This is a genomic window from Romboutsia faecis, assembly GCF_014323405.1.
Lineage (GTDB): Bacteria > Bacillota > Clostridia > Peptostreptococcales > Peptostreptococcaceae > Romboutsia_E > Romboutsia_E faecis.
Genome location: NZ_JACRWE010000002.1, coordinates 173,014 through 230,684, shown reverse-complemented (window position 1 = coordinate 230,684; position 57,671 = coordinate 173,014). Strand labels below are relative to the sequence as shown.

Genomic DNA, 57,671 nt, shown 5'->3' with positions numbered 1-57,671 from the left:
AACCGTTGACTACTGGATCAACATCTACAGTTTTTAAATCATCCCTGTATAAAGTTATATCTACTTCTCCAGTGTTCACAGGCTTTCCTTCTATAATTTCTATCTTTTTAGATATTCTATTAGCTATAGGTACTCCTCTAGTCTTTATACCTACTAAAACTACATCTTCTATACCTTTGTTTTTTTCTATTATTTCATGACTTATTCTTGTTATCGCTCTAACTATGGCTTTGTCATCCATTAAAGTTGCTTTTTCTTTCATACATTATCCTCCTAGGCTAACTACTTAGTATTTAATAATCTCTAAACATAAAAAAGCTTCTCATCATAAGACAAGAAGCTGTATATTACAAAATAACTAAGTAATACATGCTTTTAAACTGCCTTATGATATCTCTGTATCAATTAAAGGTATTAATTTTAGTATTATTAACTTATTATTATCATTATATATGATATCTTTAATTTTTACAAGATTTTAATTATATTTACATTTTAATCCTCATTAATTAAAGCTATTTCAATTTTTTTATTATTTCTTTAAAGTACTCAGGAAGCTCTGAATCAAATTCTATATATTTACTAGTAGTAGGATGTATAAAACCTAATTTCTTTGCATGTAGAGTTTGTCCATTCAATTTAAACTTAGTATTTTTAGGTCCATATATAGGATCCCCTAAAAGTGGATGATTTATAGAAAGTGCATGCACTCTAATTTGGTGAGTTCTCCCAGTCTCTAATCTAGCTCTCATATGTGTAAAATTTTCAAACCTTTCTACAACTTCAAAATGAGTTACTGCATGCTTTCCATCTTTAACGACCGCCATTTTTAATCTATCCTTTGGATTTCTTCCTATAGGCTTATTAACCGTTATCTTATCATCTTTAACTACACCGTGACATATAAATTCATATTCTCTAGTTATAGAGTGATCCTTTAACTGTTCTGCTAAGCTATTGTGAGCATTGTTATTTTTCGCAATCATTAAAAGCCCCGAGGTATCCTTATCAATTCTATGAACTATTCCAGGTCTAATAACTCCATTTATTGATGATAGCTTATCCTTACAGTGATATAAAATAGCATTTACTAATGTATTATCATAGTTACCAGGTGCTGGATGTACAACCATATCCTGAGGCTTATTTACGATTAATACGTCATTATCTTCATATACAATATCTATGGGAATATCTTGAGCTACAACCTCTAATAATTTTGGTGCTGGTATTTCTATCTTAACTTTATCTTCTTCTTTTACTAAATACTTTGCTTTTTCTATCTTATTGTTAACTTCAACCTTTTTATCTTTTATAATTTTTTGAATATAGCTTCTAGACATGTCACCTAATTGTTCTGATAAGTAAACATCTAATCTATCGCCTTCTTCTTCTTCTCCAACTAAAAATTCTCTTATTTCGTCCATTACTTCACCTGCTCTTTACCTTCAAAAAATAATATATATATACATAACATTACTGTACCAATTACTACAAATACATCTGCTACATTAAATACATATTCCCATATTATTCTAAAATCAAAATAGTCAACTACAAATCCTAATCTTACTCTATCTATTAGATTTCCAATTGCTCCAGAAATTATAAGCATAATTCCAACTTTACCTATTGGATGCACCTTTTTTGTATGTAAATAGTATAATCCAAATATTGATGCTACTATTGCAACCACTACAAATATCATTTGATTGTTTTGGAACATCCCAAAAGCTGCTCCTCTATTTTCTACATATGTAAGATGAAACACATTTTGTATAACAGGTATACTTCCTATATCCTGTAAATAATTCAATGCCCAATATTTAGAAAGTTGGTCTAAACCTATCAATATCGCTATTATCAATTCATAAATCAATATCTCTTCCTCCTAAGAATGTTATAAATATAATTATACATAAAAAAGCTTCCTAAATGGAAGCCTAGTTTTGAGTTTCATGTTCTTTTTTATCTAGATGATTTATTAGTTGTGATACTGTAACGAATTTATAACCTTTTTCTTTAAGTTTTGGTATGATACTATCTAAAGCTTGTACTGTTTGAGATTTTGCACATCTTACTTTGTTGTAATCGTGTAATAATATTATATTCCCATTTTCTACCTTTGTATCTATTGTATTAACAATATAATAAACACCTGGATTTGACCAATCCCTCGGGTCTAAATTAGACCACAGTATAATATTCATATTTTTATTTTTTATAATATCACACATATTCTTACTTATTGCTCTATATGGAGGCCTAAATAATTTTGGTTCTTCTCCAGTTATTTTTTTTATAATATCTTGTGTCTTTATTATTTCATTGTATATTTCATTATATCCATTCTTAGCTACATTTATATGGGTGTAAGTATGATTACCTATTTCATGACCTTCCTCAACTTCTCTTGCAACTATATCCGAATTGCGCTCAATATTTTCACCAACTAAAAAAAATGTAGCTTTCACATCATATTTTTTTAGTATATCTAAAATTTGTGGAGTATAAACTTCATCAGGCCCATCATCAAAAGTCAAAGCAACTACTTTTTGATCATTGTTACCTTTTTTTATTATTATATCTTCATAATCTCTCATTATATCGCTACCTGAATAATTAAAAATACCTATTTCTTTATCCTTTAAAGTCTGATTATTTATAGAATATCCTACTGTTGCTATTAACAAAACTCCTAAAATAAGTATTATTTTTTTCATATTTTAGACCTCTTCTCTTTTACTTTAATTATTCATTGTCATCGTATAATCCATTTTTATTTAAGTCAGTCAAATTTGTTATATACTCCGAATAAAAATCACATCCTGGATTTATAAAATTTAAATCTAGATGCTCTGTATCTGATGGAGTATTATCATGCTCTTTAGCACAACTAGAACAAAGATCTGTTTCAGGCAATAAGTCTAGTCTATCTGATTCTATATCTTTTTTACAAATCTCACAAATTCCATAACTTCCATTTTCTATTTTATCCAAGGCCTTATCAATTTGATATAATTTTCCTTTTTCATGAGTTGTTAAACTATTTTGCATATCCTGCATATATTCTTCAGTTGCAAAATCTCCTGGATGATTATCATAAGCTGATAATTCACCAGAACTATATCTTTCACTAGTATGATCTTTCGTATTTCCAAATAAAGTATTATCTTGCATACTAGATATTAAATGAGTTAAGTTATCTTTTTCTTTTAATAATTCTTTCTTATACTTATCTACGTTCATATTATCACCTCTATTGATTTCTATAATTCTGTACCACGTCTAATAATTTAGCTATATAAGCGCCTATTATTGGTAAATCTATCCAACTTGTAAGTATATAAAAAACTACTGCTGCAAGAACAGTAAATCCTATAGCTTGCCCAAATCCTTTACCTAATCCTGCAACAAAGTTTATAATAAAAAGCCTTCTTTTGCTATCTGTGAGCATCATATACTCTCTAATTCTACTTCTTTCAATAATTAGCATAAGTCTTTCTAAATATCTTTTAATTAAACCTAAATCTTCTTTTGGATTATCTGAGATATACATTTCATTAATTATCTCATCTAAATTTTTCATACTTATGTAAGTTGGATTTTTATCATTAATATTTTCCTTTTTCTTATGCCTCATACATTCACATCCTTTTATGAAACATATAACTCTAATTTAGTATGTGATAAATTTCATATAAAAATACTATTCTTTAAATGGTATAAAATAAATAGGTTCAGAATAAATTTCCAAATAAAAAAGCCACCTAAATGGTGACTTTTATTTATATTATAAAAATTTTCTTTCTATTAATCCTACTTTTTTGTATACTTTTCTTAAAGTTTTTCTAGCTTGTTTTTCAGCTTTTTCGGCACCCATTGCATATACTTTTTCTAAATATGCCTTATCTTTAAGAAGTTCTAAATATTTTTCTCTTATAGGACTTAAAGCTTCTACTATAACTTCAGCTACATCTGCTTTAAATTCTCCATATCCTTTACCTTCATACATCGCAACGACTTCTTCAATAGTCTTATTAGCTAATTGAGTATATATATCTATTAAGTTCTTTATCCCAGGTTGCTCATCACTATATCTTACAACACCTTCTGAGTCTGTAACACTTCTTTTAATTTTTCTTCTTATTGTATCTGGATCATCAGCTAACAGTATAAATGCATTTTCATTTGAATCTGATTTACTCATTTTCTTAGTAGGTTCTTGTAAGCTCATTACTCTTCCAACTTCTTTTGGTATATATCCTTCTGGTATTTCAAAAGTTGGTGAGTATCTATTATTAAACCTAGCGGCTAAATCACGAGCTAATTCTAAATGTTGCTTTTGATCTTCTCCAACTGGAACTAAGTTTGTTTGATATAAAAGTATGTCAGCTGCCATAAGTACTGGATATGTGAATAATCCTGCATTTAAGTTAGCTTCACTTTTTTGTGACTTATCTTTAAACTGAGTCATTCTGCTTAACTCACCCATATAAGTCATTGTATTTAGTATCCACATAAGTTCTGTATGTGCACTTACATGTGATTGTATAAATATAGTACTCTTCTCTGGATCAAGACCACAAGCTAAGTATTGAGCTAATATTTCTAATGTATTGGCTCTTAGATTTTTAGCCTCTTGAGGTACTGTTATTGCATGTAAGTCAACTATACTATAATAACAATCATACTCATCTTGGAATTTTCCAAAGTTTCTTAAAGCTCCTAAGTAATTACCTAGAGTTAATTTTCCTGATGGTTGAACACCACTAAAAATTACTTTCTTATCACTCATTGCACCCTCCTAAATTATAATGCTTTTAGCATATTTAAAACTATATCTTTAGATTTATGAGCAGCTTTTACTACAAATTCCTCATAAGTAACATCTGCACTTCCATCAGCCTTATCAGACATTGATCTTATTACTACGAATGGTATTTTATTCAAAGTACAAACATGAGCTATTGCAGCACCTTCCATTTCTGCACAATAAGCTCCAAATTCACGTACTAAGCTATCTTTTAATTCCTTAGAGCTTACAAATATATCTCCAGATACTACTCTTCCTTTTAAAACTTTATTTCCTTCTAATTCTTTTATTGATGATTTATAAGCTGCATCTATAAGCTTTTGATCTGCTATAAATGTTGAAGTTTCCATTCTTGGTATTTCACCTTTTTTATCTCCAAATGCAGTTGTATCCATATCATGTTGTATAGCATCTGTTGATATTACTATATCTTGAACATCTAATTCACTATGAAGTGCTCCTGCAACACCAGTGTTTACAACTGCATCTACATTAAACTCACTTATTAATATTTGTGTACATAAAGCAGCATTTACTTTACCTATTCCGCACTTAACTAATACTATATCTTTTCCTTCTAATTTTCCTTTGTGGAATTTTAAGCTAGCTTTTTCAACTACCTTTTCTATTTCCATAAGGTCTACTAATATATCTACCTCTTCATCCATTGCACCTATTATACCTATTATATTCATATTCTTCCTCCTATATATTTATCTTAAATATTTTTTTATCAAAATAAAAAATCCGTCCTATTATAATTAATAGGACGGATTTATTTTCCGCGGTACCACCTAATTTATACACATCTTTATAACATGTATCTCTTAAATCTGCTATAACGTGCAGTCACGATATCAGCTACTTTATAATAAATTAATTATTATATTTAACCTAATTCCTCAAAGATCCATTCACTAAACTTTTCTTGTAAAGTTCTCACCCTTCTTTACTCTCTGTATTGAAACTTTATTTACCTACTAATTCTTTTCATAGGATTAATTATATTATTTTTATTTAATAATATGATTTCCTAGAAAAAATGTCAAGAGGATGATTAATACAAGTAATTATTTTTTTAGATTTTTATTATAAATAGATATTATAACAAATACTATAAATTGCATTATAAATACTAATACAAATGCCATTATAAAATAATGGTAAGCTAATTTTTCAATAAAATATCTACTACTCATAGATATATAAATTAGAAAACTACTGATAAATGTTAAACCTGCTTGTATTTTATAAAAAATATTTTTATTCTTTTTCAATACATAAATAAAAATCACAAAAAATATGATTGTAATTACTATAGCAATGTTTTTTTGAATTAATAAATTTTCATGCGAAAATATACTGTTTTCAAATTGATATTTTCTATAATAAACATGGTGCATTATACCAGCTTTTTTATTTGTTAAATATTGAACTACAAATACTCCCACAATTGTTGCTAATTGAAGTATAACAGTTAGTGTATATAATATTTTTTTTATTATATTATTCATGATTGTTCATCCTATTTAGCAGGATCGCCAGTTTCAACAGGATTTGAAGCATTATTGCTCCATCCTATCCAACCATCACTATATAACGCTGAATTATCATATCCCATAACATTAGCATATGTTAGTACTTCTGCAGCTCTCCATCCACTACCACACATAAATATTAACTTCTTATTTATATCTATTCCAGCTTTATCCCATAAATCTTTTATTTCATCTGAATTTCTCATTGTATTGTCTATATTACGATAGTCTTCCAATGTCGTTGATGTTGTACCTGCATATCCATATACAGCTCCCGGTATACGACCTTTTTTATCATGATAACTATATCCAGATACTTCTCCTATATATTCTTCCCAACTACGATTATCTACTAAAACTGAATCATCACTTTTTAGCTCTTCTTTAAGTTCTGGTATAGTAACTATTAGATCCGGATTTCCTGGTATTTTTCCTCCAAAATCAGTTCCTGCAACAGGTGCATTACTTGTTGTTTCTAATTCATATCCAGCTGCTACCCATGCATTATTTCCACCATTAAGTACCCTTACATCATTTACCCCTATGTAACGAAGTATAACTGCAACTCTGTATGATGCCATAACATCAGGACCTGTAACTATAATTGTATCATCTTTAGTAAATCCATAATCTAGTGCGAATTTAGCTAACTCTTCATCACTTGCTAACATCCAATTTGGTGGTGGCTCTACTGTATCTGTATTAATATGAACACTAGTTGGAACATGTCCTTTAGAATATGCTTCACTTTCTTCTCCCCAACTAGCTTCAATGATCTTTATATTTTTAGATCCTTCAAAAGTTTCAGGAGTTTTTCCATCTACTACTTCCTTTACAATTTCCGCTGGAACTAATCTATCATAATTTTCATATGATTCCATAGCTAAAGATTCATCTTTTGCCCATTCTTTTACATTATAAGTATAGATATTTGTATAACCTTTTTGTGATAGATAACTTCCAACTGATTTTGAATCCTTTTCATTTGAATCATATAAAACTATATTTTTATCTTTATTAATACCTTTAGTTTTTAATGCTTCATCTAATATTTCTTCTTTATTTTTATTATCAACATTTAACCAGTTTGCAGAGAAATCTACAGCTCCTGATATATGTCCACCTCTAGAAACTCCGTCTAATTTCCATCCATTGTAAGCATCATTAATCCTAGTATCTACAATTACCCATGAATCATCTTCTAGTTTTGCTTTTAGATCTTTTGTTGAAATAGTTTTTAATTCTACGTCTTTTGCTTCTTCTTTTTTAGAACATCCTGATAGTGATAATAATCCTAATACCATAGTTGTCGCTAAAATTATGCTTTTTATCTTTTTAATTGTCATCTTATCCTCCTAACTTTTATTTTACACTACATTATATACTCAATAAAAAAAACAAGTAAAGCAATATAGATTAAATCTATATTAATTATTTTTTATAGATTTAATCTATATATCTTCATATAAAAAGCATATACAAAGCTAATTTAAATTATATTAAATCATTATTTGTATATGCCTTATAATCTTATTATAATGAGCTTACTAATATAGCCCCTTGAGATGTATATGTTCCCATTACAGGTCCTATTTCAGCTATTATTATGTCTTTGAATTTATATTTTGTTTCTAAGCTTTCTTTTATTTTTAATGCCTTCTCTTCACAATGAGCATGAGCTATAATTAAAGTTTTCTCTTCAGTATTTTTTATGTTAGATTCTACATACTCTAAAACCTTTTTTAAACTATTATTTATGCCTCTTGCTTTATCTATGGGCTTTACAACACCCTCAGTAACTTGTATTATAGCCTTAAAGTTTAGTGCATTTATAAGCTTTCCTGCTAATGGATTTATTCTTCCACCTTTAATAGCATTTTCTAAAGTTTCTAATGTTCCATAGAATACAACATAATTCTTTAAATTTTCAAGAATTGATACTATCTCATCTAAAGTTTTTCCTTCATCAATTAATTCTGCTGCCTTTATCGCTAATAAGCCCTGACCTATTGAACCACTCATACTATCTAAAACTTCGATTTTTTTATTATTATTTTCATCTTCATACATATCTTTTGCAAGCTTTGCACTACTATATGTTCCTGATAGTGCTGAGCTTACAGTTATTATTAATATATCTTCATCACCTTTGTACGCTTCTAAAAATCTATCTGGAGATGGACATGAAGTTTTAGGTAATTCCTTATTCTCACTCATTTTTTTATAAAAAGTTTCATTATCTATTTCTTCTCCAGTTATATAACTCTCTCCATTAAAACTTACATTTAGTCCTACTAGTTCTATATTGTATTTTTCTAAAATTTTCTTAGGTAAATCACATCCACCATCAACTAATAACTTTATCTTATTCATTTTATTTACCTCACTTAATTATTTATTTAAATTCTTGTGTTATTTTTCTAAATTTATGTTAATATTAATAATATATAATCAGTCAGTCGGTCGACCGATTATTTATTTCTATTGTATATACCTTTTGAGAAGTTGTCAACACTTGTAATATTACATTACTAGTTTTGTTGACTTTAAAATTATATATACTTTATAATATAATTTAGTTTAATGTTTTAAATACATAGAAAGGTTAATTTTATGAAGCCAAACAGTAATATGAAAGAACATATTTTAGATATTGCTATAAATCTAATTACACATAACGGAATTAAAAATACTAGTCTTTCTGACATATCAAAAGCTGCTGGTATAAGTAAAGGTACTTTATATTATCATTATTCATCTAAAGATGATTTAATATTTGATATTGCAGATATTCACCTAAATATAATTACCGCCGCTGTCTTAGAATGTGTTAAAAATATAGAAAAAAATTCTTCTAAAGATGAACTTATAAATCTAATACTTAGAAAAATTGCTACGATAGGATCTACTGGAAGAATTCATATGTATTTACTTTGTGAAGCTTTAACTGGAAATGATTCTTTAAGAGAAAGAATAAAAGTAAAATATATTCAGTGGAGAACTACTTTACAAGATGAAATATATAAAAATTTATCTGAAAGTATAGATGAGTCTGAAGCTTTTTCATTCTTACTTATTTCAATAGTTGACGGGCTAGTAGTTCAAAGTATATTAAAAACAGAAAAATTACCATATGAAAAAATAGCAAACTTTTTAGTTAGTAAGTGGATATAAAATTCACATTACAGATAAAGTTTAAAGCATCTATAAACTTGTAATTAAATTTATAGATGCTTTAAACTTTTATATTTCTATTTTACCTTTATATATATCTATAAAATTATTTTGTATTATTATTAAATAAAATTTTAATAATTAATCTACTAAACTTTTTAATTCATTATATACTTTCATAGTTTCATCTTTAGTTCTTTCATTGTATATAAGATAAGTATTTTTTAACTTAACAACTATATATGGCTTACTTTCATTGTAAATATATGCTTTGCATTTTCCATATTGTACAGACTTGAAACTGCCTCTGCTATATTCATCTGTACTTATTCCATTAGTTCTTATTTTAAAATTAACTTCTTCTACTAAACTTACCTCTTCTATTTCACCAACACTAACTTCATAATCATAATATGGGTAATCAATGCCAATACTATTATTTTCTTTTGATATAGTAATTTTATGATCAGAAAAATCCATCTCTAGTAAATTAAAGCATAATGGTATAATTATTACTGCGCATATTATAATAGGCATATAATATAAAATTTTACCTTTTTTTGTAGCTAAATTATATGTATATGCATTAAATCCAAACCTAGGACTCACTTTTGAATTAAAATCATTTTCATTATAATATTTATATCCATCTATCCAATAGTCATCATCATCCGTATATATAATTTCACTATCCATTCTAAGCAATTCATCTTCTAAGCTTTTAATTCTATTATCTTTATATACAAATCCTATAAATGAGATTATAGAAGCTAATATAGCTATAAAAGATATAAAATAATAACTTACATTTATGACTTCATACACTAAGGAAAAAGTAAATAAAAAAACTATACTAGCAGTTAGAGATGTTATAAACCATACTATAGAATTTAAATATTTTTCTTCTTTATTCAATATGTAATTAATCTCACTGTTATTGCTATATACTTTTAATTTAAGCTTATTACTATCTTTAAAACCTACAAGGTATAAGAATACTAATACTCCTACCAATATAATAGCTACAACATTTGCATATTTTAAATCTGTATCATATTTTACAAAAGACATAGTAAGCGGAATCAAAGATATACCTATTGGTATAAGCATATACTTATCTGGTATAGGCATTTTATTCTTCAACTTGCTTACCTTAGTATCCATGCTTACAACTCTTTTTTCACCTATAAACCACTCATTTTCTTCTTTTATTTTTTTAAGTCTTCTATTCACATGCTTATATGGTTGCTTAACTAACCACTCTGATGTAATCAACCCCCATACTATAAGGTATACCATATTGATAGCAGTTTTATCTATGAACAATATAGGTAATCCAGTCAATACACTACCTAAAACACATATATTAACACTCCATTTATACTCGCCAATTATTTTTAAAACTCTTTCATCTTCTAAAGCTTCCTTAGGCAATGTAATACCAAATAAAATATTCCTTCTAGGCTTAGCAGCCCCCTTCATTGTAAAATAAACCACAGTTGAAATCATAACAACTGCTGGTATTAAAATAAAATTCATCATTTATATTCTTCCCCCTACTTATCTTCAATTGATATACTTTTCATCATGCTAAATATCCTATCACATATTTCCATAAACTCTGCCTTTTCAACACCTTTGATGCTAGCTTCAGAAATCACCAAATTCAAGTCCTCCTCTAATCTTTCCTTAAACTCCAACTTATCACCAGAAAGCAAATTAACTTTAGCACCATGTCTTCTATCTATAGTAATAAAACCTTCTCTTTTTAAAAGTCCATAAGCCTTATTAACAGTCATAGGATTAATACCCAAATCCTCAGCCATCTGTCTAACCGTCGGGATTCCCTCACCATGAATAAGCTCACCTTTCCCAATACCTATAACAATCTCATTTCTAAGTTGCAAATAAATAGGTACTTCGCTCTCAAAATTCAAATTAATAATCACTCAATCCACCTCACTTCCTAATTATTAATTTTCAAAACCAAATAAAGTATTATTTGTATTATATATAATAATACAAATAATACTTTATTTCAATACTTTTCCATATACTATATTTAAACCCTCAAATTCATCTTACTTCCATCTGTATAATTTAGATTTAATTTTCTTTTTCTCTCTACATTAATCATAAAAAAATACGGATATAAGAAAAAGGTTGATTCCAGTTAGAGCTCGTGCTCTAGCCTAAGAATCAACCTTTTTCTTATATCATCTATTTTCTTATAACTTTTATTCCAGTCATATGATCATTTAAGTTGCATTGTTCTAAGTTTTTATCATCAACTCTTTCTATTTCAAGAGCTAAAGTTTCTGATTTAATATAATCTTCAAATTTTTCAACAGCCGCTGCTATCTCATCATCTGAACAGAATTCTATAACTATGTTATCTAATACATCAAAGTTACTAGATTTTCTTAATTGTTGTACTTTAGATATGAACTCTCTAGCGAATCCTTCTTCTATTAATTCTTGAGTTAATGTAGTATCAAGTATAACGAATAAGTTATTTTCCATAACTACATTAAATCCTTCCTTAGCTGATATATTTATTAAGACATGATCCTTATTAAACTCAAATTCTTCTCCATCTATATCAACAGTTAAGCTTTCTCCAGCTTCTAACTTAGGAACTACTTCACCTGCATTTAATTTATTTAATGCACCAGCAAAGAATTTCATCTTAGCTCCTAATATTGGACCTAATACTTTGAAGTTTGGCTTTAAGCTAAAGTTCATAAATTCGCCTAAATCTTTAGCAAATACAACTTTCTTAACATTAAGTTCTTCTTTTATTAAGTCAACTATATCACTAAGTATAGCTTCGTATTTTCCGTCTACATATACTTCTTGTATTGGTTGACGTACTTTTATTCTTGCTGCTTCTCTTGATGCTCTACCTAATGTAACTAAGTTTTTAGCTAAATCCATTTTCTCTTCTAATTTAGCATCTATTAAACTTACATCTGCTCTTGGGTAGCTAGCTAAATGAACAGATTCTTCATTAGTTAAGTTTCTATACATTTCTTCAGACATATATGGAGCAAATGGAGCTATTAATCTACAAAGTTCTGTTAATATTTCATAAGTTGTGTTATATACAGCTTTCTTATCTTCTGTTAATTCAGTCGCCCAGAATCTTCTTCTAGAACGTCTTATATACCAGTTAGATAAATCATCATTGATGAATGCTTGTATTCTTCTTATAGTTTTATTTACTTCGAATATTTCTAAGTTTTCTTCAGTTTCTTTCTTTAAGTTGTTGAACTTAGATAATATCCATCTATCTAATTCTGGTCTGTCTTTGTACTCAACAAAGAAGTCAGTTGGATTTATATCATCTGTATTTGCATATAATGTAAAGAAGTTATATACATTTTTCATAGTTCCTAAGAACTTACTTTGAACTTCTTTTAATCCATCTTCATCAAATCTGATTGGAGTCCATGGTGGAGATACATATAGTAAGTACCATCTTAATGCATCTGCTCCATACTTATCAAATAATTCAAATGGATTTACAGTATTTCCTCTTGATTTACTCATTTTCTTTCCATCTTTATCAAGAACTAGGTCGTTAACTAGAACTTTCTTGTATGGTGCTTTACCTGTTACAAATGTAGATATAGCAAGTAATGAGTAGAACCATCCTCTAGTTTGATCTATACCTTCACAGATGTAATCTGCTGGGAATAATTGATCAAAGTTTTCTTTATTTTCAAATGGATAGTGATGTTGAGCAAATGGCATAGATCCACTATCGAACCAACAGTCTATAACATCAGTTACTCTTGTCATAGGCTCTCCACAACAATCACATTTTAAATGTATATCATCAACGTATGGTCTATGAAGTTCTACTGTTTCTGGATTTACATCTTCTATTGCTTTTTCAGCAAGTTCAGCTCTTGAACCTACAGACTGCTTGTGTCCACATTCACATTTCCATATGTTAAGTGGAGTACCCCAGTATCTACTTCTTGATATAGCCCAGTCATTTAAGTTTTCTAACCAATTACCAAATCTACCTTCTCCAACAAACTTTGGATACCAATCAACAGAGTTATTATTTTCTATTAATTGATCCTTAAGTCTTGTCATTTCTATATACCAGCTTGGCTTAGCATAGTATAGAAGTGGAGTTTGACATCTCCAACAGTGTGGGTAGTTATGAGCTACCTTTTCTTTAGAGAATAATTTATTTTCATGAGCTAACCATTTTATTATTTCAACGTCTACTCCATCTTCCATAACGAATTTACCTTCCCATGGAGTAGTTGTGAATTTACCTGTTTCATCAACTGGTTGAAGAACTGGTAAGTTATATTTTCTACCTAAGTTGTAGTCGTCTTCACCGAACGCTGGTGCAGTATGAACTATACCTGTACCATCTTCAGTTGTTACGTAATCTCCTAATGTAACAAAGAATGCTTTTTTGTCAGTTTCAACGAAAGGCATTAGTTGTTCATATTCTATATGTTCTAAATCTTTACCTTTCATTTCTTCTAATACTTCATACTCTTCTCCTAATACCTTATTAGCTAAAGCTTTAGCTACATAGTATACTTCATCATTTTGCTTAACTTTAACATAGTCAACTTCTGGGCCTACTGTTAATGCAACGTTTGATGGTAATGTCCAAGGAGTAGTTGTCCATGCTAAGAAGAATTCATCAGCATCTTTTCTCTTGAACTTAGCTATTACAGTATTATTCTTTATTTCTTTATATCCTTGTGCAACCTCATGTGAAGCAAGACCTGTTCCACATCTTGGGCAGTAAGGAAGTATTTTATGTCCTTCATAGATATAGTCTTCTTTATTAAATTTATCTAATATCCACCATACAGATTCTATATAGTTATTATCTAAAGTTATATATGGATTATCTAAATCTGTTTCATAAGCCATTCTTTCAGTCATGTTTCTCCATTGCTTTTCATATGTAAAAACTGACTCTCTACATTTTTGGTTGAAATTAGCTATACCGTAATTTTCTATTTCTTGTTTATCAGAAAGACCTAATTCTTTCTCTACTTGTATTTCAACTGGTAAACCATGAGTATCCCAACCAGCTTTTCTTTTTACTTGGTATCCACTCATTGTTTTATATCTACATACCCAGTCTTTTAATGTTCTAGCTACAACATGATGTATTCCTGGGTTTCCATTTGCTGTTGGAGGACCTTCATAGAATACGAAGCTTGGATCATTTTCACCTTTTTCTAGTGTTCTTTCAAGTATGTTTATATCTTTCCAATACTCAGAGACTTTTGCTTCTGCATCTTTTACAGAACTGTCTACTAATGACTTAAACTTTGTCATATTATCACCCTTTCTAAAAATGATTATATTAATTTTACTATTTAACATTGTTATCTAAAAACTGTATCCTAAAACAAAATACAATAAAAAAACCCGTCCCCTATAAAAGGGACGAGTTATTATCGCGTTACCACCCTAATTCTATATATAAATAAACTTAATTTATATATAGCACTCTAAATAGTTTAACGGCACTAACCGGCACAGCTTAATAAATATTTCTATCGTTCAGCCTGCAGCTTAAGAGTGATTTTCAATTTCCATCTATTCATTGGCTCTCAGCTAACCCAACTCTCTGTAAAATTTCCGAAAATTTACTCTCTCTATCATTGCTTTTAGATAATTATTAACTTTCATTAAAATTGATTTTATATTAAAAAATTATATAATAAGTCTATAAAATAGTCAATGTTTTATATTCTGATTATTTAATTTATTAATCAATTGTCGTAGCTATCTCTTTTTCTTCATCATTATGATTTTCTAAATTGTAAATCATAGTATTATTAAAAGGTTCATTACAATTTTCATCTACATTAGAGAATATTTCATCAATACTTCTAATTTCATCTTCTAAAAGAGATTTGAATTTATTTCTAAATACTTTGAACTCTTTAACTAAAGAATCATGTTCTTTTCTTATTTCTATAACACGATTATTTCCTTGTTCTATTATTTGTCTTGCTTTTAGATCTGCTTCTTCAACTATTATTTTAGCTTTTTTATTTGCAGCTGCACATGTGTCTTCAGCTGTACTTTGTGCTGTAATTAAAGTTGCGTTTAATGTTTCTTCTATACTTTTATATCTGCTTACTTGTTCCTGATATAAGTTTAATTTTTCTTTAAGATCTAAGTTTTCTCTATATAATGTTTCAAAATCTTCTTTAACCATATCTAAAAATTCATCAACATCATCTTCTTTGTATCCTCTTAAAGCTTTTTTAAAATCCTTATTTTCTATATCAATTGGAGTTAGCATATATTCCCCTCCTATACTATTAACTTTGCTTGTATCTTTATCTTACCCTTCTTAGTTAATTCACCAATATTGATAATTTTAGCTCGTCCTTTTCCTCTTACTGAAATTAGAGCTTCATCCTTTATTTCTCTAGATGGAGATGTTATTTTTTCATAATTTACTTGAACTTTTTCTCCATTAATAAACTTCATACTTTCTTGCCTAGATATATTATAAAGGCCACTTATAACACAGTCTAGCCTACTTGAAGTTATAGTAAAAGATATATCTTTATAATTAGGTGGATTATATATAATTTCTTTTTTAGAAATCTCTTTAACCCTTACATTATTTCTAGATACTTTTTCTAAATTCATAATTATAAAATCACATATATCTGAACTAACTATTACTTGACAAAAATTCTCATGTATAATTATGTCTCCAACTTTTTCCCTTTTTATACCTAAATTCATAAGAGAACCTAAATAATCTTTATGAGAGATACTCTTAAATTTAAAATTACCTTCTATCTGAATGAACCTAATAGTATTTTCTATATCTTCATACTCCATATAAAAAGGATACATAAATATGATGCTTCTTTCTGCTTCATCATATCCTCCATCTACAGTATATTTTATATCCTTATTAGAATTTAATATATCTATAGCATTTTTAACTTCATACGGATTAAGAAAATCGCTATATTTAACATCATAGTTTTTCATGCAGCTATTTGCTTTATCGATTATTTTAAACATCTTATTTTTTAGGTCTATATCTTTTAAGTGATTAGTAAGTTTTAACTTGTCCATCTTGCTAGAAAATTATAAAAACAGCTCTTTGTGCTAATCTTATTATGAAAAAAGCTATTATTGGTGTAAAATCAAGTGGTGAATTTATATATCTATATAAAACAGATCTAATCGGCTCTTCTATAGGGTCTGTTATTGCCGAAAGTATATCATATAATTTTGTTTGTGTTGCTCCAGGAATCCAAGTCATTATACATTGTACAAATATTACAAATATCAGTAAATCTAATAGCCTATATAGTGCTACTCCTATTATACCCATGTTCCTAAAACTCCTTTATCATTTATTTTTGCCAAGGGAATGTTGTTCTACTCTCTAATTCCTTTTTTACTGAAGAATCAATATCAACATTGCTTGGTGCTAGTATAAATATTGACTTAGTTATTTTTTGTATATTTCCTTCTAAGACATATACAGCTCCATTCATAAAGTTGAATATAGCTTTTTTATCTTCATTTTTTTCTACACTATCTAAGTTAACTACTAATGCTCTTCTTTGTTTTAAATGATCTGCGATTGTTGTAACATCTTCATATTTCTTAGGCTCTACTATTACAACTTTCATTTGACTTACTGTATGTAAACTAACTATTTTATTACTTTTAGAAGCATTTATTGAATCGAATCCTGCAGTTATATCATCTTCATCCTCTATTTCTCCTACTAATTCATCAACTTCATCTTCCATGTAATCATCTTCATATTCTTCATCTGGACTAGTTACCCAATCCTTTATTTTAGAAATTAATCCATCGCCCATATTTATAATCCTCCTCAATTTATTATTCTTAAATATTAATAATTTCTTTTTCCAAATATAGATGTCCCAACTCTAACAATAGTTGAGCCTTCTTCTATAGCAATCTCATAATCATTGCTCATTCCCATAGATAATACATCCATAGATACATCTTTTATATTAAGGTTTTTTATTTCTAAAGATAAATCTTTAAGCCCTTTAAATACATTTCTTATCTCATTTTCATCTGCTGAAAAAGGTGCCATAGTCATAAGACCTTTTATATTAATATTTTTATACTTTTCTGATGTATTTTTTATAAATTCAACAACATTCTCTATATCTAATCCATGTTTGCTTTCTTCTTTAGAGATATTTACTTGAACCAAACAATCTATAGTTTTATCTATTTTTTCTGCACGCTTTTGTATTTCTTCACAAAGTGCTTCTCTATCTAAAGAATGTATCATTGATACCTTATCTATTATATACTTTACTTTATTTGTCTGCAATGTTCCAATTAAATGCCATCTTACTTTGTCTCCAATAACATCGTATTTTCTAGCTAACTCTTGAGGTTTATTCTCACCAATATCTGTAATACCAAAGTTTATAGCCTCTAAAATTGCATCTGTGTCTACAGTTTTTGTAACTCCTAATAAGGTAATATCTTCTTTTTTTCTACCTGAGTTTAATGCTGCTCTTTCTATATTATCATTTATAACTTGTATATTTTCTTTAATAAATTCCATATTATCACCTACTCTATTCTCAGTTTTGTATTTATAATATTAGGTTTTAAAATAATTTTATCATACAAGTCAACAGTATCAATTCCATCAATATTATTTTTATAATAGTTTATATATTTAAAACTATCATCTTCATATTCAATTCCTTTTAGTTCAACAAACGTAGGTGTTTTATTTTCTTCATTTATTACATATACACCTTCTTTATTATCGACTGTTTTAATAGAACTTTTAGGTATTTTTAAACCTTCTATTTGCTTATATATTATATCAAATTCTTTCACTCTTGTATCATAAATTCCCATATTTTGATTATTTATTTTAAATATTGCTATAAAATTATCATCTTCCTGATAAACTTCATATACAGTTGCTTCTATTTCATTATCACCACTATCTAGTTTTATAGACTGATTTATTTCAAAGTTTTTAGATTCATCTTCACTTATGTAAGTAACTATATAAGCATCATAATTATTAATAATCCTTAATAACACGCTGCCATCTTTCACTTCTTTTAAATTACTACTTACATCTTGGTATTTATTATCTTCTTTTTCAATATCTGATTTAGTTATTTCATTTAAATTAGTAAAATTATATTTTTCTTCATTTCCATCAAATTTAAATGAAATTATTCCCGCCATTTTAGAAGAATACGTTGCAACGTTACTTGACCTTTGTTTTTCTAAAATTCTTTTTTGTTCTTCTTTAGAAGTTAATTTAACACTATCAATATCATTATTTAATAATTTATTTTTATCCTTTAAATAATTGTCTAAGGTTTCTTTATATTCTTTAATATTACTATAATCACTTATTAATAAATCTACCTGTATTTCATTAAATACAGATTCTATTTTTTCATTAAAATCACTTATTTCTTTTTTAGATAAGTTAACTTCCCCATTTTTTAATTTTTCTATTTCCTCATCTAAGCTACTTATATTAGCATCAATATTGCGGTCTACATTATTATATACATTGGCAACCTCTTGTAACTTTGTTACTCTTTCGCCTTCATCAACTAATAGTTTTACTTCTCCATTTATATCTGATTTTAATAAATATTCATCTCTTACAATAAGACATTTTCTGCTTATTTTCATATCTGTCATTTCATTTTCTAGTACTTTAGTATGTATATTTTTCCCAATAATTGACGATATAGCGTAAAATATTATGTAGATAAATATCCCTAAAATAAATAAATTAGAGTATCTTATTTTCTTCAATATTTCACCTCCTATATATTGAAACCTTTTATATTACTTCTCTACAGGCGCTAATTTCCCTTTTATTTATACATATATTTATTGTTTAAATTTTAATTTTAAAAATTAGTTAATTATGTTATTTTTCTTTTAATTATAAAAAGCCCCATAAAAGGAGCTTTTTGTTAGTTTTTGAAAGAATGAATTGGTGCAGGTATCTTCCCACCTCTTTTTATAAATAATTCAGAAGAATATTTATTAACTTCCATAACAGGAGCTCTTCCTAATAATCCTCCAAATTCAACCATATCTCCAACGTTACAACCAGGCGCTGGAATTATCCTAACCGCTGTTGTTTTATTATTTATCATACCTATAGCAGCCTCATCCGCTATCATTGCACTTATAGTTTCTGAAGATGTATCTCCACTTACAGCTATCATATCTAATCCAACAGAACATACAGCTGTCATAGCCTCTAACTTTTCTAAATTTAAGGCTCCTTTTATTACGGAATTTATCATCCCTGCATCTTCAGATACAGGGATAAATGCTCCACTTAATCCTCCTACCCTTGAACAAGCCATAACTCCACCTTTTTTAACAGCATCATTTAATAATGCTAATGCAGCCGTAGTACCATGAGTACCTACAACTTCTAATCCCATTTCTTCTAATATATCAGCAACAGAATCGCCTACCGTAGGAGTTGGTGCTAATGATAAGTCAACTATACCAAATGGAACTCCAAGCCTCTTAGAAGATTCATACCCGACTAGCTGCCCCATTCTAGTAACCTTAAATGCAGTATTCTTTATAGTATCTGCTACTACATCAAAAGGTTGACCTTTTACCTTTTCTAAAGCTCTCTGTACTACACCGGGTCCACTGACTCCCACATTAATAACCTTATCTTCTTCACCTATACCATGAAATGCACCTGCCATAAATGGATTATCTTCTACTGCATTACAAAATACTACTAACTTAGCACATCCAAATCCATTTGACTCTTTAGTCAGCTCTGCAGTTTCTTTTATTATATCTCCCATTTCTTTTATTACATCCATATTAATTCCACACTTTGTTGAACCTACATTAACTGATGCACATACTTTTTCAGTTAAAGCTAAGGCCTTAGGTATAGACTTTATCAATATTTTATCCCCTTTTGTGCATCCTTTTTGTACTAATGCTGAAAATCCCCCGATAAAATCAATTTCTAAATCTTGAGCTGCTTTATCTAGAGTTTGTGCAAACTTTATATAATCATCTTCATTAGTGGCACCTGCTATTATAGATATTTGTGTTACTGATACTCTTTTGTTTACAATAGGAATTCCAAATTCATTTTCTATCTCCCTTCCTACCTTTACAAGATCTTTAGCAGAACTTACTATCTTGTTATATATTTTTTCTCTACATCTATCTCCATCTGAATCAATACAATCTATTAACGATATGCCCATAGTAATAGTTCTTATATCTAATTTTTCTTCCTCTATCATTCGTATTGTTTCTAATATATTATTTATATTCATTTTTCCCCCCTACTATAATGTATGCATTGAATTAAATATCTCTTCTCTTTGGATTTTAACATCAACACCTAAGCTACTCCCTCTTAATATTAAACCATTTTTTATTTCCTCAAAAGACTTCTTAGATTTTGACAAATCCACCATTAAAATCATAGTAAAAAATTCTTCCATTATTGTTTGACTAATATCAATAATATTAATGTCATGATCTAATAATTCTGCACTAATTCCCGCTACAATCCCAACCTTATCTTTGCCTATTACAGTTATAATTGCCCTCATTACATTCCTCCTTTTATTTTCTAAATTTTTATTTTAATTGAATTGTATCTAATACTCCACTCTTTAACCATAAGTTTTGCAAATAAAAATAGTTCTTAAAAAATTAAGAACTATTTTTATTTCTAAAAGAAGTTTTTATACTTCTTGAATACAAAAAGTATATATCAATTTACGTAATCACTATAATAGAATAGTAATTATATTCATACTTCCCTCATTTATTATTTTTTGTAAAGTTTTTTGAATCTTAACTCTTATTTCTTCAGGCATTGTATACAATTTACTTTGTAATTGTTCTTTAACTAGATCATTCAATGATTTGCCAAACATATTAGATTCCCAAATTTCACTTGGATTTTGTTCAAACTCATCTAGTAAATATTTAACCATTTCTTCCCCTTGATTTTGATTTCCTACTATAGGTGAAACTTCAGTAGATATGTCCGCTTTTATTATATGAAGAGATGGTGCATTTGCTCTTAATTTCACACCATATTGTTTTCCTTGTTTAATTATTTCAGGTTCCTCTAAACTTAACTCGTCTAGTGATGGTGCTACTACACCATAACCTTTTGTCTTAGCGTCATATAAAGCACTTTCTATTTTATCATACTCACTTTTCACCTTAGATAATCTTGTTACTAGATTTAATAATTGATAATCTCCATCAATTTTAAACCCACTCTTTTCTTCTAATATGTTGTAGAATAATTCTTGTTTTGTACTTAGATCTATAGTAATAACACCTTCACCTAATTCTACATTGTCAACCTCTGTATCTTGTAAAAAGTCTAAATCTGAAAAACCTTCTACAATCTTATTAACATCCCTTATCTTACCTATTTCTGCTATACTTTGTTTTAATGTAAATATAATATTATTTTTAATCCAGTGATTCATTTCTAAACCTTCTACCCATTGTGGTAAGTTTATTCTTATTTCTGTTAATGGGAAGTCGTATAATACTGTTTCCATTACATTCTCAATATCTTCTTCTTCCATATCTACAACATTCACAGGAACTATAGGTACATCATATTTTTCTTCTAATTCAGCTCTAAGTAGTGCAGTTTCTTCACTATCTGGATTTACTGTGTTTAAAATAACTGCAAATGGTTTTTTAAGTGATTTTAACTCATTTATTACTCTTTCTTCTGGTGCGACATAGCTTTTTCTATCCATTCCAGTTACAGACCCATCTGTTATAACTACAATACCTATTGTTGAATGATCTCTTATAACTTTTTTAGTTCCTATTTCTGCAGCTTTTTCAAATGTCATAGCTTCTTGTGACCATGGTGTAGATACTAATCTTTGTTTTCCATCTTCTTCATGTCCAAGAGCCCCTTCAACTATGTACCCTACACAGTCGACCATTCTGACTTTTAAAGATACATTATCCTTTATTTTTATTTCAACACCATCTGCTGGAACAAATTTTGGTTCAACTGTCATTATTGTTTTACCAGAACCACTTTGTGGTATTTCATCTTGTGTTCTCTCTCTTTTAAACTCATTGTCTATATTAGGTAACACAAGTTTCTCCATAAACTTTCTTATAAATGTAGATTTTCCTGTTCTAACTGGCCCTACCACACCTATATAAATGTCACCTTGAGTTCTTTTTGCTATGTCTTCGTATATGTTATTCATCTATTTCCCCTCCTGCATATAATTTCTTAATAAATTATATTTTGAGGTAAAAGTTAATATACCAAAAATAAATATTTTACTCGTGTTAAGACATAATATAATCAAAAAATTCATTCTAAAATAGCTTATAGACTAGCCTCCATATAATCTATCTTTTCATAACATACCTACTTATTATATTTTCTTAGATATAAAAAAGCTAGGATTAAAATCCTAGCTTATCATCTACTATTTCTTCTATTTCATGCTTTTTACTTCTCATCATAAGATTAACTACAACTTCATTTGCATTTTTTCCATCATGTAGTACTGAGTATATAGCACTAGTTATAGGCATATCTATATTCATCTTTTTAGAAACCTCATAAGCAACTTCCGTAGCTGTTATTCCTTCAACTACCATTTTCACTTCTTTTAAAGTTTCATCAAGACTTTTCCCTTGACCTATTAAAATACCTGCTCTTCTATTTCTACTATGCATACTTGTACAAGTAACTATTAAATCACCTATACCCGAAAGCCCTGAGAATGTATTAGCATCAGCACCTAAAGCTGTTCCTAGCCTTGCTATTTCTCTTATTCCTCTAGTCATAAGAGCTGCCTTTGTGTTGTCACCATAACCTAATCCATCACATATACCAGCTCCAAATGCAATTATATTTTTAAGTGCGCCTCCAAGCTCAACTCCTATTACATCAGGGTTTGTATATACTCTAAGCTTAGGACTCATAAATATATCTTGGACTTCTTGAGCAATTTCTAAATCTTCTGATCCTACAACTAATGTTGTTGGTATATCTTTAGCAACCTCTTCTGCATGAGATGGACCAGATAAAACTACATAAGGATTTTCTGGTAATTCTTCCCCACAAACTTGAGAAAGTCTAAATCCAGTTCCTTTTTCTAACCCTTTAGCTACATCTACTAGTATTTGATTTGGTTTAACAAATTCTTTTATTTGTTTGCAAACACTTCTTATAGCCTGTGATGGTACTGCTAATATTATTAGTCTACTATCCCTAACTGCTTCTTCTATATTTGTAGTTAGCTCTATATTATTTGGGAATAATACTCCTGGTAAATAATCTATATTTTCTTTTGTTGTATTTATTTTATCTGCTTGTTCTTGGCTTAAAGTCCACATCATCACATTATAGCCTTTTTTAGCAAGGCTTAAGGCTAATGCACTTCCCCAACTTCCAGCTCCTAATACACATATTTTTTTCATAAAAACACCACCTAGGATACACTTAATTTATTTATTTTTTTGACCAATTTTTCTTTCAGTTCCATTTAACAGTCTTTTTATATTTTCTCTATGAGTGTATATTGCTGATGCTGTTAGAAATAATGTAACTAAAATTCCTTTTTTATTACTTGTAGCTATCATAAATAAAGGAGATGATGCAATCCCAACAACTGAACCTAATGATACATACTTAGTAATAAAAACTATAACTAAAAATATACCAAAACAAGTTAGTGCAATAACTGGATTCATACCTATCATAGCACCTAGTGATGTTGCTACTCCTTTTCCACCTTTAAATCCTAAGAATACTGGCCAGTTATGACCTGCTACTACTGCTACTACTGCTAAATATGCAGCTGTAGTTTCGTCTACGCCTGTAAATCTAGCTATCATTCTAGCTATTAATACTGCTACTAATCCTTTTAGTAAATCTCCTGCAAAAGTTATAGCACCTGCTTTTTTTCCAAGCGTTCTTAATACATTTGTAGACCCTGGATTTCCAGAACCTTGAGTTCTTATATCAACATTATACATTCTTTTTGCTACTATAGTAGATGTTGATATATTACCTAAAAGATAAGCAATTATAATTAAAATAATATAGCTAATCATATTTACCCCCTGGGAAAATTATTATCTTCTATTTTTCTCTCTATATTCAAATCTAACAGAAGTTCCTTCAAATCCAAAGTTCTCTCTAATTTTATTTTCAAGATATCTTTGGTATGAGAAGTGAGTAAGTTGTTTATCATTTATAAATAATGTAATTTTAGGTGGTTTTATATCTGTTTGAGAAGCATAATAAATTTTTAACCTCTTACCTTTATCTGATGGTGGCTGATTTAACATTACTGCCTCACCGATAACATCATTTAATGCTGAAGTAGATATTCTCTTAGCATGTTCACTTGCTACATATTCCACTGTTTCTAAAATTTTGTTCATTCTTTGATTAGTTTTAGCAGAAACAAATAGTACTGGTGCATACATCATGAATGGGAATTTTTCTTTTATTTCTTTTGTGTAGTTACCTAATGTTTTATTATCTTTTTCTATTAAATCCCATTTGTTAACTACAAATATACATGCCTTACCTTCATCATGAGCTATACCTGCAACCTTTGTATCTTGTTCAGTAATTCCTTCTTGTGCATCTATTACTATTAATACTACGTCAGCTCTATCTACTGCACTCATAGATCTTATTACACTATACTTTTCTACAGTTTCATATATTTTGCTTTTTCTTCTTAAACCTGCTGTATCTATAAGAAGGAATTGTTGTCCATCTTTTTCGAAATATGTATCTACAGCATCTCTAGTAGTTCCAGCTATCGGACTTACTATAACTCTATCTTCACCTAATATATTGTTTAATATAGAACTCTTTCCTGCATTAGGCTTACCAGTTATAGCTACTCTTATTATATCTTCGCTATACTCAGTATTTAATCCTTTAGGGAAATTCTCAACTACTTCATCTAATAAATCACCAAGTCCCATTCCATTGGCACTTGATATTGCATGTAAGTTTCCAAGCCCTAATTCATAGAAATCATATACATTATCAAATTGTTTTTGACTATCTATTTTATTAACAACTAAGATAACTGGTTTCTTAGTTTTTCTAAGCATTGTAGCTACCTCTTTATCAGCAGCTGTTATTCCTGACTTTCCATCAACTACAAAAAGAATAACATGAGCCATATCCATTGCAAGCATTGCTTGATTTCTCATTTGAGATAGTATTACATCTCCATTATCTGGCTCTATACCTCCTGTATCTACTAATGTAAAGTATGTATTTAACCACTCTACCTCTGTGAATATTCTATCTCTTGTTACTCCTGGAGTATCTTCTACTATAGATATTCTTTTTCCTGCTAATTTATTAAACAGCGTTGATTTACCAACATTTGGTCTACCAACTACTGCAACTATCGGTCTATTATCACTCATAATAATCTCCTTCCTTATTTTAAAATCTTATCTATAAAGTCCTTTCCGTTATTTTCACACGGAATAACTTCTATATTCATTTGTTTTTGTATACCTTCTAAAGTTATATTATCAAGGAATATTTCTTCATCTGCTTTTAACATTGCTCTTGGTATATATAAAGTTTCTCCTAAGTCTTTTTCCTTTAACTGATCTATTATATCTGTTGCAGTTATAAGACCAGAAACAGTTATTGTTTCTCCAAAGAAGTTATTTATTATTTTATAAACATTAATTTCTACATTATTAAATTTCTTCATAACTAACTCTGACATATCTTTTATAAATTCATAAGCAGAATGACCCGTTGCTATAGAAACTTTTTTCTTTCTAGTAATCTTATCTTGTGGTACTTCTTCTAAATAATCTTGAATTTCTCTTTCTAGTTTACTTATCATACCTACTCCATTTTCAAACTGAATAAATCCTTCATACTCATCGTATTTTAATAATTCTCTGTTAGCAATTATATAAAATTCATCTGATAAAAAGGCAAATCTTGTTCCTATTTTATCCAAATAATGTCTTTGTAATTCATGAACCTGATCAATAGTCTCACCTGCAGTCTTTTCATTAAATATCTCTAAGTCTGGAAGATGACCTCTATGCTTAGTTATACCTACAGGTACTATTGCCGCACTATTTACATAAGGATATAAAGTTTCTAAATCAGAAATAGTTCTAGTTAATTCTTCTTTATCATTATATCCAGGGCATAAAACTATTTGACAGTTCATCTGTATTCCTGCCTCAGCAAGTCTCTTCATTATCTCATATAATTTACCTGCAAACTTGTTTTTTATCATTTTCTGTCTTAATTCTGGATTAGTTGTATGTACAGAAATATTTATAGGACTTATTCTATATTTAATTATATTATTTATATCTTCTTCACTCATATTAGTTAGAGTTACAAAGTTGCCTTGTAAGAAAGAAAGCCTTGAGTCATCATCTTTAAAGTAAAGAGTTTCTCTCATACCTTCTGGAAGTTGATCTATAAAGCAGAATACACATTTATTTCTGCAACTTTTAGCTTTATCAATAATTGGGTTCGTAAATTCAATCCCTAGGTCATCATCATACTCTTTTTCTATTTCATATACATAAATTTGACCATTTATCTTTTGTATTTCTAATTCTATATATTCATCACTCATTAAAAATTTATATTCTATTATATCATGTATTTCTTGATCATTTATACTTATAAGTAAGTCTCCAACTTCAATACCAATTTCATCCGCTATACTTCCTTTGTACACTTTACTTATAACATTATTACTTTTTTTTACATTTACTTCCATCTTGAAATCACCACTTTTCTTTATAAATACATCATTTTATAATACCATATGTTAATTTAAATAGTCAATAAAATACAAATTTCGTCACTTATATTCGTTGATATTTAGCCAAAAAAGGTACCTACAGGTACCTTTTAAATTTAGTGCTTAACTATTATTAGAGTTCCTTTCGCTATTTGATGAACCATACCTGATACACATTTAGACATTAATAATGCCTTATTTTGTAAGTCTTTATCATCATCTGCATAAAATATAGGGCAACCTCCAACAGGACTCATATTTTTATCAGTTGTTATTACTGCTAAGGTGTATTCATTTAAACCTATATTATTTCCCATTTTTATGCACTTCCTTTCTTATCTATTTTGTAATTTTTTAATGACAAGTATCTTCCTTTTGAACTAGAAAGAATAGGACATGATTTAACTGCCTCTACTACTTTATCTATATCTTTCTCCATAGGTACAAACGCTATCATAATACTTTCATTTTTAGGGTATCGTCTTGGTACTGGTACAAAAGCTGGTTCATTACCCTCTCTATATACACCTAATCTTGAATAAAGATTATAAGCTATAGCTTGTCTTTGGCCTAAATCATAAAGTATAGATGCATTAGTATAACTATTGTCCTTTGGTATTATTTCTATACCTACTCCTTTTGAAATAAATCTTTCTCTATCCTTTTTAAGACCTACATTGGTTATTCCACTTAAATCTCCAACTTTCATCACTACGTCATCAACAAAAGCAATCTCAACAACTGATACATCTGCGATATCTCCTATACTTTTTCTTTTCAACATTTTTCTAAGTATGAAAGCTAGTATTAGTCCAGACAATGTACTTATAGCTATGCTTATATTACTACTTAATTTAAATTCTGATACAATTAAATAATACATCCCTACAGTAAGAAACGATGTTACTATGCACATATAATTTCTAACTTCATAAGTCCTAGCTATCTCCTCTATAAAAGAATTACCCCTTTTAACTAGCTGTGAATCTTCTAAATTTTGAAGCGTATTTCTTCTATTTTCTCTAACTTGTCTAAATTGCTCTGCTGCCAATGATAAAAATGTTATAGATGTATATGATCGTTCTATCAGAGCAGGTACTAAAAGAGCTCCTAATGATGATGCTACGAAAGCTAGTACCATTTGAGATACTAATACGTTAGGATGTGTTGGATATTGCTTTTGGTCTAAATTTAACATTATTAACCTAGAAATTAAACCAATTACAATACCTATAAAAAAAACCTTATCCATTTAATCACCTCTTATTTAAAAAAAATTGGCTTTTTCTTGTAAGCACTTTGTTTTCCTTTTGCCGTCTCTATAATAGGAGTACTTTTAATAACTTGCTTCAATACTTCCATATCTTGTAAAAGAGGTATATAAGGTATAACAACCGTTCTTTTATCTAAATCAGTTCTAGATACAGCCAAAATATCAACTTCATCTACATCCTTATCTATTCCCATATGAATAAATATATTATGTAATATAGCTTGTCTTTGGCCAACATCATTTATAACTCCAAAATCAGACATACTTTTAGGAACTATTTCAACTGCCATACCTTTATTTAAATATCTGTCCCTAGTATTTTTTAATCCTACATTAGTTATAACCACATCATTTACCATAAGTATAGTATCATTAAAATGTAGTTTTGCTGGCACTATATCTGCAACATCACCAATACTATTTCTTCTTAGTGCATACCTAAAAATCAGACCTACTATGCCTCCTCCTATAGCTGCAGCTAAAGTGCATATCATAGCACTAAGGGCGTACTTTCTAGCTAAATATATGTATACAGTAGATGCTACTAGAGATGAAAATAAACTTATATAGCTTCTAGTCTCATATGTTGAAGCAATCTCTTCTACATATGCCCCTCCTTTAGGCACTACTTCATCATTATCTAGATTTTCTAAAGTTATTCTTTCTTGCCCTGCTAATCCTTGGAATTGTTGAATCCCTACTGCAAAGAAAGTTAATGCAGAAAATTCTTTATCTATAAGAGCTGGTAATGCTATTGCACCAAGAGATGCAGAAAGACCTGCTATTATTATTTGTTCTAAATAATCTAATGGTCTAGTTGGATATTGTCTATCTGTCACTCTTAGAACAAATCCTCTACAAAGAGTTCCTATAATTAAAGCCACTATAAATGCATGTCTAAATAAATCATCATTAACTAAACTCTCCTTCATTAGCCTTCCTCCTTATCATTTAATTTTATTCAAATTACCATAAGATTAGTTTGCACAAAAACAAAAAAAAATTTCCTATTATTCTAGGAAATTTTTTTAGGTATAGTTACTATAAATTCACTACCTTTATTCAATTCACTATTTACATCTATCTTTCCATTTAATGACTTTACAATATGCTTTGTTATTGCTAGTCCTAATCCAGTCCCCCCTACATCTCTACTTCTAGCCTTATCTACTCTATAGAATCTTTCAAATATTCTTTGTATATCTTCTTTAGGGATACCTACACCATTATCTATAACCTGTAATATTATTTCATTTTCATTAGATGATACTATTACTTTTACTTTCCCATTTTCAGGAGTATATTTTATTGCATTTTCAATTAAATTCAAAAATATCTGTTTTATGTAATCTCTATTTGATACAACAAACAAGGATTTATCTAGGAATTCATAGCTAAATGTAATCTTTTTACTTTCAGCAATGTAGCTAAGCATATCTTTAACATCCTTAAAAGTATCATATAAATTGATTTTTTCTAAAACTCTACTCTCTGTATTCTCTATAGACGATAAGAATAATATATCATCTATTAGTCGCTTTAATCGATCTGATTCAGTTTCTATTATTCCTAAAAACCTATTTCTAGTTTCAGTATCTATGTTTTCATTTAACCTTAGGGTTTCAACAAATCCACTTATAGATGTCAGAGGTGTCTTTAACTCATGAGTTACATTAGCAACAAAGTCACTCCTCATATTTTCAAGTTTAACCTTTTGTGTAATATCTTCTATATTTATTATAGATCCTATAATGGCATTGACTGTATTTTGTAGGTAAACAGGATCTACTTTTATATTGTATACAGTTTCGTCTTCCATTACGATCTTTGCTCTTTCATTTTTATTAGATCCTCTAAATTTAGAAATCACCCTAAGGATTTTTTCTTCCTTTATAGCAGAGCTAATATTTTGACCTTCTACCATTTGATCAGCTTTGATTATCTTTTTAGCTTCATCATTTATTAAAAGTATATTTCCACTTATATCTATAGCTAAAATACCATGAGATATACTTTTCAAAATAGATGTTAATTGAAGATGTTTATATTCTACTTCCTCAATTGTATCACCCATTTTCTCTATCATATAATTAAAATTATTAGTAAGCTCTCCCAATTCACCCTTTGCAGATATATTTAATCTAGTATGAAATTCTTTATTGCTTACTTTCTTTGAAACTATTCTAAATTTTTCTAAGTATCTTTTTATTGTTATAGTATATCTAAGAGACAATATTGTTATAGTTATAGAAACTAATGTAATAAAAAAATATATATTATCTAATTCATTCATCATTTTATTCTCCTAATAATATTAATCAATTTTATAACCTACACCTCTAATAGTTTCTATATACTTTTCATTGCTTCCTTCTATTTTTTTTCTTAAATATCTTATATGAACATCTACAGTTCTAGTTTCTCCATAGTATTCATAGCCCCATATTTTATCTAATAAATAATTTCTTGAAAGAACTTTACCTTTATTTTGAAGTAATAATCTTAATAATTCAAATTCCTTAAGAGTAAGATCTATTTTTTCATTACTTTTTAAAACTTCATGTTTTGATAGATCTACTTTGATATCTTTATATATTAAAACATCATCTTCTAATTTTGTATTTAAATTATACCTTCTAAGCACAGATACAATTCTAGCTAATAATTCTTTTATACCAAAAGGCTTTGTTATATAGTCATCAGCTCCTACTTCTAACCCTTCTACTTTGTCACCTTCCATATTTTTTGCTGTAAGCATTATTACAGGAGTATTTTGTAAATCTTTATCACTCCTTATTTTTCTTAAAACATCTATTCCACTTATATTTGGAAGCATCCAATCTAAAAGAATTAAATCTGGTTTAACTTCTTTAGCTTTTATAAATCCATCAAAGCCATCGTAAGAATAATGGACCTCGTAGTTTGCTGTTTCTAAATTAAATTTAAGTAATTCTACTATATGCATTTCATCATCTATAACAAGAATTTTAGTATTCATAAGAATTATTCTCCTCTCTATTTTATCTGTAGTATCATTCCTATCCTCTTATTTGTCTTCTCATGAATTCTATAAGAATGGAACTTATCTGAGTTACAGCTAGTACATATATTCAAGTTAATTATGTTATTTTCTTTAACTCCACAAGTCTTTAATACATATTCATTAACCTTCCATAAATCTAAATAGTACTTGCCTTCTTCTATTATATAGAATTTTTCTTCGCAGTTTGTAAGAATTATGTTAAATTTTTCAATCAAATCTTTAGATACTTCATAGCAACATGGACCTATCGATGGACCTATAACACAAAGTAAGTCGCTTGCATTAGTATTATATTCCTTTTCCATAAGTTCTATTGTATTTTTAGCAATTTGAGAGTAAGTTCCTCTCCATCCTGCATGTACAACACCTATAGCTTTATTCTTCTTATCAATAATTGCTATTGGGACACAGTCTGCCGTAAAAACAAGAAGAGGAACTTCTTTTACATTTGTAATAAGTGCATCCCCCTCATTTTTAGAACCTATATTACTTTCATCAATAAGATTAACTATATCAGAATGAATTTGAATATTACTCGTTAAATTTTCAAGATTAAATTCATCTTCTTTAAAAGTATTTAATAAATCTTCTTTATTTTTTGAATCTATGTTTTTAGTAGTTATGGCCAAATTTACAAAGTCTAATTCGTCTTTAACCTTCTTAATATTTATGTAGTTTTCCATCTTTAGTCTCCTTTTTCTATTAAGATATTCTTTAGTTCATTTACAAATGTATTTATATCCTTAAATTGTCTATATACAGATGCAAACCTAACATAAGATACTTCATCTACATCTTTTAATTTTTCCATAACCATTTCACCGATTTCTTTAGCTTCAACTTCTGATGAGAAGTTTTTATTTATTTCATTTTCAATATAAAATACAATTTCTTCTATTTGCTCAATTGATACTGGTCTCTTTTCACAGGCCTTTAGTATTCCATGCTTTATTTTCTCTCCACTAAAATACTCTCTTGTGTTGTCTTTTTTTACAACCATTACTGGAGTCGTTTCTATTTTTTCATAAGTAGTAAATCTAGTCTTACAAGACTCACACTCTCTTCGTCTTCTTATTGATTTACTATCTGTATGTCTTGAGTCTACTACTTTCGATTCTTTGTAATTACAATAAGGGCACTGCATATTCTTCCTCCTAAGTTTCTTTTGTCTATTATTTTCTATAATTTGTCTATATTAAATTCATCAAGATTAATCTCTGAACCAAGATTTACTATTATTGTATCACAACCTACCTTCAATATATCACTAAAGAATACAACATCTTCATCTGATCCTCTTGAAAAAAAGTTTCTAGAGTCACCTAGTATTGTAAAAGATATTACCTTTCCTTCATTAATATCTAAATCTATGTCAGTTATGTATCCCATCTTCTTTCCATTCTTTATATTAATCACTTCTTTCTCCATTATATCAGATATTCTCATCATATTATAATCTCCCTCCTTTAAAAAATAAATATGTACTTGGCCAAAAAAAAAGAACTATTTAAGTTTAAAATAAAAAATTCACCTAAAATAATTTATTTAAACATGAAAAAAGAGCTGCCTCCGTTATAAAATTCACTTAGTATCTCTACTCTTCTTCTTTTATGTTATGTGAATTTATTTTGAGGCATGCTCATAAAGTTTAATTTTTATATATATTTTCTCATATTTTTGAGTGCATTTTTTTCTATTCTTGATACTTGAGCTTGAGATATTCCTATCTCATCTGCAACTTCAATTTGTGTTCTCCCTTTATAGAATCTTAAGTCTAATACTAGCTTTTCTCTGCTGTTTAATTTTTTAATAGCTTCCTTTAAGGCAATTTCTTGTAGCCAATTTTCATCTGTATCTTTTTTATCTTGAACTTGATCCATAACAAATATAGCATCTCCATTATCTTGATAAACCGGATCAAATAAAGATATAGGGTCTTGTATAGCATCTAATGCCATTACTACTGATTCAACTTCTAAATCAAGTTCTTTAGCTATTTCTGATACTGTAGGCTCTTTTGCATTACTTCTAACAAGCCTTTCTCTTACTTGTAAAGCTTTATATGCAATATCTTTTAGCGATCTACTAACTCTTATTGGATTATTATCCCTTAAGTATCTCCTTATCTCGCCTATTATCATAGGCACTGCATAAGTTGAAAATCTTACATTTTGGCTTAAGTCAAAATTATCAATTGCCTTTATAAGTCCTATACATCCTATTTGAAATAAATCGTCTATATTTTCCCCTCTGTTATTAAACTTTTGTATTACACTTAAAACTAATCTCAAGTTGCCTCTTACAAATTGTTGTCTAGCTTCTTCATCTCCATCTTTTATTTTTATAAGAAGCTCTGTCATTTGATTATTTTTAAGAACTGGAAGCTCAGATGTATTAACACCACAGATTTCAACTTTATTAATTTGCATAAGTTTCAGTCCTCTCTTAAAAGATTTGTTATATATGAAATTATTTACACATCATATATTTTTATACTTTTAAGATAGAATTATTTATATTATACGAATTTCTTCATTTCTTTTTTTAATCTTGAAATTATTTTCTTCTCCAATCTAGATATATAGGATTGAGATATTCCAAGCATTCCAGCAACTTCTTTTTGTGTTCTCTCATTTCCTTTGTTAGTAAGTCCAAAACGTAATTCCATAATTTGCTTTTCCCTATCAGACAATCTATCTAATGCCATAATTAATAAATCTTTATCTATCTCTTCTTCTATTATCTTATAAATCTCATCATTTTCAGTTCCTAAAACATCAGAAAGTAAAAGTTCATTTCCATCTAAATCTATATTTAATGGCTCATCAAAAGATACCTCAACTTTTTTCTTATTATTTTTCCTTAAATACATAAGTATTTCATTTTCTATACATCTAGAGGCATAAGTTGCTAGCTTTATATTTTTATTTAGTTTAAATGTATTTACAGCCTTTATTAGACCTATCGTGCCAATTGATATTAAATCTTCAACATCAATACCCGTATTTTCAAACTTTCTAGATATATATACAACTAATCTTAAATTTCTTTCAATTAATGTAGTCTTAACACTTTCATCTTTTTCTAATCTTTGTAACAAAGCATTTTCTTCATCTGGTTTTAACGGAGGTGGTAATATATTCACGCCTCCCATATAATAAATACTATCTGATTTTATGATACCTAATTTAATACCTACCCTTAAAATTATTCCTCTGCATTTCGTAATTAATTTTCCTAATAGAGACTTCATTTTACTCTCCCCCTTTAGATTATTTAACTTTTTTAGATTATAATAAAATACTTGGATTCAATATTGCACCATATTCTTCATCTTTAAAATTTGATATTCCTATAATTACATTTCCAAATTTTCTTTCATCTATTTCTAAGTAATCAACCTTAAAACCTAAAATCATATTAGCTTGACTACTACCAGCATGTTTGTATGGTATAAGTCTAACCCTAGCTGATAAATCATCATCCAAATCATTTATTATCTCATCAACTTTTTCTACACTTACATCTTCATAATTATAATTAAGCTCTACTTTTGGTAACAACTCCTTCAAAATACTAGATTTCACTATAATCACATCACTTTTACTTATTGGGTCTTTTAAAAAATTACCACTATCTAATAGTGCTTCACATTTACAGCTACTATTTAATAAACTAATTGTTATGGTCTTTGTAAAATCTTTAAGATGTTTAATTGTTTTTATATCTCTGTATATGTACTGAAGAAGCTTACAGCTAAAATAAGCACATGCTATTAAAAATGATATTTTCAAATGACTAATTCCAGTAAAGTAAATTATAAAATATGTACTCCCGGAAATAAAAATATTAACTAGGTAAAACATTAAGAGTATTCTTATGTACTCCTTTTTACTCTTATATTGGAATGATATTAATGTGATAATAATTATAAAAATAAATTTTGCTGGTACTGTAAATAAAATTTTTAATGGTGGATATATATATGCTACTGAATATATAGTTCCTAATATTGAGCCAAGGAATTTCTGTTTTCTACTATTAAAATTTTTTGTTAGAATAGATGTACAACTTATAATAATATAATTTATTAGTAGGTTTTCTATAATGTAAGAATCAATATACATTACCTACTCCTCCTCTTCATAAACCTTTAGTTCATTATAAACTACTTGCTACAGAATTTTATGTCAATATTAACAGTCGAAACATAACCATAGAATCTATAAAAATATTCAAAAACAAACCTATTCTTCTCTATTTCTCATCTACTAATATCTATACAGTCTCTATTAGTAGAATTTAACTGTAGAATAAAATATTTATGGGTAAAATTTAGTTATAAATTACTTATTATTTTTATTCTAATAAATATATTTATATAAAAAATTTTATAATTAATAATCTCTTAATATAAAAATACCTTAATTAAAATAAAAAAGAGATAACCATAGGCTATCTCCTTCATTTTAAAATAAATATTTTATTATCTTCTTCTTCTTAGGAAAGTAGGTATTATCATATCATCATCTTCTTCTACTAAAGATGTTCTTTTAGGTTCTTCTTTAGCAGTAACCACTTCCTTTATAGGCTCAACTTCTTTTTTTTCAACTTCAGTTTCAACTGGTTTAGTAGTAAACTTACTTATAGTATCATTTATTCTCATATCCTGGATTTGATTACTTTCAAAACCTGTAGCTATAACAGTTATACTTATTTCATCTCCTAAGTCTTCTCTTATAGATGCCCCAAATATAATGTTAGCTTCTGGATCACAGGATTCTTGTACTAATGTAGATGCTTCATTTATCTCGAATAATCCTAAATTAGAACCACCTGTTATATTAAGTAATACACCTTTAGCTCCCTTAATTGAAGTCTCAAGTAATGGAGATTGTATTGCTTCTCTAGCAGCTTCAACAGCTCTATTCTCACCTACAGCTGTACCTATACCCATATGTGCTAGACCTTGCTCCTTCATTATAGAAGTAACATCTGCAAAGTCTAGATTTATAAGACCCGGTACTGCTATAAGATCAGATATTGACTGTATACCTTGCTTTAATACGTTATCCGCTATAGAGAATGCCTCTAGCATAGATGTGTTCTTTTGTACTAACTGTAATAACTTATCATTTGGTATAGTTATTAAAGTATCAACATTTGCCTTTAAATCTTCAATTCCTCTTTCAGCATTTTTCATTCTTACCTTGCCTTCAAATATGAAAGGCTTAGTAACAACTCCTACTGTAAGTATCCCCATTTCCTTAGCTAATTGAGCAACTAATGGTGCTGCTCCTGTACCTGTTCCACCACCCATACCAGCAGTAACAAATACCATATCCGAACCTTGAAGTAATGTTAATATTTCATCCTTACTTTCTTCAGCTGCTTTTTTCCCAATATCAGGATTAGCTCCTGCTCCAAGTCCTCTAGTAAGTTTATCTCCTATTTGAACTTTATACTCAGCTTTAGATGTGTATAAAGCTTGCTTATCAGTATTAATTGCAATAAACTCAACACCTTTAAGTTGTGCCTCTACCATTCGGTTAACGGCATTATTTCCACCGCCACCGACACCTATAACCTTAATCTGCGCAAAATTGTCTGATTCTACGTCAAAGTTTAGCATTTATAAACCTCCTTATTTTACGATTCAAAGTAAATCTATGTAATAATTATATCATTTAATCTACAAAATTTGTTAACATTTAACTAACTTATTCCATAAAAATACTTAATTTCCTCTTTTTTTATTACTTAACCTTAAAATAATATGTCTTCTTATCATTGATAAATTATCGAATAATCTCGAACCAAATACTAAAATTGCTACATAATAAATCGGTATTCCAAGCTTATCACCTATATAGGTTAAAAATATAGCTAATAATGAATTTCCAATAAATCCAGTAACAAATATTATATTATCATATTTACCTTCAAAGGTTGACTTTACTGCACCAAAGATAGAATCTAAAGTTGCAAGTATTGCAACAGACATATAAAGGGAGTAATCCATAGGATAAGTAAATGGAATATAATAACCAATAACTACTCCTAGTGCTAATCCTCCTAGTATCCATAACATAAATACTCACCTTCTTTATTTTACTTTGAAATAGTTCTATTTTTCAAGCTTTTTATACTTTTATTTATTATTTTCATAAAAATTTAATGTTATTTCTTCATTTTCTTCTATATTTATATAAATTCCATATACGCTCCTTAATAAGTTAGCATATGATTCTGGAGCATTTATACTTGCCATTAATGACTCAGTATTACCTATGGCTTTTATTATAAATGGTTGTCCATAAGTTGTTTTGTTAACCGTAATTGTAGCACCCGAACATTTTATTTCACTTGTAGGTATAACTCGCTCACCATTTATTGTTATGCCCTTTGCACCAGCTTTTTTTAAGTCATTTAATATTCTTAATATATCTATATCATGTACTAATAAATCATTTGGAGTTTCCCCACTCGAAAGCTCTCTTTCACTATCTTTTATGGTAATAATTACTCCACTTCCTATAATACTTGAGTATCCGCTTATGACTTTTAAATAATCTAACTCTTCATTCATTAACTCTCCTATAGATTTATTTTTGTTTTTAACAACATCTTCATAAGCTTTTAAACTCTTTTCATATTCTTCTTTTCTCTTTTTTAAACTAGATATTTCCATTTTCTTATTATTAATATCATTTTCAAGTGATCTTTTTTCTTCTAAAGAAATATATACATTATCAGAATCCGTTGACTTTAAATATATAGCTATAAATATACCTAACATGAATGCTATTAATATAATTAAGGTTTGCTTTGTTTTTATCTTATTTTTATTAATCCTCATGTTCTTCATTTATTTCTACATCCTCTAAGTATTTTTTTTCACTAGAAGCCCCTATGGTTATATGATCATTCTTTTCTACTGTAACTTTAGCGTTATAGTACTTCTCTATTTCCCATATGATACCATATTTTATTTGAAGTGCAGATGCTAAAGTATCTGAATCACCTATAGCCTTTATAATAAATGGCTCATTTATAGCTATGTCATTTAAATATAATTTATCTTCTTTTAAATGTAGATATGAATCATATACTATTCGTTGATTGTTAATAGAAATTGCATTTGCTTGAGCAGAATTCAATTTATTAATAAGTGACAGTAATAAATCATAATTATAAACTATGCTATTATCTGAATCATCACTTAAGCTATTGCTTATAGATTTTATAGTTACATTAACTCCTTCGCCCTCTACATCTGTATAACCTGCTAATTCTTCATATTTTTTAATTTCTGTTTTTATACTTTCTTCTGTGGATCCATCTTCCATATTTTTATAACTATCTATATCATCTTGAATATTTTTAATTTCTTCTCGTAATTCTTCTTCTTCTTTCTTTAACGACTTTAACTCTTGCTTTAGCTGCTCTCCCTTTTTGAGGGTTGTCATTCCATTATTTTCTATGTTTATACTTTTTAACTGTAAACTTATAAAAACTCCTAGTACAGTTGTTACTATAACTAGGCTTTTATAAGGCATTTTCTTGTGCAAATATATCACTCCTCATTTGCTGATCATCAACTTGGTTTATATACAGCATAGTTATTATATGTTAAGTCCACAACACCACTATTAATATTTTTATTCTGTAGATCTAAAAGTATTTTGCTTGCTCTTGCTATATTGTAATTTAAATCATCGTCGTTAATCAGTAAAAACTTAGCTCCTATCTTTGATTCTATATTAAATTTAGAATCATTAGTATATTCTACCCTTACAATTTCTTTTTCTAAATGTTCTTTTCTTAAAGTACTTATTAAGTTTAATATAGCTTTCTTATCTTTTTCACTTTTAAAGTTTATTACTTGTCCATTTTCTATAGAATATTCTGTACTAAATATTATTTTATCACTATTTTCTTCTATATTATCAATTTTTTTAATTAAATTTCCCTCATTATCTATGTAACAATAATCTTTTCCATTAGATAACAAGGCTACAACATCTACTTCATCAACATCTATTATTATTTTATTAGGAAGTTTTATTTTCACTTGAGCATCTTCTACATAAGGATTTTCAACTATTTTAGTTTTAATTTTTTTTAAATTATAAGTAAATATATTTTTGTTAGTCATTAAGCTTTCTAAATCTACAACTTCATTTTCTTTCAAGTTTTTATTTCCTATTATTTCTACTTTACTTAAATTAAAAATATTACTTTTTAAGAAAGCTATAGTTCCTAAAGATAACATAAAAACAAAAACTAAAGCTATAATTACCCGATCTGTTCTTTTCTTCTTTTTTCTTCCTTTCAAGCACTCACCCCCTATAATAAATCTATTTATAAAATACAACTTTATTATTATATTTCCCTACATAATAAACTATACTTTTGAAAGCAATTTTAATACTATTTTTACAATAAATATAATTTTACGTCTTAAATATACTTTATATTTTAATATATATTAAAAGGCTCTATTTTGAGCCTTTATATTTTCCTAATATCTGCACCTAAATTCCTAAGTACATTTTCTATATTCTCATATCCTCTTTCAATATGGTAAACATCTGAGATTTCACTTTCACCCTTAGCTGCTAATGCCGCTAATACAAGACTAGCTCCTCCTCGTAAGTCTGTAGACTTAACCTTAGCTCCATAGATGGCATCCACACCTCTTACCTCACAAATTTTATCTGTAATAAGTCGTATATCAGCTCCCATATTCATAAGCTCTTTACAATGCATAAATCTATTTTCAAATATAGTTTCAAAAAATACACTAAGACCATCAGATAATGTCATTAAGGCCATCATTTGGGACTGCATATCTGTTGGAAATCCTGGATGTGGTAAAGTTTTAATTAAATCAACAGCTTTAATTGTTTTTGGAGATAATAGATTTAATCCAGTTGTTGTATACTCTATCTCGCATCCAGCCATTCTTAAAATGTTACTTATAGGCTCCATATGAGGTCTTATTGCTTTTTCAACTTCTAGTCTACCACCAGTTATAGCGCTAGCTACCATATAAGTTCCTATGGCTATTCTATCGGGTATCACACTATATTCCACTTCGCCTAGTTTTTCTACACCTTCTATTTCTATATAGCCTGTTCCAGCACCTTTTACCTTTGCACCCATGGCGTTCAAGAAATTTTGTAAATCTTCTATTTCTGGTTCTTTAGCTGCATTATATATTCTTGTTACGCCCTTAGATTTTACTGCAGCAAGCATAGCATTCTCAGTTGCTCCCACACTTGTTTTTTCAAATCTTATATCATTTCCTTTTAGATATTCTCTGTAGCAACTAATAACACCATCTTCCTCTTCAATTGTAACACCTAGAGATTCTAAAGCTTTTAAATGCAAATCTATCGGTCTAGCACCAATAGCACATCCTCCAGGATGACTTATTTCTATATGCTCAAGTCTGCCTATCATTGCTCCCATAATAATTATTGATGATCTCATCTTCCTTACATACTCTTCATCTATTTTATGAAAGTTTATACCAGAACTTTCTATTATCAGAGTATCTTCACTATATTCAATTTTACAGCCTATACTTTCTAGTATCTTTATCATAATAAATACATCAGCTATACTAGGTACATTATGAATTATGCTCTTATTTTCATTAAGTATTGTCGCTGCCATTATAGGTAATATAGCATTTTTCGCTCCCCTAATCTTCAAAGTTCCCTCTATTTTATTACCTCCGTGTATTATATACTTAGACAAAATTAACCCCCCTAGTAGTAGATTTAAATCCAAATGCCTATAATTTAAATCTATGTACTAAGGGGGTTATATGTTACTTTTTCTTAATTCCAATTACCTTTGGTTGTTCCTTAGAATCATTATTATTGTCTACAGATGATTCTTTTTCATCATCTTCTTTTATATCTGTACTTTTGTCTTCTATTTTAGATTTTTTTACTTTATTTTTTTCTTCATATATCTTGATAATTTCATCGCAAATTAAATCTATTGCTTCAGGTTTTCCAATTTCCTTACTTGCATTTTCCATATCTATTAAAAGCTCTCTATCTCCTAATAATCTAAATACAGTTTCATTTAATTTTTTAGGTGTTAAATCTTTTTCTAATATTGCAATTCCAGCACCTTTTGACTCTATACTTTTAGCATTATATTCTTGATGATTTTCCGCAGTATAAGCCTTAGGTATTATTATTGATGGTTTCCCTAATGCTGTTATCTCAGCTAAAGATATCGCACCTGCACTTCCTATAACTAAATCACTTGCAGCTAATGCATTTGCCATATCCTCTAAATATGGAACTACTTGTTGATATGGTTTTAAATTTAGATATTCTATGCTCTTTGCAAATTCTTCATAGTAATATTTTCCAGTAGCAAATATAAATGCTATATCTTCTTTAACCATATTTTCTATTACAACTTTCATTGCATCGTTTATTTCTTCAGATCCTCCACTACCACCGTAGCAAAGTACCATTTTCTTATCTTCACTTATTCCTAGATTTTTTCTAGCAATATTTTTCCTAGCTACTAATATTTCTTTTCTTACTGGATTTCCCGTTAAAACTAATTTATCACGGCTTCCTTCTGGAAATCTTTCATGTGAATCTTCAAAACTAGTTAAAACTCTTGTAACAACTTTTGAAAGTATTTTATTTGTGACTCCAGGAAAAGAGTTTTGTTCATGAATTACTGTTGGAACTTTGCTCATGGCAGCATTAAATAATACTGGTCCACTTACATATCCTCCAGTTCCGATTACAACATCCGGTTTAAACTTTTTAACAACCTTCCTTGATTGCTCTAATCCTTTGAATAATTTAAATACTCTTTTTACGTTATCGAAGTCTATCTTTCTTTTAAAACCTTGAACTGTAACAGTTTTTAATTCATATCCATATTTCGGAACTATTTCAGATTCTATTCCTTTTTCTGTTCCAACAAACATTATCTCAGCATCTGGATATTGTTCTTTTATTCTATTTGCAATGGCGATAGCTGGATAAACATGACCTCCAGTTCCTCCACCTGATAATAAAACTCTCATTGAATCCTCTCCTGTTAATTAATTTTGACATGTTTTGAGATGTTTAATACTATACCGACTGCTCCCATAAGTATGGTTAGTGAGGTTCCCCCCATACTTATAAATGGAAGAGCAACTCCGGTTGCTGGCATAGATGAAGTAGCAACAGCTATATTTAAAGCTGCTTGTATTCCTATTTGAGCTCCTATACCTATAACAACCATAGCCGAAAATATGTCTGGACATTTTAATGCTATTCTTATACATCTATATACTAATATTACAAACAACATCATAACTACTATACATCCTACAAGCCCGAGTTCTTCTCCTATTATAGCAAATATAAAGTCATTTTGTGGTTCTGGTATGTAAAAATATTTTTGTTTGCTTTTACCAAGCCCAAGTCCAAATAAACCTCCAGAGCCAATGGCATATAAACTTTGAATTACTTGATATCCTGATCCTAGTGGGTCTTGAAATGGGTCTAAGAATGATAATACACGTTTTAATCTATACGGTGCTGAAAGTACTAATCCTGCAAATGCTGCTATCCCTAATGCTATCATAGTATATACAAATTTCATATTCATTCCTGCTACAAATAACATTACAAACACAACTAATATTATAGTACCTGCTGTTGACATATTTGGTTGACCCATTATAAGTATAAAGAAAGTCCCGGGAACTATAAGAAGTGGTAAAACACCTTTTGTCAAAGATTTTATATTGTCATATCTTTTTTCGATTAATTTTGCAGTTATTAATATACATGCAAATTTAGCAATTTCTGCTGGCTGTATAGTTGCTCCACCTACACCTAACCATCGTCTTGCTCCATTTGCTTCTATTCCTAGAGGTGTTAGCACCAATATTAATAAAACTACTGCTATTATACCTATCTTTGTGGCATTTTTCTTCCAAAATGTGTATTCTACTCTAGACATTATCATCATTCCAATAAAGCCTAAAACAGCGTAAATTACATTTCTTTTTAAAAAATAAAAGGCATCATGGTGCTTAAATGCAGCTTGTATATAGCTAGCGCTAAACACCATTACTATGCCTATAAATACTAATGTCATAGTAGTATAAAAAACTACTGAATCAAACTCAGTCTTCATTCCTCTTTTGATTTGTTTTTTCAAACCTTCCTTAGGCATGTTAGACTTACCTCCCTTTGCATTTGTGGTAGCGGTAAAGAGGTTATTTTAAATTGTTTACACTATCCTTGAAGTCTTTTCCTCTTACTTCAAAATTCTTATACATATCCCAACTTGCACAAGCAGGAGAAAGTAAAACTACATCCTTACTTTGTGCAATTTTATAAGAAGTTTTTACAGCTTCTTCCATATTATTTACTATATAGATTTTGTCAAATCCTTTTTTTCTAGCAGTCTCCTCTATCTTAGAGGCTGTTTCTCCTAATAATACTAATGCAACTACATTTTCTTTTGCAATCTCAAGAAGTTCATCAAAGCTACTTCCTTTATCTTTACCTCCAGCAATTAATATTATATTTCTATTATATGATTTAATTGCTTTTATAGTAGAATCTGGATTTGTTCCTTTTGAGTCATTAACAAACATTATGTCGTTTAATTCTCTTACAAATTCTTGTCTATGCTCAACTGCCTTAAAAGTTTTTAATACATCTTTTATTACTTCTAAATCAATATTACTTACATAAGTTATTCCTATGGCTGCCATGCAATTTTCTAAGTTATGTTCTCCTGGTAAACTTAATTCATTTGCATTTAAAAGTAATATTTTTTCATCTATATCTATAATTATATTATTATCTTCATCTAAATATATTCCATTATTTAATATTTCTTTTCTTGAAAAGAATATGACTTTAGATTTACATTTTTCTGCTAAGTTTCTTACTTGAGTATCATCATAATTTAAGATTGTAAAATCTTCTTCTTTTTGATTTTCAAAAACTCTAGCTTTTGCATTTATATAGTTTTCCATTGTATGATGTCTATTCATATGATCTTCAGTAATATTTAAAAATGCACTTACTCTTGGCCTAAATTCATCTATACTTTCTAATTGGAAACTACTTAACTCAGTTACTAGAACTGAATTTTTATTAGTTAAGTCTACTGTATCAATAACAGGATTTCCAATATTACCAACTATATAAGTATCCTTATTAGCTTTTTTGAAGATTTCTCCTACTATGCTAGTAGTAGTAGTCTTTCCATTAGTTCCTGTTATCCCTATAAATACAGGATTATTTTTAGACAATCTATATGCTAATTCTACTTCTCCAATTATTTTGATATTATTTTCTCTTAATTTACATATGAAAGGTAAATCTAGAGGAACTCCTGGAGATACAATAGCAAGATCTATATCATCAACATTTTCTGGATGATATCCTAATATATATTCAACATTTTTTATACTTTTTAACTCTCTTAGTATATCTTCTAATTGTGATTTTTCTTTTATATCATTTACAATAGTTTTTGCTCCTAGCTTATCTAAATGTTTTATTGTAGATACACCAGTTTTTGCAAGACCTACTAGTAAAACTTTTTTGTTTTTAAGTTCCACTTTTCTTACCTCCAAAATTAGAATACGGCAATTATTCCTATCCAAGCTAAAACTACAGTAACTATCCAGAATGTAAATACTACTTTAGTTTCTGGCCATCCACATTGTTCAAAATGGTGATGTATCGGAGCCATTTTAAATATTCTTTTCTTAGTTAATTTATAATAAGTTACTTGAAGCATTACTGATATAGCTTCAGCGAAGTATATACCTCCTACTAAAACAAATAAAAGCATAGAGTTAGTTAATACAGCAAATGCCGTAACTGCTCCTCCTAATGCCATAGAACCAGTATCTCCCATAAATATTTTAGCTGGATATGCATTGAATCCTAAAAATCCTATACACGCTCCTACTGTTGCCGCTGCAAGAACTGCTACATCTGTATTTGATATAGATGTAGCAAATATCATAAAGAACGCCGCTACAATTAGCGTTACGCCTGATGCTAATCCATCTAACCCATCTGTTAAATTAACTGCATTTACTATACCTACTATCATAAATGTCATTATTGGCACATATAACGGACCTAAATTTATCACTGCATCAGTAAATGGTATTATAAGCTGTGTTGCACTTGGCGATGAACTATATTGATAATAAGATACATATAAGGCTAAAGCTACTTGCATAACTATTTTCTGCCAAGGTTTTAATCCTAGTGATCTTTTCATTTTTATTATTATAAAGTCATCTACAAACCCTACGAAACCAAATCCTACTACACAGATAAGTCCTATTACCATATCTGAACTTATATTACTTCTAGTAAGTCCTGTAATAAGTATAGCTATAATTATAAGTACTCCTCCCATTGTTGGAGTTCCATTTTTCTGTAGATGTGTCTTTGGTCCATCATCTCTAACTGTTTGACCGAATTTAAATTTAGTTAACATCGGTATAAATATTGGTCCTAATATAATTACTATTAGAAACGAAATCATTGCTGTATACGTAAGTTCTGTTATTCCTAACATAATACATACTCCTCTCCCTGTTGGCTATCTCTTTCGTTATTTTTACTTACTTAGATATTCTACTATTTTTTCTAATTTCATACCTCTAGATGCTTTAACTAATACTACATCATTTTTTTGTATCAGGTCATCTAAATTATTTATAGCATCTTCTTTTGTGGCAAAGTGATATATACTATTAGAACATAGCCCTAATTTTTTAGCTTCGTCACTAATAAATCTAGAATCTTCTCCTATTGTAATTAGTAAATCTACATTGCCTATTGTTGATTCTCCAACTAGTCTATGACCATACTCTGCATGCTCTCCCATTTCGAACATATCACCTAATATTGCCACTCTTCTTTCCTTATACCTTCCTAGTATCTTTAAAGCAGCTTTCATAGAATCAGGGCTTGCATTGTAAGTGTCATTTATTATAGTTAAATCATTATCTTTTACTATATCTAGTCTCATTTTTGTCGCTTTATAATATTTTAAACCTTCCTTTATATTTTTTAAAGGAATTTCTAAAGCTATACCCGTTAGTATTGCAGCCATTGCATTATATATATTATGCTCTCCTACTGCTGGTATGAAAATTTCTTCTTTATTTCCATCTATAACACATGTAAAAGTTATACTATCCTCTCCCATAGTAAAATCTTCACAATAAATGTCATTCTCTTTGTTGAATCCAAATGTTTTTAAAGTATAAGCATGGTCTTTGTTCTTTAGTGTAGATAAGAACTTATCATCTCCATTAACTATTAAAGTACTCGTTGAATCAAAGTTTGTAGTTATCTCCATCTTAGCCTTTAATATACCTTCCTGTGAACCAAGTGCTTCTATATGAGAAAGTCCTATATTCGATATAACACCGATTTTAGGATTAACTATATTTGCTAAATATTCTATTTCATTAAATCCAGACATGCCCATTTCTATTACTGCACATTCATGTTCTTTATTAAGCTCAAATAAAGTAAGAGGTACGCCTAATTGATTATTAAGATTACCCTCATTTTTTAATGAATTATATTTAGATGATACAGCTGCATATACCATATCTCTAGTTGTTGTTTTTCCAACACTACCTGTTATTCCTATAAAAGGTATCTCAAACTTTGATTTATAATACTTTGCTATATCTCCTAATGCTATTTCTGTATCTTTTACTTCTATCACATTAACATCTGATTGATTTAAATCGATATTAACTTTATCATTTTTTATAAAAGTTCTGCAGCCTTGGTCATATGCTGATTGTATAAAGTTATGACCATCTAGGTTTTCTCCAACTATAGCTACAAATACATTATTCTCATTTGCTTTTCTACTATCTATGATAATGTCGTTTACAAAATTATTTTCATCGCCTAGGACTAATTTCCCTTTAGTAGAAATTACTAACTCTTTAACCGTTAGATTTTCCATACCACTCCTCCTTTTAATTTTCTATACGCAGTTTTATTTTACAACTCATCTTAATAAAAGGCAATGTATATGTATACATTGCCCCCAAGTATATTTTAACTTTATAATTATATAACAGATTATGTTTTTTTTGAAGTTATTTATAATTATATTTTAATTACAAATTATTTACAATTCTAATTATCAAAGTATATTGATATGCTTGAACCTTCTGATACTTTGACTCCTGGTTTTGGGAACATATCAGTTACTTTAGAACCTTCAGGTACATCTACATCTGGATCTAAGTTCACTTTTAATTTTGATTCTTCTAATACTTTTGCTGCATCTTCAATAGCTAAATTTCTCACATCAGGAACTACTACTTTAACCTTTTCATTTTCTGCTTTTTCTTCTTCAGTGTATTTAGGTTCAACACCTAAATAAGGTAATGCTTCGCTCATTATTTCTTTTATTATAGGTCCTGCAGTTGTACTACCAAATAAACTACCTTCCGTAGGTTCATCAACTGTAGCCAATACTACAATTTGAGGATCATCCGTTGGTGCAATCCCAACAAAAGAACAAATGTATTTTCCTTGTGCATACACTCCATCTACAACTTTTTGCGCTGTACCTGTTTTTCCACCTAATCTGTATCCTGGTAAGTATGCAATCTTACCTCCACCATCACTTACAACTGACTGTGCTATTTCTAACATCTTTTTAGAAGTTTCCTCTGATACCACTTTTCTTACTGACTTAGGTGCTACCTCTTCTATTACATTTCCTTTATTATCAGTATATCCTTTTACTAATCTAGGCTGCATAAGTTCACCATCATTAGCAATTGCTGATATTGCAGTAATAAGTTGTATTGGCGTTACCGATATAGATTGACCAAATGACATTGTTGCTAATTCTACAGGCCCTACATTTTTTTCATTGTAGACTATTCCTTTTGCTTCTCCTGGTAAATCTATTCCAGTTTTTGATTTAAATCCAAAAGCTTCTATGTAATCATAAAACTTACTTACGCCTAATCTATTTGATAATTCAACGAATACTGGGTTACATGAATTTTGAACTCCTTGAGCAAAAGTTTGCTCGCCATGAGGTCTATAGTGTCTCCAACATTTTATTGGACGACCACCTACCATTACTTTTCCTGTACACACAAATTTATCTTTATCACTTACTACACCTTCTTCAACTGAAGCAGATGATGTTATTAACTTAAAAGTAGATCCTGGCTCATATGTATCATTTATTAATGGATTTCTCCACATTGCATAATATCCATTTATTTTTTCCTTATCACTATATTCTTCTAGTAATTCTTGATAGTAAGGATATATAGCTGTCCTTGAGTCATTTGGATCGTAATCAGGTTTTGATGCCATTGCTAGTATATCGCCTGTTTTAGGATCCATAGCTATAACATTAACCCTTTTAGCCCCTGTAACCTCATACGCCTTTTCAATTGCTTTTTCTGCATAATGTTGTATAACTTCATCTATAGTCAATACTAGACCATTTCCTTGTACAGGTTCATAATACGTTTCTGATCCTTGAGGTATCTCTCTTCCTGATGCATCCGTACTAACTATAAGTTTTCCAGCTTTTCCTTGAAGTTTACTATTATATTGCATCTCTATTCCTGCAATTCCAGTAGAATCTGCGGCTGTATGTCCTAAAACATATGCTGCAAAATTTCCATATGGATAATATCGTTGATTGTCCTCTGCTACCCAAATTCCCGATAAACTCAAGTCCCTAATTTTAGTTGCAGTTTCATCATCTATCCATCTTTGAATTCTTACTAATGCTGTATTCTTTTTATTTACTAACTTAGATACTTCCTCTTCTTCTTTACCTAAAACTGATGCTAATTTTTCTGCTACATCTTTTTTGTCTTTTACTTCTACAGGTTTACACCAAACTGTATACTTTGTAACACTGACAGCAAGTTCTTTCATATTTGCATCATAGATTGTTCCCCTCTTTGGTTCTATTGGTATTTCTCTCGTTTGTTGCTCCGATGCTTTTGTACTTAGCCACTCTCCCTTTATAAGTTGAATATATCCGGTTCTAATTATAAGACAAAAAAATAGAGAACAAGCCAGTATAAGAACAAGAACCAACCTTTTCCTACTTAACCCTTTTATTTTTTTCAAAAGCTCTCACCCCTAATCCTCAACAGTTATATACTCGATTTGACTTTCTTTCGGATAATCCATATTAATTTTTTCTTTAGCCATTTTTTCAATCTCTTCTATACTATAGTTACTATATATTCTCGAATTTAATTGCTCTATAACTATCTCTTTTGCTCTTAAGTCTTTTTTCAAGTAATATATATCATATTTAAGCTGAGAGACTATAGAGTAGCCACATAGATTTCCTATTACAGTACCTGCTACACAAATAAACACAAGAATTACACGAGATTTCTTAAAGACAATTCTTTTCTTCCTATTTTTATTTTTATTCTTTTTCTTTTTCTTATATTCGTTTATGTCCTCAATTTTATTATTTTTTTTCACCTCTATCACTCCCAATAATAAGTTTAGTAAATTTGATCATTATCCTTATCTAAAGCCTATATATTTTTAATTCCATATATTATTTATTTGCAAATAATGCAAAACCTCCTCTAATGACTTATATCTAAATTTATACATAAAAAAATAAAAAAAGTGTACTTATTATACTAAGCACACTTTTTTGTATTAAACTTACATATTTTTTAATTCTAATTCTAAATAAACTCTATATATGTTCATATGTTCCATATACTAATACTTCTTTATTTTCTATCATTATTTTACCATTTGCTATAACTGTATCAATATTCAAATCTTCATCTAATAATAACACATCTCCATCAGAGTTTTCATTTATACACCCTTTCCTTGGATATATTTCTAATCCTTTTGCAACATTAGAAGTTATATAAATTAAAGCTTCCTCTATACTAAAGTCTAAATCATTTACCATTGATTTAAACTCTTTATGTAAACTAGATACGCTTGATACTCCCATTTTTACTAAATTTCCGCTTGCATCATATTTAGACCAACTTCCATATCCATCAGAACTTATTGTCATATTTTCTCTAGGTACATTTTCTTCTATAGCTTTCTTTATACTCTTTCCTGGAGTTAGGTCATCTCTCATTCCACAAGTTAAATCTATCTTCCCTCCCCTCTTAGCATAATCAAATGCTTCTAGTAAAAGTTCTTTCCTTCTATTTACATGAGTAGGCCTTATAGTTTTTATAGGTATTTCAGTTCCCTCTAGTATTTCATTCACTTTAGAAAGACCCTTTTTACCATCACCCATATGAAGAACTACAATTCCTGCTTTTCCACTTAACATACCAGCTACTCTTGCATCCGATGCCACTCTCTGTAATTCTAAATTACTTACATTTGGTGATCTATGGTCAGATAAAGCCAGCTTTACACCTATAATCTCATCTACAAAGGCAATATCCTTTTTTATGGATCCTGTAATTGTTACTGTTGGGTACTCATATGAACCTGTATATGTAAAAACTGTAATCCCTTCTTCTTTCAATGCTTTAGCCTTTGCTACTAAGTTTTCTACACTTCTTGTCGTTCCATCTGTTCCTAGAAGTCCAACAACAGTTGTTATCCCACCTTTTGTAAGTTTACTTAAAGTTATTTCTGGAGCTCTAGTTTTAAAGCTACCTTCTCCACCGCCTCCAGTTATATGCACATGTTGGTCTATAAATCCAGGCGTAAGCTTTTTTTTGCTACCATCTATTATCTTAATTTTATCATTCTCAAAATTAATTTCATCTTCTATTAATGATATTTTTCCTCCACTTATAAAAACATCTTTTCTACCATTGTACTCTGGTGCATATACTTCTACATTCTTTATTAATATCATATAAATTATGCTCCTTTTATTACGTCTTCTTTTTCACTTTTATCTATCTTAGCTATCCCAAATCCAGTAATTGCACATATTATTGCAAATATTATACCTGTATAATTAAGTATTGCCCATGGTAAGTATTCTAAAGTAGGCACCCCTAATGTTGCTGCCATATATGCTCCTGCTGCTGACCATGGTATTAAAGGAACAAGAACTGTTCCTGAATCTTCTAATGTTCTAGATAAATTCTTAGGATCTAGGTTTTTCTTTGGATAAACGTCTTTAAATAATTCCCCAGGTACAAGTATTGATAAGTATGAACTACCTGTTACAAATGCAACTGTAAAGCAAGATGCTATGGTTGATATTATTATTCCAGATGTTGATTTAACTTTTGACATTAATAAGTCAAGTACTACATCTAACATACCCGAAACACTTACTATCCCAGCAAATCCCATAGCACAGAATATAAGTACTGTTGTACTTGTTACGGATACAACTCCACCTCTATTTATAAGTTTTATTACTTCAGCCGTAGCTTCTCCTTCAAAACCAGTCATAGTTAAATCAAACCCAGAAATTAAAGATGTAAATCCATCAACTATGTTAAATCCTTGAACTATAGAACCTAAAACTATAGTAATTAAACTTGTTCCTAGCATAGTTGGTATAGTTGGCCATCTTCTTACTGAACCTAAAATTACTAATACTAGTGGTAATAATAATAACATGTTAAAGTTAAACATTGACTCTAACTGCTCCATCATTATTTTAACTGAATCTGGTGTCACTAATTCCCCAGAAGAGCTAAATCCAACAATTAAGTAAACTACTATACATACCAAAGAAGCTGGTACAGTTGTATAAAGCATATGCTTTATATGATCATATATTTCACTTCCTGCTGCCATAGGAGCTAGATTCGTAGTATCTGAAAGAGGAGATAATTTATCACCTAAGAATGCACCTGATACTACTGCACCTGCTGTAGCTGGTAATGATACTCCTAATCCTCCTGCAATTCCCATCATTGCCACACCAATAGTTCCTGCAGCTCCCCATGATGTTCCTGTTACTATAGCAAGTAATGCTGATAGTAAAAATGCTGTAACCAGTATAAACTTAGGATTTATCATTTGTACTCCATAGTATATTATCATAGGAACAGCTCCAGAAAACATTAATGCTCCTATTAAAAGCCCTACACTCCATAATATTAGTGTAGCTGGAAGTGCACTTGCTATCTTATCTACTATCGCCTTTTGCATTTCATCCCATTTATACCCTAATCTGTACGCTATTATACCTGCTATAAAAGCCGATGCTATCATTATAGGCTCTGCATTTATACCTAATACACCATAACCTATTGCCAATGCGACAATCATAAATACTATAGGTATTAAAGCTTGCAACAATGTTGGTTTTTTCTTTTTTAATGTAGTCATTTATTTTTCCTCCACACAATTAATTAAATTTTATATAATAGTGTGAAGCAAGTTCCATGCCAACTTTTAATATATGTTTTTATTTTTTTATACTTTAAAACATAAGGCTCTTAAATATTTTCTTATTTTTATTTAAAGTATGAATTTAAATTTGTTTTCCTTTATAAACCAATATAAAATAAACAAAAACCATAAAGGGTTAATTATATTACAAATTAACCCTTTCTATCCCTTTTTTCAATATTTTTGTCCCTTTTAAACCTTTATTGATATCTATATATCCATATAATCTTAACTTTTTCATGATACTTCTAATTCTACCTTCTCCAATATCATAACCTTCTTCATAAGATATAATGGATAATGTTCTCCTTCCAATCCCCTCGTACTTATAAATCTTTCGTAATACCCATAATTCTTTTTCATCTAAATCTTGTTCTAAAGATAATTTAGCCTCAAATATATCTTTATTTCCATTCTTATTAATAAGCTCAACAATATATTTAGGTAGGTCATTAATGTCTATTTTTATTCCAATCTCTTTTATTGTAGATACATATTCTACTACATTCACAAGTTCTCTTATATTGCCTGGCCAATTATAATCTTCTAATAATCTAATTGCATCTTCAGTGAAAAATGAACTCAAATCATTATTTTTAGTTACTTTAGATAAATAATATTTTAATAGTAACTTTATATCTTCTTTCCGATTTCTTAAAGGTATTGAGTATATAGGCATTACATTTAATCTATAGTACAAGTCTTCTCTAAAATTCTTCAACTTAACCTCTTCAAATAATTCTTTATTTGTAGCTGCAATAACCCTAATATCTATTGGTATAGTTTCGGTACTACCTACTGGTGTTATTTCTCTTTCTTGAAGTACTCTAAGTAATCTAGACTGTAAATATAGAGAAGCATCACCAATTTCATCTAAAAATATAGTTCCCTTATGTGCTTTTTTGAATAAACCTATTTTTCCACCTTTTTTAGCTCCTGTAAAAGCACCTTCTTCATATCCAAATAGTTCACTTTCTATTAAGTTTTCTGGAATAGCAGCAAAGTTAATTGCAATAAATGGATAATCTTTTCTTTCTGACTCATTATGTATTGCTTGTGCTAGAACTTCTTTACCTGTACCAGTCTCACCTTGTATTAAAACAGTAGAATTTGTCTTAGCTACCTTCTTAGCTAAATCTATACTCTTGGTTACAGACTTAGAGTCTCCTACCATATCATCAAATGTATACCTAGCATAGTTTTCCTTAGATCTTTCTTTCTTCCTTAATTCATCATCAATTTTATGTATATGTTTAACCTCATTAAGTACAATCATATTTCCGCTATAAAAATTATTACTTTTTATTTTTTCTTTAGAAACTAAAACCTCTCTATTGTTAATACTAATAATATCCTCTTTTAATTCTTTAAATATCGTATATATATCTTTTCCTATAATATCTTGTCTACTTATATTTAGTAAATTTATAGCTTCTTCATTTAGTACAAATACTCTATTTTCAATATCAGTATAAATAATACCATTTTTTTGATTATCCAGGATATTTGTCAAAATCTCCTTTAGCCTATTTGTTTCTTGATACATATTTATATATTTTTTAGAAATATTTATCATATCTCTGTAAAAATAAGAAGAAACTAAACTACCATATTCCTCTATACAATTTAATTTCATTAAAACTTCAATTAGACTAGTTACATCCATTCTTCTAGCACTTATATCAATAACCCTTTTTATCCCATTAGGAACTAAATGAGATTCCCCCGGTGTGATAGCCACATCAGTTTCTTTATATTCACTAATACCAGGGTAGTATTGATAATATTTAACATGATCTATTCCTTGCTTTTTTAGTTGATTTATAACTTCTTTACAACTTTCTTCAGTATCATTTACTACAAGAACATCTTTATTTTCTCTTATCTTTAAAATTTCATCTATACACTCATGCCTTATAACACGTTTTAAAACTATAAAATCAAACTCTTTATCAACTGTAAGTAAGCAAATATCTCTAACTTCTTCACTAGAGAATATCACCAAATCAGTATATAAGCAATAATCAAAGCTATCATCTACACTTAAATTAATAATTTCAAATTTATCCCCTAAAATATCTTTAAGTTGAGCCTTTATACTCAATCCTGTATGTTCACCAAAAGATATTATCAAAATCTTTTTCATAGTTTCACCCTACAATCTAATATAATTTAACTAATATTATATATCAAATCATCGAAATATTATAAATAAAATACCCTTTAAGATAAAATTTTATATCAATCTTAAAGGGTATTTTATAAAAAACTTTTATATTTTCTCTGCTACTCTAAGCTTCGCACTTCTACTTCTTGGGTTGAATTCCACTTCTTCTTTACTTGGAAGTATTGGCTTTCTAGTTATAACCTTAACCTCAGATTCCTTATCACATTGACATATAGGTAGCTCTGATGGACATATGCAGTCTAAAGCTAAATCTCTAAATGCATTTTTAACTATTCTATCTTCTAAAGAATGGAATGTTATTATACATACTCTTCCACCTTCATTCATTATAGATACTGCATCATTTATCATTTTAGTTATAACACCAAGCTCATTATTTACTTCTATTCTTATAGCTTGGAATGTTCTTTTTGCAGGATGTGGACCATCTATTCTTGCTTTTTTAGGGATAGCTTTTTTTATTATCTCAACTAACTCACCAGTAGTTTCAATTGATTTTTCAGATCTCTCTTCAACTATAAATTTAGCTATTCTTTTTGCCCAGTTATCTTCACCGTAATCTTTTATTATTTTAGTTAGTTCTTCTTCACTATAAGTATTTACAACGTCATAAGCTGAAAAGCTACATCTAACGTCCATTCTCATATCAAGCGGTGCATCTTGCATATATGAAAATCCTCTATCTGCTTCATCTAACTGATGAGAAGAAACACCTAAATCCGCTAAAACTCCATCTATTTTATGAACTCCAATTTTAGCTAACTCTTCTTTTATATTTTCAAAGTTACTATGAACAAATCTAACTCTATCTGAGTACTCACTTAATCTTTCTTTTGCTGTAGCTATTGCATTTTTATCTTGGTCAAATCCAATAAAAAGACCTTTATCAGATAATCTTTTTACTATTTCCTTTGAGTGTCCAGCCCCACCCATTGTACAGTCTACATAAACACCATCTGGTTTTATATTTAAATTATCAATGCACTCATTTAAAAGTACTGACACATGATGAAATTCCATATTACCTCCACGTACTACTTATTTTGATTCTTCTTTTTTATTATTATTTTTCTTTGATAAATAAATATGTGCTATTATTCCACCTATTACTCCAACTAAGCTTATAACTTGAGCCATTCTTAAAGGACCTATCATAAGACTATCTGTTCTAAGTCCTTCTATAAAGAATCTACCTAGTGAGTAAAGTATTATATAATAAACGGCAACTTGGCCTTCATATTTCTTTTTCTTTCTAAACATCCATAGGAATATGAATATTCCAAAATCCCATATAGATTCATAAAGGAATGTTGGATGAACCTTAACTCCATCAACCATTATTCCCCATGGTAAATTAGTTGGTCCACCATGAGCTTCTCCATTAATGTAATTACCCCATCTTCCTATTGCTTGTGCTAATGGCATACCTATTAATGCTATATCAGCCATTTTGAAAAAATTAATTTTCTTAAGCTTTGTATAAATTAATCCAGCTAAAATACCACCAATTAAAGCTCCATGTATCGCCATGCCTCCACCTCTAAAGTTTAAAATTTGAGATGGGTTTTGAGAATAAAATCCCCAATTAAAAATAACATAATACAATCTTGCTCCTAAAACACCTGCTGGTATTGCAAATATTGCTAGATTTAAAACATCATCTTCTGAAATTCCAACTCTTTCAGCTTCTTTTAGTGCTAAATAAGTTCCTAAAATCATACCAGTGGCCATTAATATACCATACCACATTACATCTATACCAAATATGGTAAATGCTACTCTATCCATAGATTTTCTCCTTATCGTTTAAATAATTTACTAAATAACCCTCTTTTTTCTTCATACATACTTGCCATAGGTATAATTATATCCTCATTTTCTATAATTAAACTTTGGTTATTTTTAAATAAATTTTCTGCTGTTTCTTTAGAATATTTACTTTTCACAAAATCATAAGCCTCTTTCAATTGTGGCCTTCTTCTTTGACTTCCATGAGCGTCACTTGCTACTATATGTACCATATTATTATCTAATAATATATCACTTACTTTTTTTATTTCTTTCCCATGTCTACCTAATATACTAGAAGCATTTACCTGAATAATAGCACCTTCTTTTATACAATCATAAACTATATTTGGATTGTCTATAATATCATTATATCTTTCAACATGTGCTAATACAGGCGTATATCCCTTAAGCTTAACTTCATAAACTACATCTGCTAGTTTTTTAGGAGTATTCATTGGTGAAAATTCTATTAACAAGTATTTACTATTATTTAAGGTATAAAAATTTAGTTCTTGTAGCTCTTCTATTATTTCATCTGTATAGTAAATTTCATTTCCTA

58 protein-coding genes and 2 other annotated features (2 of these 60 only partly in view) are annotated in these 57,671 nt (G+C 28.9%); of the genes, 1 reads left to right on the top strand and 57 read right to left on the bottom strand.

Features of this window, described 5'->3' with window-relative positions; translation table 11 throughout:
- The 11 genes from pyrR to H8923_RS04380 form a co-directional block, all read right to left on the bottom strand.
- Window positions 1–262, bottom strand: partial view of a bifunctional pyr operon transcriptional regulator/uracil phosphoribosyltransferase PyrR gene (pyrR, locus tag H8923_RS04430; protein WP_147541488.1) — the beginning only. 272 nt of this gene lie to the left of the window's left edge; 262 of the gene's 534 nt are visible here — the first part of the coding sequence; it begins with the start codon at window positions 260–262; the stop codon falls past the left edge of the window.
- A 253-nt stretch (window positions 263–515) separates the two neighbouring features.
- Window positions 516–1,427, bottom strand: coding sequence for an RluA family pseudouridine synthase (locus tag H8923_RS04425; RefSeq protein ID WP_153924018.1), 912 nt, complete (start codon window positions 1,425–1,427; stop codon window positions 516–518).
- A complete protein-coding gene (gene lspA / locus H8923_RS04420; RefSeq protein ID WP_153924016.1) occupies window positions 1,427–1,879 on the bottom strand; it encodes a signal peptidase II in 453 nt (150 codons plus the stop codon). Before lspA ends, H8923_RS04425 begins: the two co-directional genes overlap by 1 nt.
- 64 nt (window positions 1,880–1,943) lie before the next feature.
- Window positions 1,944–2,723: a polysaccharide deacetylase family protein gene (locus tag H8923_RS04415; RefSeq protein ID WP_153924014.1), complete on the bottom strand. Its 780-nt coding sequence runs from the start codon at window positions 2,721–2,723 to the stop codon at window positions 1,944–1,946.
- Between the two features lie 28 nt (window positions 2,724–2,751).
- Window positions 2,752–3,249 carry a TraR/DksA family transcriptional regulator gene (locus tag H8923_RS04410; RefSeq protein WP_153924012.1) on the bottom strand — a complete coding sequence of 166 codons (498 nt, stop codon included), beginning with the start codon at window positions 3,247–3,249 and terminating at the stop codon, window positions 2,752–2,754.
- A 10-nt stretch (window positions 3,250–3,259) separates the two neighbouring features.
- Complete coding sequence (locus tag H8923_RS04405) at window positions 3,260–3,643, bottom strand: DUF5665 domain-containing protein (protein ID WP_153924010.1); 384 nt, start codon at window positions 3,641–3,643, stop codon at window positions 3,260–3,262.
- Window positions 3,644–3,793: 150 nt separating this feature from the next.
- The gene (gene trpS, locus H8923_RS04400; RefSeq protein WP_153924009.1) at window positions 3,794–4,798 is read right to left on the bottom strand and encodes a tryptophan--tRNA ligase; all 1,005 of its coding nucleotides are present in this window, start codon (window positions 4,796–4,798) and stop codon (window positions 3,794–3,796) included.
- Between the two features lie 14 nt (window positions 4,799–4,812).
- Window positions 4,813–5,511: a 5'-methylthioadenosine/adenosylhomocysteine nucleosidase gene (locus H8923_RS04395; RefSeq protein ID WP_153924007.1), complete on the bottom strand. Its 699-nt coding sequence runs from the start codon at window positions 5,509–5,511 to the stop codon at window positions 4,813–4,815.
- A gap of 67 nt (window positions 5,512–5,578) precedes the next feature.
- Window positions 5,579–5,819: a binding site (T-box leader), on the bottom strand.
- A gap of 67 nt (window positions 5,820–5,886) precedes the next feature.
- On the bottom strand, window positions 5,887–6,330 hold the full coding sequence (locus H8923_RS04390) for a hypothetical protein (protein ID WP_153924005.1): 444 nt from the start codon (window positions 6,328–6,330) through the stop codon (window positions 5,887–5,889).
- Window positions 6,331–6,341: 11 nt separating this feature from the next.
- Window positions 6,342–7,700, bottom strand: a complete 1,359-nt coding sequence (locus H8923_RS04385; RefSeq protein ID WP_330596609.1) for a rhodanese-like domain-containing protein — start codon at window positions 7,698–7,700, stop codon at window positions 6,342–6,344.
- 187 nt (window positions 7,701–7,887) lie between these two features.
- On the bottom strand, window positions 7,888–8,727 hold the full coding sequence (locus H8923_RS04380) for a DegV family protein (protein ID WP_153924003.1): 840 nt from the start codon (window positions 8,725–8,727) through the stop codon (window positions 7,888–7,890).
- 240 nt (window positions 8,728–8,967) lie between these two features.
- Between H8923_RS04380 and H8923_RS04375 the strand changes: the two genes are divergently transcribed.
- Window positions 8,968–9,528: a TetR/AcrR family transcriptional regulator gene (locus H8923_RS04375; protein ID WP_153924001.1), complete on the top strand. Its 561-nt coding sequence runs from the start codon at window positions 8,968–8,970 to the stop codon at window positions 9,526–9,528.
- 141 nt (window positions 9,529–9,669) lie between these two features.
- On the opposite strand, the gene H8923_RS04370 is transcribed toward H8923_RS04375, so the two are convergent.
- From H8923_RS04370 to H8923_RS04145, 46 genes are all read right to left on the bottom strand, one after another.
- On the bottom strand, window positions 9,670–11,070 hold the full coding sequence (locus H8923_RS04370) for a PH domain-containing protein (protein WP_153923999.1): 1,401 nt from the start codon (window positions 11,068–11,070) through the stop codon (window positions 9,670–9,672).
- 14 nt (window positions 11,071–11,084) lie between these two features.
- The gene (locus tag H8923_RS04365; RefSeq protein ID WP_187127843.1) at window positions 11,085–11,477 is read right to left on the bottom strand and encodes a GntR family transcriptional regulator; all 393 of its coding nucleotides are present in this window, start codon (window positions 11,475–11,477) and stop codon (window positions 11,085–11,087) included.
- 271 nt (window positions 11,478–11,748) lie between these two features.
- Window positions 11,749–14,856 (bottom strand): isoleucine--tRNA ligase, encoded by a 3,108-nt coding sequence (ileS, locus tag H8923_RS04360; protein ID WP_153923997.1) that lies wholly within the window; start codon window positions 14,854–14,856, stop codon window positions 11,749–11,751.
- A gap of 104 nt (window positions 14,857–14,960) precedes the next feature.
- Window positions 14,961–15,195: a binding site (T-box leader), on the bottom strand.
- Window positions 15,196–15,292: 97 nt separating this feature from the next.
- A complete protein-coding gene (locus tag H8923_RS04355; protein WP_153923995.1) occupies window positions 15,293–15,835 on the bottom strand; it encodes a DivIVA domain-containing protein in 543 nt (180 codons plus the stop codon).
- Window positions 15,836–15,846: 11 nt separating this feature from the next.
- On the bottom strand, window positions 15,847–16,632 hold the full coding sequence (locus H8923_RS04350; protein ID WP_153923993.1) for a YlmH family RNA-binding protein: 786 nt from the start codon (window positions 16,630–16,632) through the stop codon (window positions 15,847–15,849).
- Window positions 16,633–16,636: 4 nt separating this feature from the next.
- The gene (locus H8923_RS04345) at window positions 16,637–16,894 is read right to left on the bottom strand and encodes a YggT family protein (RefSeq protein ID WP_153923990.1); all 258 of its coding nucleotides are present in this window, start codon (window positions 16,892–16,894) and stop codon (window positions 16,637–16,639) included.
- A gap of 22 nt (window positions 16,895–16,916) precedes the next feature.
- A complete protein-coding gene (locus H8923_RS04340; RefSeq protein WP_147541867.1) occupies window positions 16,917–17,393 on the bottom strand; it encodes a cell division protein SepF in 477 nt (158 codons plus the stop codon).
- A gap of 35 nt (window positions 17,394–17,428) precedes the next feature.
- Window positions 17,429–18,124 carry a YggS family pyridoxal phosphate-dependent enzyme gene (locus H8923_RS04335; RefSeq protein ID WP_153923988.1) on the bottom strand — a complete coding sequence of 232 codons (696 nt, stop codon included), beginning with the start codon at window positions 18,122–18,124 and terminating at the stop codon, window positions 17,429–17,431.
- A gap of 8 nt (window positions 18,125–18,132) precedes the next feature.
- Complete coding sequence (locus H8923_RS04330) at window positions 18,133–19,359, bottom strand: HlyD family efflux transporter periplasmic adaptor subunit (RefSeq protein ID WP_153923986.1); 1,227 nt, start codon at window positions 19,357–19,359, stop codon at window positions 18,133–18,135.
- A 164-nt stretch (window positions 19,360–19,523) separates the two neighbouring features.
- Complete coding sequence (locus H8923_RS04325; protein ID WP_153923984.1) at window positions 19,524–20,879, bottom strand: PFL family protein; 1,356 nt, start codon at window positions 20,877–20,879, stop codon at window positions 19,524–19,526.
- A gap of 12 nt (window positions 20,880–20,891) precedes the next feature.
- Complete coding sequence (locus H8923_RS04320) at window positions 20,892–21,161, bottom strand: ACT domain-containing protein (protein WP_153923982.1); 270 nt, start codon at window positions 21,159–21,161, stop codon at window positions 20,892–20,894.
- A gap of 180 nt (window positions 21,162–21,341) precedes the next feature.
- Window positions 21,342–22,814 (bottom strand): stage IV sporulation protein A, encoded by a 1,473-nt coding sequence (spoIVA, locus tag H8923_RS04315; RefSeq protein WP_153923981.1) that lies wholly within the window; start codon window positions 22,812–22,814, stop codon window positions 21,342–21,344.
- Window positions 22,815–23,019: 205 nt separating this feature from the next.
- Entirely contained in the window at window positions 23,020–24,042 is a 1,023-nt protein-coding gene (locus H8923_RS04310) for an NAD(P)H-dependent glycerol-3-phosphate dehydrogenase (protein WP_153923979.1), read from the bottom strand.
- Between the two features lie 27 nt (window positions 24,043–24,069).
- Window positions 24,070–24,678, bottom strand: a complete 609-nt coding sequence (gene plsY / locus H8923_RS04305; protein ID WP_153923977.1) for a glycerol-3-phosphate 1-O-acyltransferase PlsY — start codon at window positions 24,676–24,678, stop codon at window positions 24,070–24,072.
- A gap of 21 nt (window positions 24,679–24,699) precedes the next feature.
- Window positions 24,700–26,025 (bottom strand): ribosome biogenesis GTPase Der, encoded by a 1,326-nt coding sequence (der, locus tag H8923_RS04300; RefSeq protein WP_153923975.1) that lies wholly within the window; start codon window positions 26,023–26,025, stop codon window positions 24,700–24,702.
- A 14-nt stretch (window positions 26,026–26,039) separates the two neighbouring features.
- Complete coding sequence (locus tag H8923_RS04295; protein ID WP_153923973.1) at window positions 26,040–27,368, bottom strand: DUF512 domain-containing protein; 1,329 nt, start codon at window positions 27,366–27,368, stop codon at window positions 26,040–26,042.
- Between the two features lie 140 nt (window positions 27,369–27,508).
- Window positions 27,509–27,709 carry a capping complex subunit for YIEGIA gene (locus H8923_RS04290; protein WP_153923971.1) on the bottom strand — a complete coding sequence of 67 codons (201 nt, stop codon included), beginning with the start codon at window positions 27,707–27,709 and terminating at the stop codon, window positions 27,509–27,511.
- Between the two features lie 2 nt (window positions 27,710–27,711).
- Window positions 27,712–28,644, bottom strand: a complete 933-nt coding sequence (locus H8923_RS04285; RefSeq protein ID WP_153923969.1) for a YIEGIA family protein — start codon at window positions 28,642–28,644, stop codon at window positions 27,712–27,714.
- 11 nt (window positions 28,645–28,655) lie between these two features.
- Complete coding sequence (locus H8923_RS04280) at window positions 28,656–29,597, bottom strand: YIEGIA family protein (RefSeq protein WP_153923967.1); 942 nt, start codon at window positions 29,595–29,597, stop codon at window positions 28,656–28,658.
- Between the two features lie 83 nt (window positions 29,598–29,680).
- On the bottom strand, window positions 29,681–30,958 hold the full coding sequence (locus H8923_RS04275) for a HAMP domain-containing sensor histidine kinase (RefSeq protein WP_153923965.1): 1,278 nt from the start codon (window positions 30,956–30,958) through the stop codon (window positions 29,681–29,683).
- A 21-nt stretch (window positions 30,959–30,979) separates the two neighbouring features.
- A complete protein-coding gene (locus H8923_RS04270) occupies window positions 30,980–31,663 on the bottom strand; it encodes a winged helix-turn-helix domain-containing protein (protein WP_153923963.1) in 684 nt (227 codons plus the stop codon).
- A gap of 17 nt (window positions 31,664–31,680) precedes the next feature.
- On the bottom strand, window positions 31,681–32,391 hold the full coding sequence (gene pgeF / locus H8923_RS04265) for a peptidoglycan editing factor PgeF (protein WP_153923961.1): 711 nt from the start codon (window positions 32,389–32,391) through the stop codon (window positions 31,681–31,683).
- Between the two features lie 2 nt (window positions 32,392–32,393).
- On the bottom strand, window positions 32,394–32,852 hold the full coding sequence (gene nrdR, locus H8923_RS04260) for a transcriptional regulator NrdR (protein WP_153923959.1): 459 nt from the start codon (window positions 32,850–32,852) through the stop codon (window positions 32,394–32,396).
- A 35-nt stretch (window positions 32,853–32,887) separates the two neighbouring features.
- On the bottom strand, window positions 32,888–33,157 hold the full coding sequence (locus H8923_RS04255) for a YlmC/YmxH family sporulation protein (protein WP_153923957.1): 270 nt from the start codon (window positions 33,155–33,157) through the stop codon (window positions 32,888–32,890).
- A 206-nt stretch (window positions 33,158–33,363) separates the two neighbouring features.
- Window positions 33,364–34,137 (bottom strand): RNA polymerase sporulation sigma factor SigG, encoded by a 774-nt coding sequence (gene sigG, locus H8923_RS04250; RefSeq protein WP_153923955.1) that lies wholly within the window; start codon window positions 34,135–34,137, stop codon window positions 33,364–33,366.
- Between the two features lie 89 nt (window positions 34,138–34,226).
- Window positions 34,227–34,961 carry an RNA polymerase sporulation sigma factor SigE gene (sigE, locus tag H8923_RS04245; protein ID WP_153923953.1) on the bottom strand — a complete coding sequence of 245 codons (735 nt, stop codon included), beginning with the start codon at window positions 34,959–34,961 and terminating at the stop codon, window positions 34,227–34,229.
- Between the two features lie 37 nt (window positions 34,962–34,998).
- Complete coding sequence (locus H8923_RS04240) at window positions 34,999–35,835, bottom strand: sigma-E processing peptidase SpoIIGA (protein ID WP_153923951.1); 837 nt, start codon at window positions 35,833–35,835, stop codon at window positions 34,999–35,001.
- Window positions 35,836–36,194: 359 nt separating this feature from the next.
- Window positions 36,195–37,340: a cell division protein FtsZ gene (gene ftsZ / locus H8923_RS04235; protein WP_153923949.1), complete on the bottom strand. Its 1,146-nt coding sequence runs from the start codon at window positions 37,338–37,340 to the stop codon at window positions 36,195–36,197.
- A gap of 105 nt (window positions 37,341–37,445) precedes the next feature.
- Entirely contained in the window at window positions 37,446–37,799 is a 354-nt protein-coding gene (locus H8923_RS04230; RefSeq protein ID WP_147540617.1) for a small basic family protein, read from the bottom strand.
- A 60-nt stretch (window positions 37,800–37,859) separates the two neighbouring features.
- Entirely contained in the window at window positions 37,860–38,576 is a 717-nt protein-coding gene (locus tag H8923_RS04225; RefSeq protein WP_243139869.1) for a DUF881 domain-containing protein, read from the bottom strand.
- Entirely contained in the window at window positions 38,557–39,279 is a 723-nt protein-coding gene (locus tag H8923_RS04220) for a DUF881 domain-containing protein (protein ID WP_243139868.1), read from the bottom strand. Before H8923_RS04220 ends, H8923_RS04225 begins: the two co-directional genes overlap by 20 nt.
- 26 nt (window positions 39,280–39,305) lie before the next feature.
- Entirely contained in the window at window positions 39,306–40,046 is a 741-nt protein-coding gene (locus H8923_RS04215; RefSeq protein ID WP_153923948.1) for a cell division protein FtsQ/DivIB, read from the bottom strand.
- Between the two features lie 176 nt (window positions 40,047–40,222).
- On the bottom strand, window positions 40,223–41,476 hold the full coding sequence (murA, locus tag H8923_RS04210) for a UDP-N-acetylglucosamine 1-carboxyvinyltransferase (protein ID WP_153923946.1): 1,254 nt from the start codon (window positions 41,474–41,476) through the stop codon (window positions 40,223–40,225).
- Between the two features lie 73 nt (window positions 41,477–41,549).
- Window positions 41,550–42,785 carry an undecaprenyldiphospho-muramoylpentapeptide beta-N-acetylglucosaminyltransferase gene (gene murG / locus H8923_RS04205; RefSeq protein ID WP_153923944.1) on the bottom strand — a complete coding sequence of 412 codons (1,236 nt, stop codon included), beginning with the start codon at window positions 42,783–42,785 and terminating at the stop codon, window positions 41,550–41,552.
- A 14-nt stretch (window positions 42,786–42,799) separates the two neighbouring features.
- A complete protein-coding gene (gene spoVE / locus H8923_RS04200; protein WP_153923942.1) occupies window positions 42,800–43,930 on the bottom strand; it encodes a stage V sporulation protein E in 1,131 nt (376 codons plus the stop codon).
- A gap of 43 nt (window positions 43,931–43,973) precedes the next feature.
- Window positions 43,974–45,335, bottom strand: a complete 1,362-nt coding sequence (gene murD / locus H8923_RS04195; RefSeq protein ID WP_187127842.1) for a UDP-N-acetylmuramoyl-L-alanine--D-glutamate ligase — start codon at window positions 45,333–45,335, stop codon at window positions 43,974–43,976.
- Between the two features lie 17 nt (window positions 45,336–45,352).
- The gene (mraY, locus tag H8923_RS04190; RefSeq protein ID WP_187127869.1) at window positions 45,353–46,318 is read right to left on the bottom strand and encodes a phospho-N-acetylmuramoyl-pentapeptide-transferase; all 966 of its coding nucleotides are present in this window, start codon (window positions 46,316–46,318) and stop codon (window positions 45,353–45,355) included.
- Window positions 46,319–46,357: 39 nt separating this feature from the next.
- On the bottom strand, window positions 46,358–47,731 hold the full coding sequence (locus H8923_RS04185; RefSeq protein WP_153923936.1) for a UDP-N-acetylmuramoyl-tripeptide--D-alanyl-D-alanine ligase: 1,374 nt from the start codon (window positions 47,729–47,731) through the stop codon (window positions 46,358–46,360).
- A gap of 176 nt (window positions 47,732–47,907) precedes the next feature.
- On the bottom strand, window positions 47,908–49,887 hold the full coding sequence (locus H8923_RS04180; protein WP_153923934.1) for a stage V sporulation protein D: 1,980 nt from the start codon (window positions 49,885–49,887) through the stop codon (window positions 47,908–47,910).
- A gap of 12 nt (window positions 49,888–49,899) precedes the next feature.
- Window positions 49,900–50,256, bottom strand: coding sequence for a hypothetical protein (locus H8923_RS04175; RefSeq protein WP_187127841.1), 357 nt, complete (start codon window positions 50,254–50,256; stop codon window positions 49,900–49,902).
- Window positions 50,257–50,482: 226 nt separating this feature from the next.
- Window positions 50,483–51,631, bottom strand: coding sequence for a beta-aspartyl-peptidase (gene iadA / locus H8923_RS04170; RefSeq protein WP_153923930.1), 1,149 nt, complete (start codon window positions 51,629–51,631; stop codon window positions 50,483–50,485).
- Between the two features lie 5 nt (window positions 51,632–51,636).
- Complete coding sequence (gene nhaC / locus H8923_RS04165; protein WP_153923928.1) at window positions 51,637–53,070, bottom strand: Na+/H+ antiporter NhaC; 1,434 nt, start codon at window positions 53,068–53,070, stop codon at window positions 51,637–51,639.
- 208 nt (window positions 53,071–53,278) lie between these two features.
- Window positions 53,279–55,279: a sigma-54 interaction domain-containing protein gene (locus tag H8923_RS04160; RefSeq protein ID WP_153923926.1), complete on the bottom strand. Its 2,001-nt coding sequence runs from the start codon at window positions 55,277–55,279 to the stop codon at window positions 53,279–53,281.
- Window positions 55,280–55,405: 126 nt separating this feature from the next.
- Window positions 55,406–56,341 carry a 16S rRNA (cytosine(1402)-N(4))-methyltransferase RsmH gene (gene rsmH, locus H8923_RS04155; protein ID WP_153923924.1) on the bottom strand — a complete coding sequence of 312 codons (936 nt, stop codon included), beginning with the start codon at window positions 56,339–56,341 and terminating at the stop codon, window positions 55,406–55,408.
- A gap of 18 nt (window positions 56,342–56,359) precedes the next feature.
- Window positions 56,360–57,109 carry a prolipoprotein diacylglyceryl transferase gene (gene lgt, locus H8923_RS04150; RefSeq protein ID WP_153923922.1) on the bottom strand — a complete coding sequence of 250 codons (750 nt, stop codon included), beginning with the start codon at window positions 57,107–57,109 and terminating at the stop codon, window positions 56,360–56,362.
- 11 nt (window positions 57,110–57,120) lie between these two features.
- Window positions 57,121–57,671, bottom strand: partial view of a tyrosine-protein phosphatase gene (locus tag H8923_RS04145; RefSeq protein ID WP_153923920.1) — the 3' portion only. Its footprint extends 229 nt past the window's final position; 551 of the gene's 780 nt are visible here — the last part of the coding sequence; the start codon falls outside the window, past its right edge — the gene reads right to left on this strand; it ends in the stop codon at window positions 57,121–57,123.

Excerpts from the sequence above, each read along its gene's own strand:
- murG (WP_153923944.1), bottom strand. The coding sequence starts at position 42,785 with ATGAGAGTTTTATTATCAGGTGGAGGAACTGGAGGTCATGTTTATCCA.
- iadA (WP_153923930.1), bottom strand. The coding sequence starts at position 51,631 with ATGATATTAATAAAGAATGTAGAAGTATATGCACCAGAGTACAATGGT.
- nrdR (WP_153923959.1), bottom strand. The coding sequence starts at position 32,852 with ATGCAGTGCCCTTATTGTAATTACAAAGAATCGAAAGTAGTAGACTCA.
- H8923_RS04390 (WP_153924005.1), bottom strand. The coding sequence starts at position 6,330 with ATGAATAATATAATAAAAAAAATATTATATACACTAACTGTTATACTT.
- trpS (WP_153924009.1), bottom strand. The coding sequence starts at position 4,798 with ATGAGTGATAAGAAAGTAATTTTTAGTGGTGTTCAACCATCAGGAAAA.
- H8923_RS04290 (WP_153923971.1), bottom strand. The coding sequence starts at position 27,709 with ATGGGAAATAATATAGGTTTAAATGAATACACCTTAGCAGTAATAACA.
- H8923_RS04410 (WP_153924012.1), bottom strand. The coding sequence starts at position 3,249 with ATGAACGTAGATAAGTATAAGAAAGAATTATTAAAAGAAAAAGATAAC.
- H8923_RS04355 (WP_153923995.1), bottom strand. The coding sequence starts at position 15,835 with ATGCTAACTCCAATTGATATAGAAAATAAGGATTTTAAAAAAGCTTTA.
- H8923_RS04380 (WP_153924003.1), bottom strand. The coding sequence starts at position 8,727 with ATGAATAAGATAAAGTTATTAGTTGATGGTGGATGTGATTTACCTAAG.
- H8923_RS04415 (WP_153924014.1), bottom strand. The coding sequence starts at position 2,723 with ATGAAAAAAATAATACTTATTTTAGGAGTTTTGTTAATAGCAACAGTA.
- plsY (WP_153923977.1), bottom strand. The coding sequence starts at position 24,678 with ATGATTAGCTATATTATTTTAATTATAATTGCTTATCTTTTAGGTAAT.
- ftsZ (WP_153923949.1), bottom strand. The coding sequence starts at position 37,340 with ATGCTAAACTTTGACGTAGAATCAGACAATTTTGCGCAGATTAAGGTT.
- H8923_RS04370 (WP_153923999.1), bottom strand. The coding sequence starts at position 11,070 with ATGATGAATTTTATTTTAATACCAGCAGTTGTTATGATTTCAACTGTG.
- H8923_RS04240 (WP_153923951.1), bottom strand. The coding sequence starts at position 35,835 with ATGTATATTGATTCTTACATTATAGAAAACCTACTAATAAATTATATT.
- H8923_RS04345 (WP_153923990.1), bottom strand. The coding sequence starts at position 16,894 with ATGGGTATAATAGGAGTAGCACTATATAGGCTATTAGATTTACTGATA.
- ileS (WP_153923997.1), bottom strand. The coding sequence starts at position 14,856 with ATGACAAAGTTTAAGTCATTAGTAGACAGTTCTGTAAAAGATGCAGAA.
- H8923_RS04405 (WP_153924010.1), bottom strand. The coding sequence starts at position 3,643 with ATGAGGCATAAGAAAAAGGAAAATATTAATGATAAAAATCCAACTTAC.
- der (WP_153923975.1), bottom strand. The coding sequence starts at position 26,025 with ATGAGTGATAATAGACCGATAGTTGCAGTAGTTGGTAGACCAAATGTT.
- H8923_RS04310 (WP_153923979.1), bottom strand. The coding sequence starts at position 24,042 with ATGAAAAAAATATGTGTATTAGGAGCTGGAAGTTGGGGAAGTGCATTA.
- H8923_RS04425 (WP_153924018.1), bottom strand. The coding sequence starts at position 1,427 with ATGGACGAAATAAGAGAATTTTTAGTTGGAGAAGAAGAAGAAGGCGAT.
- H8923_RS04350 (WP_153923993.1), bottom strand. The coding sequence starts at position 16,632 with ATGGACAAGTTAAAACTTACTAATCACTTAAAAGATATAGACCTAAAA.
- H8923_RS04320 (WP_153923982.1), bottom strand. The coding sequence starts at position 21,161 with ATGAGGGCAATTATAACTGTAATAGGCAAAGATAAGGTTGGGATTGTA.
- H8923_RS04230 (WP_147540617.1), bottom strand. The coding sequence starts at position 37,799 with ATGTTATGGATACTAGGAGGATTAGCACTAGGAGTAGTTATTGGTTAT.
- H8923_RS04295 (WP_153923973.1), bottom strand. The coding sequence starts at position 27,368 with ATGGAAGTAAATGTAAAAAAAAGTAATAATGTTATAAGTAAAGTGTAC.
- H8923_RS04335 (WP_153923988.1), bottom strand. The coding sequence starts at position 18,124 with ATGGAATTTATTAAAGAAAATATACAAGTTATAAATGATAATATAGAA.
- spoVE (WP_153923942.1), bottom strand. The coding sequence starts at position 43,930 with ATGCCTAAGGAAGGTTTGAAAAAACAAATCAAAAGAGGAATGAAGACT.
- sigG (WP_153923955.1), bottom strand. The coding sequence starts at position 34,137 with ATGCAAATTAATAAAGTTGAAATCTGTGGTGTTAATACATCTGAGCTT.
- H8923_RS04395 (WP_153924007.1), bottom strand. The coding sequence starts at position 5,511 with ATGAATATAATAGGTATAATAGGTGCAATGGATGAAGAGGTAGATATA.
- sigE (WP_153923953.1), bottom strand. The coding sequence starts at position 34,961 with ATGAAGTCTCTATTAGGAAAATTAATTACGAAATGCAGAGGAATAATT.
- pgeF (WP_153923961.1), bottom strand. The coding sequence starts at position 32,391 with ATGGAAAACTACATAAATATTAAGAAGGTTAAAGACGAATTAGACTTT.
- H8923_RS04270 (WP_153923963.1), bottom strand. The coding sequence starts at position 31,663 with ATGAATACTAAAATTCTTGTTATAGATGATGAAATGCATATAGTAGAA.
- H8923_RS04285 (WP_153923969.1), bottom strand. The coding sequence starts at position 28,644 with ATGGATAAGGTTTTTTTTATAGGTATTGTAATTGGTTTAATTTCTAGG.
- nhaC (WP_153923928.1), bottom strand. The coding sequence starts at position 53,070 with ATGACTACATTAAAAAAGAAAAAACCAACATTGTTGCAAGCTTTAATA.
- lgt (WP_153923922.1), bottom strand. The coding sequence starts at position 57,109 with ATGGATAGAGTAGCATTTACCATATTTGGTATAGATGTAATGTGGTAT.
- H8923_RS04255 (WP_153923957.1), bottom strand. The coding sequence starts at position 33,157 with ATGATGAGAATATCTGATATAATGGAGAAAGAAGTGATTAATATAAAG.
- H8923_RS04225 (WP_243139869.1), bottom strand. The coding sequence starts at position 38,576 with ATGAAGAACATGAGGATTAATAAAAATAAGATAAAAACAAAGCAAACC.
- rsmH (WP_153923924.1), bottom strand. The coding sequence starts at position 56,341 with ATGGAATTTCATCATGTGTCAGTACTTTTAAATGAGTGCATTGATAAT.
- H8923_RS04325 (WP_153923984.1), bottom strand. The coding sequence starts at position 20,879 with ATGAATATAAATAATATATTAGAAACAATACGAATGATAGAGGAAGAA.
- spoIVA (WP_153923981.1), bottom strand. The coding sequence starts at position 22,814 with ATGAATAACATATACGAAGACATAGCAAAAAGAACTCAAGGTGACATT.
- H8923_RS04385 (WP_330596609.1), bottom strand. The coding sequence starts at position 7,700 with ATGACAATTAAAAAGATAAAAAGCATAATTTTAGCGACAACTATGGTA.
- H8923_RS04275 (WP_153923965.1), bottom strand. The coding sequence starts at position 30,958 with ATGAATGAATTAGATAATATATATTTTTTTATTACATTAGTTTCTATA.
- H8923_RS04280 (WP_153923967.1), bottom strand. The coding sequence starts at position 29,597 with ATGAAGGAGAGTTTAGTTAATGATGATTTATTTAGACATGCATTTATA.
- H8923_RS04375 (WP_153924001.1), top strand. The coding sequence starts at position 8,968 with ATGAAGCCAAACAGTAATATGAAAGAACATATTTTAGATATTGCTATA.
- H8923_RS04185 (WP_153923936.1), bottom strand. The coding sequence starts at position 47,731 with ATGGAAAATCTAACGGTTAAAGAGTTAGTAATTTCTACTAAAGGGAAA.
- H8923_RS04160 (WP_153923926.1), bottom strand. The coding sequence starts at position 55,279 with ATGAAAAAGATTTTGATAATATCTTTTGGTGAACATACAGGATTGAGT.
- H8923_RS04340 (WP_147541867.1), bottom strand. The coding sequence starts at position 17,393 with ATGGGCGATGGATTAATTTCTAAAATAAAGGATTGGGTAACTAGTCCA.